55 protein-coding genes and 1 tRNA gene (1 of these 56 only partly in view) are annotated in these 57,225 nt (G+C 61.6%); 33 read left to right on the top strand and 23 right to left on the bottom strand.

The window, feature by feature from the left end:
• The 3 genes in view from corA to clpB are tightly spaced (at most 55 nt apart) and all read right to left on the bottom strand, a layout consistent with a single transcriptional unit that may run on beyond the window.
• Positions 1-623: the 5' portion of a magnesium/cobalt transporter CorA gene (gene corA, locus KY459_07785; GenBank protein MBW3564610.1), read on the bottom strand. Its footprint begins 481 nt before the window's first position; the window shows 623 of its 1,104 coding nt (coding positions 1-623); its start codon is at positions 621-623; its stop codon lies off the left edge, out of view.
• A 14-nt stretch (positions 624-637) separates the two neighbouring features.
• Positions 638-1,135: a cupredoxin domain-containing protein gene (locus tag KY459_07780; GenBank protein MBW3564609.1), complete on the bottom strand. Its 498-nt coding sequence runs from the start codon at positions 1,133-1,135 to the stop codon at positions 638-640.
• Between the two features lie 55 nt (positions 1,136-1,190).
• Positions 1,191-3,815, bottom strand: coding sequence for an ATP-dependent chaperone ClpB (clpB, locus tag KY459_07775; GenBank protein MBW3564608.1), 2,625 nt, complete (start codon positions 3,813-3,815; stop codon positions 1,191-1,193).
• Between the two features lie 181 nt (positions 3,816-3,996).
• Here clpB and KY459_07770 point away from each other — a divergent pair, with 181 nt between their 5' ends.
• Together KY459_07770 and KY459_07765 are read left to right on the top strand one after the other, a co-directional pair.
• Positions 3,997-4,287 (top strand): type II toxin-antitoxin system prevent-host-death family antitoxin, encoded by a 291-nt coding sequence (locus KY459_07770; GenBank protein ID MBW3564607.1) that lies wholly within the window; start codon positions 3,997-3,999, stop codon positions 4,285-4,287.
• Positions 4,288-4,322: 35 nt separating this feature from the next.
• Positions 4,323-4,748 (top strand): type II toxin-antitoxin system VapC family toxin, encoded by a 426-nt coding sequence (locus KY459_07765; GenBank protein ID MBW3564606.1) that lies wholly within the window; start codon positions 4,323-4,325, stop codon positions 4,746-4,748.
• Here KY459_07765 and KY459_07760 read toward each other — a convergent pair.
• Positions 4,711-6,768, bottom strand: a complete 2,058-nt coding sequence (locus tag KY459_07760; GenBank protein ID MBW3564605.1) for an elongation factor G — start codon at positions 6,766-6,768, stop codon at positions 4,711-4,713. The two genes, KY459_07765 and KY459_07760, sit on opposite strands and share 38 nt — an antisense overlap.
• Positions 6,769-6,923: 155 nt before the next feature.
• Here KY459_07760 and KY459_07755 point away from each other — a divergent pair, with 155 nt between their 5' ends.
• Complete coding sequence (locus tag KY459_07755; GenBank protein MBW3564604.1) at positions 6,924-8,807, top strand: protein kinase; 1,884 nt, start codon at positions 6,924-6,926, stop codon at positions 8,805-8,807.
• Here KY459_07755 and KY459_07750 read toward each other — a convergent pair.
• From KY459_07750 to KY459_07730, 5 genes are all read right to left on the bottom strand, one after another.
• Positions 8,763-9,740 (bottom strand): hypothetical protein, encoded by a 978-nt coding sequence (locus KY459_07750; GenBank protein ID MBW3564603.1) that lies wholly within the window; start codon positions 9,738-9,740, stop codon positions 8,763-8,765. The genes KY459_07755 and KY459_07750 overlap by 45 nt on opposite strands.
• Positions 9,737-10,771 (bottom strand): hypothetical protein, encoded by a 1,035-nt coding sequence (locus KY459_07745; GenBank protein ID MBW3564602.1) that lies wholly within the window; start codon positions 10,769-10,771, stop codon positions 9,737-9,739. The genes KY459_07750 and KY459_07745 overlap by 4 nt, the downstream gene beginning before the upstream one ends.
• On the bottom strand, positions 10,768-11,868 hold the full coding sequence (locus KY459_07740; protein ID MBW3564601.1) for a transglycosylase SLT domain-containing protein: 1,101 nt from the start codon (positions 11,866-11,868) through the stop codon (positions 10,768-10,770). Before KY459_07740 ends, KY459_07745 begins: the two co-directional genes overlap by 4 nt.
• Before the next feature lie 312 nt (positions 11,869-12,180).
• Positions 12,181-13,368 (bottom strand): GTPase domain-containing protein, encoded by a 1,188-nt coding sequence (locus KY459_07735; GenBank protein ID MBW3564600.1) that lies wholly within the window; start codon positions 13,366-13,368, stop codon positions 12,181-12,183.
• A gap of 16 nt (positions 13,369-13,384) precedes the next feature.
• Complete coding sequence (locus KY459_07730) at positions 13,385-14,236, bottom strand: DUF2520 domain-containing protein (GenBank protein ID MBW3564599.1); 852 nt, start codon at positions 14,234-14,236, stop codon at positions 13,385-13,387.
• Between the two features lie 32 nt (positions 14,237-14,268).
• Here KY459_07730 and KY459_07725 point away from each other — a divergent pair, with 32 nt between their 5' ends.
• The 7 genes from KY459_07725 (at position 14,269) to KY459_07695 (ending at position 20,510) form a co-directional block, all read left to right on the top strand.
• A complete protein-coding gene (locus KY459_07725; protein MBW3564598.1) occupies positions 14,269-14,610 on the top strand; it encodes a CDC27 family protein in 342 nt (113 codons plus the stop codon).
• Positions 14,607-16,097: a sigma-54-dependent Fis family transcriptional regulator gene (locus KY459_07720; protein ID MBW3564597.1), complete on the top strand. Its 1,491-nt coding sequence runs from the start codon at positions 14,607-14,609 to the stop codon at positions 16,095-16,097. Before KY459_07725 ends, KY459_07720 begins: the two co-directional genes overlap by 4 nt.
• Before the next feature lie 233 nt (positions 16,098-16,330).
• A complete protein-coding gene (locus KY459_07715; GenBank protein ID MBW3564596.1) occupies positions 16,331-16,498 on the top strand; it encodes a hypothetical protein in 168 nt (55 codons plus the stop codon).
• Between the two features lie 32 nt (positions 16,499-16,530).
• A complete protein-coding gene (locus tag KY459_07710; protein ID MBW3564595.1) occupies positions 16,531-16,965 on the top strand; it encodes an ATP-binding protein in 435 nt (144 codons plus the stop codon).
• Complete coding sequence (locus KY459_07705; protein MBW3564594.1) at positions 16,962-17,312, top strand: STAS domain-containing protein; 351 nt, start codon at positions 16,962-16,964, stop codon at positions 17,310-17,312. The genes KY459_07710 and KY459_07705 overlap by 4 nt, the downstream gene beginning before the upstream one ends.
• 13 nt (positions 17,313-17,325) lie before the next feature.
• Positions 17,326-18,948: a SpoIIE family protein phosphatase gene (locus KY459_07700; protein MBW3564593.1), complete on the top strand. Its 1,623-nt coding sequence runs from the start codon at positions 17,326-17,328 to the stop codon at positions 18,946-18,948.
• 131 nt (positions 18,949-19,079) lie between these two features.
• Positions 19,080-20,510, top strand: a complete 1,431-nt coding sequence (locus tag KY459_07695; GenBank protein ID MBW3564592.1) for a choice-of-anchor L domain-containing protein — start codon at positions 19,080-19,082, stop codon at positions 20,508-20,510.
• Between the two features lie 24 nt (positions 20,511-20,534).
• On the opposite strand, the gene KY459_07690 is transcribed toward KY459_07695, so the two are convergent.
• The 3 genes from KY459_07690 to hemW are packed head-to-tail and all read right to left on the bottom strand — an operon-like array spanning position 20,535 to position 24,014.
• Entirely contained in the window at positions 20,535-22,127 is a 1,593-nt protein-coding gene (locus KY459_07690; GenBank protein MBW3564591.1) for an NAD(P)/FAD-dependent oxidoreductase, read from the bottom strand.
• A 40-nt stretch (positions 22,128-22,167) separates the two neighbouring features.
• Entirely contained in the window at positions 22,168-22,998 is an 831-nt protein-coding gene (locus KY459_07685) for a hypothetical protein (GenBank protein ID MBW3564590.1), read from the bottom strand.
• Positions 22,893-24,014, bottom strand: a complete 1,122-nt coding sequence (gene hemW, locus KY459_07680) for a radical SAM family heme chaperone HemW (protein ID MBW3564589.1) — start codon at positions 24,012-24,014, stop codon at positions 22,893-22,895. Before hemW ends, KY459_07685 begins: the two co-directional genes overlap by 106 nt.
• 98 nt (positions 24,015-24,112) lie before the next feature.
• Between hemW and KY459_07675 the strand changes: the two genes are divergently transcribed.
• Both KY459_07675 and KY459_07670 read left to right on the top strand, forming a co-directional pair.
• Positions 24,113-25,021, top strand: coding sequence for a tetratricopeptide repeat protein (locus KY459_07675; protein MBW3564588.1), 909 nt, complete (start codon positions 24,113-24,115; stop codon positions 25,019-25,021).
• Positions 25,021-25,470, top strand: coding sequence for a hypothetical protein (locus KY459_07670; GenBank protein MBW3564587.1), 450 nt, complete (start codon positions 25,021-25,023; stop codon positions 25,468-25,470). Before KY459_07675 ends, KY459_07670 begins: the two co-directional genes overlap by 1 nt.
• A gap of 8 nt (positions 25,471-25,478) precedes the next feature.
• On the opposite strand, the gene KY459_07665 is transcribed toward KY459_07670, so the two are convergent.
• Both KY459_07665 and KY459_07660 read right to left on the bottom strand, forming a co-directional pair.
• Complete coding sequence (locus KY459_07665) at positions 25,479-26,420, bottom strand: D-glycerate dehydrogenase (protein ID MBW3564586.1); 942 nt, start codon at positions 26,418-26,420, stop codon at positions 25,479-25,481.
• Positions 26,417-28,927 carry a HEAT repeat domain-containing protein gene (locus KY459_07660; GenBank protein ID MBW3564585.1) on the bottom strand — a complete coding sequence of 837 codons (2,511 nt, stop codon included), beginning with the start codon at positions 28,925-28,927 and terminating at the stop codon, positions 26,417-26,419. Before KY459_07660 ends, KY459_07665 begins: the two co-directional genes overlap by 4 nt.
• Before the next feature lie 172 nt (positions 28,928-29,099).
• Here KY459_07660 and purB point away from each other — a divergent pair, with 172 nt between their 5' ends.
• On the top strand, positions 29,100-30,539 hold the full coding sequence (purB, locus tag KY459_07655; GenBank protein ID MBW3564584.1) for an adenylosuccinate lyase: 1,440 nt from the start codon (positions 29,100-29,102) through the stop codon (positions 30,537-30,539).
• Positions 30,536-31,414 (top strand): septal ring lytic transglycosylase RlpA family protein, encoded by an 879-nt coding sequence (locus KY459_07650; GenBank protein ID MBW3564583.1) that lies wholly within the window; start codon positions 30,536-30,538, stop codon positions 31,412-31,414. Before purB ends, KY459_07650 begins: the two co-directional genes overlap by 4 nt.
• A 135-nt stretch (positions 31,415-31,549) precedes the next feature.
• Here KY459_07650 and ndk read toward each other — a convergent pair whose 3' ends face one another.
• Complete coding sequence (gene ndk, locus KY459_07645) at positions 31,550-31,966, bottom strand: nucleoside-diphosphate kinase (GenBank protein MBW3564582.1); 417 nt, start codon at positions 31,964-31,966, stop codon at positions 31,550-31,552.
• A 204-nt stretch (positions 31,967-32,170) separates the two neighbouring features.
• Here ndk and KY459_07640 point away from each other — a divergent pair.
• The 5 genes from KY459_07640 (at position 32,171) to rseP (ending at position 36,639) form a co-directional block, all read left to right on the top strand.
• Positions 32,171-32,246, top strand: a tRNA-Asn gene (locus KY459_07640).
• A gap of 152 nt (positions 32,247-32,398) precedes the next feature.
• The gene (locus KY459_07635) at positions 32,399-33,004 is read left to right on the top strand and encodes a TetR/AcrR family transcriptional regulator (protein MBW3564581.1); all 606 of its coding nucleotides are present in this window, start codon (positions 32,399-32,401) and stop codon (positions 33,002-33,004) included.
• 273 nt (positions 33,005-33,277) lie between these two features.
• The gene (locus KY459_07630; GenBank protein ID MBW3564580.1) at positions 33,278-34,156 is read left to right on the top strand and encodes a phosphatidate cytidylyltransferase; all 879 of its coding nucleotides are present in this window, start codon (positions 33,278-33,280) and stop codon (positions 34,154-34,156) included.
• The gene (locus KY459_07625; GenBank protein ID MBW3564579.1) at positions 34,153-35,322 is read left to right on the top strand and encodes a 1-deoxy-D-xylulose-5-phosphate reductoisomerase; all 1,170 of its coding nucleotides are present in this window, start codon (positions 34,153-34,155) and stop codon (positions 35,320-35,322) included. The genes KY459_07630 and KY459_07625 overlap by 4 nt, the downstream gene beginning before the upstream one ends.
• A 6-nt stretch (positions 35,323-35,328) precedes the next feature.
• Positions 35,329-36,639, top strand: coding sequence for an RIP metalloprotease RseP (gene rseP, locus KY459_07620; protein MBW3564578.1), 1,311 nt, complete (start codon positions 35,329-35,331; stop codon positions 36,637-36,639).
• Between the two features lie 51 nt (positions 36,640-36,690).
• Here the strand turns inward: rseP and dtd are convergent, their stop codons facing one another.
• Positions 36,691-37,134 (bottom strand): D-tyrosyl-tRNA(Tyr) deacylase, encoded by a 444-nt coding sequence (gene dtd, locus KY459_07615; GenBank protein ID MBW3564577.1) that lies wholly within the window; start codon positions 37,132-37,134, stop codon positions 36,691-36,693.
• A gap of 287 nt (positions 37,135-37,421) precedes the next feature.
• Between dtd and KY459_07610 the strand changes: the two genes are divergently transcribed.
• Complete coding sequence (locus tag KY459_07610; protein ID MBW3564576.1) at positions 37,422-37,847, top strand: single-stranded DNA-binding protein; 426 nt, start codon at positions 37,422-37,424, stop codon at positions 37,845-37,847.
• Between the two features lie 39 nt (positions 37,848-37,886).
• On the opposite strand, the gene KY459_07605 is transcribed toward KY459_07610, so the two are convergent.
• Complete coding sequence (locus KY459_07605) at positions 37,887-38,354, bottom strand: hypothetical protein (protein MBW3564575.1); 468 nt, start codon at positions 38,352-38,354, stop codon at positions 37,887-37,889.
• A gap of 177 nt (positions 38,355-38,531) precedes the next feature.
• Between KY459_07605 and KY459_07600 the strand changes: the two genes are divergently transcribed.
• Positions 38,532-40,427, top strand: coding sequence for an EAL domain-containing protein (locus tag KY459_07600; protein ID MBW3564574.1), 1,896 nt, complete (start codon positions 38,532-38,534; stop codon positions 40,425-40,427).
• Positions 40,428-40,446: 19 nt separating this feature from the next.
• Here KY459_07600 and pdxA read toward each other — a convergent pair whose 3' ends face one another.
• Positions 40,447-41,442, bottom strand: a complete 996-nt coding sequence (gene pdxA, locus KY459_07595) for a 4-hydroxythreonine-4-phosphate dehydrogenase PdxA (protein MBW3564573.1) — start codon at positions 41,440-41,442, stop codon at positions 40,447-40,449.
• Positions 41,443-41,519: 77 nt separating this feature from the next.
• On the opposite strand from pdxA, the gene KY459_07590 reads away from it, so the two are divergent.
• The 4 genes from KY459_07590 (at position 41,520) to KY459_07575 (ending at position 44,247) form a co-directional block, all read left to right on the top strand.
• On the top strand, positions 41,520-42,299 hold the full coding sequence (locus KY459_07590; GenBank protein ID MBW3564572.1) for an electron transfer flavoprotein subunit beta/FixA family protein: 780 nt from the start codon (positions 41,520-41,522) through the stop codon (positions 42,297-42,299).
• An 8-nt stretch (positions 42,300-42,307) separates the two neighbouring features.
• Positions 42,308-43,279: an electron transfer flavoprotein subunit alpha/FixB family protein gene (locus KY459_07585; GenBank protein MBW3564571.1), complete on the top strand. Its 972-nt coding sequence runs from the start codon at positions 42,308-42,310 to the stop codon at positions 43,277-43,279.
• Positions 43,280-43,344: 65 nt separating this feature from the next.
• Positions 43,345-43,740, top strand: coding sequence for a DUF488 family protein (locus KY459_07580; protein MBW3564570.1), 396 nt, complete (start codon positions 43,345-43,347; stop codon positions 43,738-43,740).
• 3 nt (positions 43,741-43,743) lie between these two features.
• The gene (locus KY459_07575) at positions 43,744-44,247 is read left to right on the top strand and encodes an SET domain-containing protein-lysine N-methyltransferase (protein MBW3564569.1); all 504 of its coding nucleotides are present in this window, start codon (positions 43,744-43,746) and stop codon (positions 44,245-44,247) included.
• Here KY459_07575 and purL read toward each other — a convergent pair.
• On the bottom strand, positions 44,244-46,529 hold the full coding sequence (gene purL / locus KY459_07570) for a phosphoribosylformylglycinamidine synthase subunit PurL (GenBank protein MBW3564568.1): 2,286 nt from the start codon (positions 46,527-46,529) through the stop codon (positions 44,244-44,246). The two genes, KY459_07575 and purL, sit on opposite strands and share 4 nt — an antisense overlap.
• Before the next feature lie 14 nt (positions 46,530-46,543).
• Positions 46,544-46,900 carry a LytTR family transcriptional regulator gene (locus KY459_07565; GenBank protein MBW3564567.1) on the bottom strand — a complete coding sequence of 119 codons (357 nt, stop codon included), beginning with the start codon at positions 46,898-46,900 and terminating at the stop codon, positions 46,544-46,546.
• Positions 46,901-47,011: 111 nt separating this feature from the next.
• Here KY459_07565 and KY459_07560 point away from each other — a divergent pair, with 111 nt between their 5' ends.
• From KY459_07560 to KY459_07540, 5 genes are all read left to right on the top strand, one after another.
• Complete coding sequence (locus KY459_07560; protein MBW3564566.1) at positions 47,012-48,316, top strand: cation:proton antiporter; 1,305 nt, start codon at positions 47,012-47,014, stop codon at positions 48,314-48,316.
• Between the two features lie 75 nt (positions 48,317-48,391).
• The gene (locus KY459_07555) at positions 48,392-48,976 is read left to right on the top strand and encodes a bacterioferritin (protein MBW3564565.1); all 585 of its coding nucleotides are present in this window, start codon (positions 48,392-48,394) and stop codon (positions 48,974-48,976) included.
• A 77-nt stretch (positions 48,977-49,053) separates the two neighbouring features.
• On the top strand, positions 49,054-49,827 hold the full coding sequence (locus KY459_07550) for a class I SAM-dependent methyltransferase (protein MBW3564564.1): 774 nt from the start codon (positions 49,054-49,056) through the stop codon (positions 49,825-49,827).
• Positions 49,828-49,870: 43 nt separating this feature from the next.
• On the top strand, positions 49,871-50,689 hold the full coding sequence (locus KY459_07545; GenBank protein MBW3564563.1) for a 3-hydroxyacyl-CoA dehydrogenase family protein: 819 nt from the start codon (positions 49,871-49,873) through the stop codon (positions 50,687-50,689).
• 18 nt (positions 50,690-50,707) lie between these two features.
• Positions 50,708-51,451 (top strand): class I SAM-dependent methyltransferase, encoded by a 744-nt coding sequence (locus tag KY459_07540; GenBank protein MBW3564562.1) that lies wholly within the window; start codon positions 50,708-50,710, stop codon positions 51,449-51,451.
• A 42-nt stretch (positions 51,452-51,493) separates the two neighbouring features.
• Here the strand turns inward: KY459_07540 and KY459_07535 are convergent, their stop codons facing one another.
• Complete coding sequence (locus KY459_07535; protein MBW3564561.1) at positions 51,494-51,745, bottom strand: GlsB/YeaQ/YmgE family stress response membrane protein; 252 nt, start codon at positions 51,743-51,745, stop codon at positions 51,494-51,496.
• 103 nt (positions 51,746-51,848) lie between these two features.
• Between KY459_07535 and KY459_07530 the strand changes: the two genes are divergently transcribed.
• Together KY459_07530 and KY459_07525 are read left to right on the top strand one after the other, a co-directional pair.
• Positions 51,849-52,943, top strand: a complete 1,095-nt coding sequence (locus KY459_07530; protein ID MBW3564560.1) for a 6-phosphofructokinase — start codon at positions 51,849-51,851, stop codon at positions 52,941-52,943.
• Between the two features lie 16 nt (positions 52,944-52,959).
• The gene (locus tag KY459_07525; GenBank protein ID MBW3564559.1) at positions 52,960-53,757 is read left to right on the top strand and encodes an enoyl-CoA hydratase/isomerase family protein; all 798 of its coding nucleotides are present in this window, start codon (positions 52,960-52,962) and stop codon (positions 53,755-53,757) included.
• A gap of 53 nt (positions 53,758-53,810) precedes the next feature.
• Here the strand turns inward: KY459_07525 and KY459_07520 are convergent, their stop codons facing one another.
• Both KY459_07520 and KY459_07515 read right to left on the bottom strand, forming a co-directional pair.
• Entirely contained in the window at positions 53,811-55,235 is a 1,425-nt protein-coding gene (locus KY459_07520) for a hypothetical protein (GenBank protein ID MBW3564558.1), read from the bottom strand.
• Between the two features lie 6 nt (positions 55,236-55,241).
• The gene (locus KY459_07515) at positions 55,242-56,012 is read right to left on the bottom strand and encodes an ABC transporter permease (protein MBW3564557.1); all 771 of its coding nucleotides are present in this window, start codon (positions 56,010-56,012) and stop codon (positions 55,242-55,244) included.
• A gap of 119 nt (positions 56,013-56,131) precedes the next feature.
• Here KY459_07515 and KY459_07510 point away from each other — a divergent pair, with 119 nt between their 5' ends.
• The gene (locus KY459_07510; protein ID MBW3564556.1) at positions 56,132-56,863 is read left to right on the top strand and encodes a PilZ domain-containing protein; all 732 of its coding nucleotides are present in this window, start codon (positions 56,132-56,134) and stop codon (positions 56,861-56,863) included.
• Positions 56,864-57,225 lie beyond the last annotated feature (362 nt).

Below are 57,225 nucleotides of genomic sequence, written 5' to 3'. Positions count from 1 at the left end.
GTGCGTTCGATGGAGTCGCTCCGGAGGACCTCGATCTCGAGCGCTTCGAGCCGATCGCCGATCAGCTCGACCACGGGGTAGTAGCCATCGACGATTGTATCGACGATGGCGTATGCGAGGTATGCGGGTCCGGACGTCCGCATCGGGCCGGCACCCCCGCGCAGGCGGTTTCGGACCGGATCGAGAACATCGCCTTCGCGCTCCTGAAATGTCACCAGCCAGTCGTCGCCGACGACCAGGGAGATCTGCTCGGAATCGATCGAGCCGTCGTCGAGGACGCGGAACATTCTGAAAATGAGGAGGTGATTGTGTTCATAGCCGTCGGACTTGGGACGCTGGGGAACGTTGACGACGTCACCGAGGGCGAGAGGGTGGATGTTGAAAGTCTCACCGATGGTGCGCAGCGCAACTTCATCGCCGATGCCGGTGACGTCCAGCCAGCAGTTGAGACCATCATCTCGAGGGGCGACAAGGTCGCTGGCCTGATCGACTTCCGATTCGCGGATCAGATCCCCCCCGTATTCGAACAGGTGAAGACGGGGGGGAACCGAGTCTGCGGGAACGGTGAATGTCCCCGGTCTCGAGCCCGCGGGGGGATGCTTCTTCCGGAGAACGAACGTCATTCAGGCTGCGAAACTCAGTAGTCCGACGCGGTCGTTGTCATCGGATCCGCTGCCACCGGATCGGCTTCGGCGATCGGCGTGACGGTGAAGGTCGTCTCCATCGTCGGGTGGATCGTGCAATAGGCGCGATATTCGCCGGGCTGGAGCTCCACTGCGAGCGTCGCGACTTCCTCGGGCTGCAGCTCGCGGCCGACCGATGCTTCAACGCCCGGGCCCGAGACGGCGAAACCGTGATTCGAAGAGCCCTGATTTTCCACCGTGATCATCTGCGGACCCGCTGGAATCGTAGCGGGCATGGAAATGCCATCATCGGTGATCGTCGCCAGATACGGCTCCTCGCCCGAAAGCTCGATATCCGTCAGCGATGTGTCGGTCGTCTCGGTCATCGCCGTGTCGGAGGTTGCATCCTCCGTATCGACCTCAGTTTCCGGCGCACACGCGACGAATCCGGCGGTCAGGGCCAGAGCCAGCAGCGTAGGTAAAAAACTGTTGTGCTTCGAATTCGTGGTCATCATTTTCTCCTCCTGTAATTGGTACAACCTCAATCGAGGGAGGTCCGAGCACGTTTCAGGCCGTTTCAGCCGTCGGACTCCTTCGAGCTTCGAGAGTGATCCCGTCTTCCTCTGCATCCACCACGATTGTAGAGCCCGGCTCGAACCGTCCCTCCAGAATCTCGATTGCCAGCGCATCGACGACGAGCCTCTGAATCGCCCGTTTCAGCGGTCTCGCGCCGAACGCAGGGTCGAAGCCTTCGCGGGCCAGGAGCTTTCGTGCCGCAGGAGTGACTTCGATCGAGAGGTCTCTCTCGCTGAGCATGCCCGTCAGCCTCTTCAACTGGATCTCGACGATGCTCTCGATCTGTTCCTGGGAGAGCGAGTGAAAGATGATGATGTCGTCGATCCGATTGAGAAACTCGGGACGGAACTGCCGGTGGAGCTCCTCTTCGACCTTCTTTCGCATCTCCTCTTCCTGAGCGGGCGATTTCACCGACTGCTGATATTCGTGAATGTGATGCGATCCGATGTTCGAGGTCATGATGATGACGGTGTTGCGGAAGTCGACCGTGCGTCCCTTGGAGTCGGTGAGTCTGCCGTCGTCGAGGATCTGCAGCATCACGTTGAAGACCTCCGGATGCGCCTTCTCGATCTCGTCGAACAGGATCACCGAGTAAGGACGCCGTCGCACCGCTTCGGTGAGCTGTCCGCCCTCGTCGTAGCCGACATAGCCCGGAGGTGCACCGATGAGCCGGGCCACCGCGTGCCGCTCCATGTACTCCGACATGTCGATCCGCACCATCGCGGTCTCGTCATCGAAGAGGAACTCGGCGACGGCCCGCGCGAGCTCGGTCTTGCCGACTCCGGTCGGCCCCATGAAGATGAACGAGCCGATCGGGCGCTGGGGGTCCTGAAGCCCGGCTCGCGAGCGACGGATCGCGTTCGAGACGGCGCGAATCGCGTCCTCCTGCCCGATCACGCGGAGCTGGAGCCGGTCCTCCATCTTCACGAGTTTCTGGATCTCGGACTCCATCAGCCGGCTCACCGGTACACCGGTCCACTTCGCCACGACCTCGGCGATGTCGTCGCCGTCGACCTGTTCCTTGAGAAGGCTTCCCCGCTGGCGAAGCTCCAGCAGCTTGCCGGATGCCTCCTCGAGCTCGGCATTCAGCTTCGGCATCTCACCATAGCGCAGTTCGGCGGCGCGGGTGAGGTCGCCCTCGCGCTCGGCTCGCTGCGCCTCGTCGCGAGTCTGCTCGATCCGCTCTTTCAGGTCCCGCATCTGCTGAATTGCCGCTTTTTCGGTCTCCCACTGCGCTTTGAGACCGGATGACTTTTCCTGCAGCTCGGCTAGCTGTTCCTCGATGATGTCGAGGCGGCCTTTCGACGCCGGGTCATTTTCCTTCGCCAGAGCCTGCTTCTCGATCTGGAGCTGGACGATCCGGCGCTCGATCTCGTCGATCTCGGTCGGCATCGAGTCGATCTCGATCCGGAGACGTGAGGCGGATTCGTCGATCAGATCGATCGCCTTGTCCGGCAGGAACCGGTCGCTGATGTAGCGATCCGAAAGCGTCGCGGCCGCCACGATCGCCGAATCGAGAATCTTCACGCCGTGGTGAACCTCGTACCGCTCCTTGAGGCCGCGAAGAATGGCGATCGTGTCCTCGACGCTCGGCTCGCCGACGTAGACGGGCTGGAACCGGCGCTCCAGCGCCGCATCCTTCTCGATGTGTTTCTGGTACTCGGAAAGGGTCGTCGCCCCGACGGCCCGGAGCTCACCACGGGCCAATGCAGGCTTGAGAAGATTGGAGGCATCCATCGCTCCTTCCGACGCCCCTGCTCCGACCAGCGTGTGAAGCTCGTCGATGAAGAGGACGACCGTCCCTTCCGCCTCCTCGACTTCCTTGATCACCGCCTTGAGTCGATCCTCGAACTCGCCGCGATACTTGGCGCCCGCGATCAGAGCGCCCAGGTCGAGTGAGATCACACGCTTGTTTTTGAGCCCTTCCGGAACATCACCCTCGACGATCCGACGAGCGAGGCCCTCGACGATGGCAGTTTTCCCGACTCCCGGCTCCCCGATCAGCACCGGATTGTTCTTGGTCCGCCGGGAGAGAACCTGAATCACGCGGCGGATCTCCTCGTCGCGACCGATGACCGGATCGAGTTTTCCTCGGCGGGCCAGCGCGGTCAGATCGCGCGCGTATTTCTCGAGCGCCTGGTAGCGGCCTTCCGGGTTCTGATCGGTGACCCGCTGAGAGCCCCGCACCGACTGGACGGCTTTGATCAGATCGTCCGAGCTCGCCCCCGCCGCTGCGAGAATCTGCTGCGCGGTCGTTTCTTTCTCGCGAGCGATCGCCAGAAGGAGGTGCTCGGTGGAGACGTACTCGTCCTTGAAATTTTCCGCGATCTCGAAGGCGGCGTCGAACACTCTGCGCGCGTTGGCCGAAATGCGCGGATCGGCGCCGGACCCCGACATCTTCGCCCGCTTCGCGAGCTCGGTCGTGAGCTGGATCTCGATCTGGGAGGCATTGACTCCCAGCTTTCCGAGGATGGGCGCGACGATTCCCTCGTCCTGCTGGATTAGGGCGAGAAGCAGATGTTCGGGGGAGAGCTCGGAGTGACCGGAGTTGCGCGCCAGCGCTTGCGCGGCGACGACGGCTTCCTGCCCTTTGATCGTCAATCTGTTGATATCCAATGGCTTACCTTTTTCTCTGAAGAATGCCGAAGAACAAAATCTTATAATGAGACGCTCATATTAACGGTCTCGAAGGCGCACCCTATTTCACTTCTTCGGCGAGACTGCAATCCCCTCGCCTTGAGCGGGCGGATCGGCGGCCGGCTGGATGTGTCTTGACGAGTCTCGAGGTCAGGACTAAATTAGTCATATCGTGACCGTCTCGATTTCCGAGCTCAAAGCGCACCTCTCTCGTTACCTGAGAAGAGTCAAACGCGGCGGAGAAGTGCGGATTGTGGAGCGCGGGGTTCCGATCGCCCGGATCACCCCGATTCCGAGCGCCGATCGTGATGATTCGAAGAGGGAGCGGCTCGTGAGGCTCGGTCTGCTGCGACCGGGCTCGGGCTCGTGGAAACCGGACGATCATCCGCCGGCGGAAGTCGCAGGCGGGATTCTTTCGGCGTTGGTCGACGATCGCGAGGACCGGTTCTGAGGTACTGGGACGCGTCGGCACTCGTTCCTTTGATCGTGACCGAGCCGGAAACCGCGCGCATGCTCGAGTTGAGAGCAGAAGACGACCGCATTGCAACCTGGGCCTGGAGCAGAGTCGAGATTGTGAGCGCGGTCGAACGAAGAGTGCGCGAAGAAGTGATCAGCAGAGCTCAGCGCCTCGAGATCCTCGGCAACCTCGAGACCCTGGCATCGTCATGGGATGAAGTGATCGAAGTTTCCGCGGTTCGGTCGAGAGCGATGACGGTTCTGGCGCGTCAGGATCTGCGAGCGGCCGACTCAGCGCAGCTCGGTGCGGCGCTCATCGTTTCCGAGGACGAGCCGCGTTCTCTCGAGTTCGTCTGCCTCGATCGACGGCTCGCCGTTGCTGCGGAGCGCGAAGGTTTCCGCGTGCTCGGAGCTGACACTACTCGGAGTGAGCCGGTGCCTGGGCTTCCGCGATGATCTTCTGCTGAAGGTTTTTTGGGACCTCTTCGTAGTGGGAGAACTCGATGTGGAACGATCCCCGCCCCTGTGTAATGGATCGGAGGGTCGATCCGTAGGTGAGGACTTCGGCCATCGGGATGTGGGCGCGGATGATCTGGGTTTCGCCCTCGGTCTCCATTCCTTCCATGCGGCCTCGCCGGGAGGTGAGATCGCCCATGAGGTCGCCGATGTATTCAGAGGGAGAAGTGACCTCGATGTGCATGATCGGTTCGAGCAACGTCGGTTTGGCGCGGCTCATCGCGTCCTTGAACGCCATCGCTCCGGCGATCTTGAACGCCAGCTCGGAGGAGTCGACGGCGTGGAACTGTCCATCGGTGAGCCGTACCCGGAAATCGACGACGGGAAAACCGGCAAGATAACCCTGAGTTCTGACTTCCTGAATTCCCTTTTCCACGGCAGGGATGTACTGGCGAGGAATCGAGCCGCCGAAGATCTCGTCGACGAACTCGAAATCGCTCCCTCTCGGTAGTGGCTCGAGTGTGATTTTGCAGTCAGCGAACTGGCCGTGTCCTCCGGACTGCTTTTTGTGGCGGCCGTGGGCATTGACCTTTGCTCGGACAGTTTCGAGGTAGGGAACTTTTGGAGGGTGGAGTATGACGTCGACCCCGTAACGGTTCCGGAGCCGGTTGACCGCCGTTTCGACGTGGAGCTGCCCCTGTCCGGAAAGCAGAAACTCGTGCGTCTGCTCGTCTCTCCGGAAGCGAATTGACGGGTCCTCTTCGATGATCCGGCTGATTGCGGTCGAAAGTTTGTCTTCATCACCTTTCGATTTAGGCTCGATCGCGAAGGAGATGGTCGACTCGGGTATGTCGACGAAATCGAGGATCACTCCGGCGCCTTTGCCGGTGATCGTGTCGCCGGTGTGGGAATCCTTGAGTTTGGCGACTGCGCCGATGTCGCCGGCGTGCAGTGAGCCGACGGGTTCCTGCTGTTTTCCCTGAACGATCTGGAGCTTGCCGAATCGTTCATCGTGGTCCCGCGTGGAGTTGAAGTAGGGGGTGTCCGAGCTCAGTGTTCCGCTGTAAACGCGGAAAACCGAGATCCTGCCGCTGAACGGATCGGAGATGGTTTTGAAGATGAGTGCGACCGGTTTGTCGTCGAGCGAACCTTCCCTGACCATTCGAACTGGAAGCTGGTCGGGAGAGGGGAAGGTACGGACGAATGCTTCGAGGAGAGCATGACCGCCGATGTTGGCAGAAGGGGATACGAAGAAGAGGGGATTGATCGAACGGGCGATCATTTCCCGGCGGATGCCGTCCTCGATCTCCTGCTGTGTGAGGGTCCCCTCCTCGAAGAATCGTTCCATCAGAGAGTCATCGCTTTCGGCGATCTTCTCGACGAGCGTTTCTCTCCAGGCGTTCGCCTGATCCCTGAGATCGTCCGGGATCGGCACTTTTTCATAATTGCCGGAGCCGTCGGTTTCATAAACCCATGCCTGCATCTCCACGAGATCGACGACGCCCCTGAAGTCGCGCTCGGCTCCAATCGGCATTTGCGCGGCGACGACGCTCTTGCCGAACTTCTCCTGGAGCGCGGCGATCAGCGATTCGGCGTTTGCACGGTCGCGGTCCATCTTGGTCGCGACGAAGGCGACGGGAGTTTCCATCGAATTGGCGATCTTCCAGACGCGCTCGGTGTTGATCTCGGGTCCGTTGACTGCCGAGACCGTGATCGCGACCGTATCAGCGACTCGAATCGCGCATCTGGCCTCATTGAGGAAGACGCCGTAGCCGGGAGTATCGAGCAGGTTCAGCTTGGTGTCCTCGTGCTCGGCCCAGGCGGTCGCAGCCGAGACCGAATGTTTCATCTGGATCTCGTCTTCGTCGAAATCGGTGACCGTCGTTCCGTCGTCGATCGAGCCGGCCCGGGTGGTCGCTCCGGCGTTGAAAAGTAGCAGGGAAACGAGCGTGGTCTTTCCCGTATCGCTGTGACCGGCGAAGGCGATGTTGCGGATTTTCTCGGTGGGGTACTCTTTCATTCAGGTTCCTCCTTCCGCGGGTGTGGTGTGAATCATAGTGGAAAGCGGCCGTCTCCTTGCAGTCATTTGCCGGGCGACGGCGGAGCGAAGATAATTGAATTCCGGCGCCCGGGGCCCTGTCGGCTGGGAGTGTGCGTACTCGGAAAGGAAATGACTTGAAATACGGAAGGTACGAGATCATCCGCGACCTGGGCAAGGGCGCGATGGGGGTCGTCTACCTTGCAAAGGATCCGGTGATCGGGCGTCTGGTTGCGCTCAAGACGTTGCGGGCGGCCGCCCACGCCGATGAAGAAGACGTCAAGGAATTCCAGGAGCGCTTCGTTCGCGAAGCGCAGGCCGCCGGAATTCTCACGCATCCGAACATCGTGTCGGTGTACGACATCGGAACGGCGGAGGACGGGGGCTCCTTCATCGCGATGGAGTACATGGAGGGGAGGAATCTGAAGGAGATCCTCGCGCAGGGAAGGCCTCTTTCGCATACGGACGTCGCCAGGGTGATGATGCAGATCGCCGAGGCCCTCGATTTCGCCCACGAACGCGGAATCATTCATCGCGACGTCAAGCCCGCCAACATCATCATCCGAGACAACAACGTCGCCAAGATTACCGATTTCGGGATTGCGAAGATCGCGACGAGCGTGGCGAATCTCACGATGACCGGACAGTTTCTCGGTACGCCAAACTACATGGCTCCGGAGCAGGTCAAGGGCGGCAAGGTCGATGGCCGGTCGGACATCTTCTCCCTCGGAGTCTGTCTCTACGAGGCGCTTACACGGCAGAAGCCCTTCGGTGGAGACTCGCTGACGACGATCTCGTACAAGATCGTCCATGAGGAATACACGCCTCCGAGCAACGTGGATTCTCGAATTCCCGAGTCCTTCGACGGCGTCGTGGAGAGATGTCTGGCAAAGAGGCCCGAGGATCGCTACCAGCGCGCCTCGCTCATCGCCGAAGATCTGCGAGCGCTCGTGAGCGGGAAGGCTGCGCCGGCGCGCACGTCGGAAGACGAGAACGTCTTCGACGATGACACGATCATGAGCGACGCTTCGGCCGCGGCGACGGTCGAGATGGAAACACCCGAGGAAGCAGCCGAAGACGACGGACGGAAGACGACCGCGCCGCGCATGCGAAAAAAAGCGCGCGAGCTCATTCCTCCGGTATTTCGCGAAAAGATTCCGCCGGCCCTGTTCTGGTCGATCGTCGCCGGAATTCTCGCTGCCATTGCAATCACCGTTGGAGCCATCACCTTGCAACGCGTCGATGTACCGCCGGTCGATACGGCTCGCGAAAACTTGGTCCAGAAGCAGAGGAAGCTCCAAACCGAGGCGGAGGAGCTGCTTCGGGGTGGAAACGTCGACGGCGCCTGGGAGAAGTACTTCGAACTGCGCCAGCTCGCACCGAACAGCCGCGAAGTCGCCAAGAGGCTGCGGGATCTCGAGACCATTCGAGCGACGCGCCTTTCCTACGAGCAACGACTCAGCCAGGCGAGGATCGAATTCGAGAGCGGCAGGGAGTTCTACGAAAGCGGGGATTACGCCAAGGCGATCCCCCACTTCGAAGCGGCGTTCAGTCTCGATCCCGAGATGGCCGCAGCGGTGAACTATCTGCAGCTCACCCAGGACAGACTCAACCGCCAGGTCGAACAGGCGCGGAACCGGGAAGCGCCTCCGCCGTCCGGATCCGCCGTGGGTAGCGGTTCTGCGAACGGCACGGAAGGCCAGGCAACCCTCCTGACGCTGTTCAACAGTCCGGTATCGGACGGCTACCTCGTCGTTTCGGTCGACGGGGAGACGATCGTTCACGAGAATCTCTACACGGAGAGCTGGGGGTTTCTCAAACGACGCTCGCCGCGCGAGGTGGCAGCTTACGCTCAGGTCGACAGACGAATTCGGGAGATCGAGGTCTGGATCGTCGTCGAGTCGATGGGTATTCAGGAGAGGCGATCGATCGAGCCGCCCACCCTCGCCGCTGGCGAGGTCCATCGACTGATCATCTCATTCGACCCCGGAACGCGCCGGATGGACGTCGAGCTCAGCTGAATCGACGAGCAGGCCACCCGCCCAGACGCCGGTGCCCTCCGGAAACCAGCGAAGCGGGCCGACGTTTGCAGTGATCGATCGGAGCCAGTCGTCGGCCATGGCGGAAAGTGTGAACAGGGCCGAGCCTGATCTTCCGCTGGTCATCACCGTCAGAAAAATTCGATCGTCGCGCCGGGCATCTCCAGCGATCGCTTCCGCCACGTCCGCTTCGGCGAGATCTTCGCGGTCGACTGACCTTCCGGAATCGAAACCGACGTCGATCGGATATGGCATCGGCCGCGACCGGTAGCTCGGGCGAAAAATGTTGGGAAAGGATCCCGATCCGCCCGACAGCCGGAAGGGCTCGACCGGACGACCGATTCCATCCCGTCTTTCCGAGGGAACCTGCTGGAAGCCGTCGACGGTGATCTCGCCGTGGGCTTGTCCGAGCGCTGCTAGAAGCCCGGCCGCTGCCCGGGGATGAAGCAGAATTGGGCGGTCCGGGCGGCCCTCATGCGGTTCGAGTCTCGCGAGCTCCCGGGCGCAACTCAGCAGCTCGTCGCTCCACGCGCCCGGCTCCCCCTCCCCACCGACGTGAATCGTGAGCTGGAGCCCGAGCCGCTCATTGCCCATCTCTGCGATCGCGCGCCACGAAGTTTCCCGCCAGGATCTCGATTCGGTCCCATCGTCATATCGATGATCAGCCGTGCCGGATGAGAAGACGAGCCGTTGCAGGCTGACACCGTCCGGAAGGGTCTCGATCAGCTCCGAAGCCTGAGTGGCCAGTATCGAATAGTCGATAGGCGCCGCATCTCGAGGTCCGTGACTCGACGAGACGAACCGCTCGCCTTCAAAGTGGGAGGAACCCGACTCGGAGGTCTGCACGATCCATGTTCCGAATCGGCTGTGCTCGACACGGGTCGCAGTACCCGTTTTTTCGTACCGACCTTTCATCGGATGGGAGCTCCTTCGAGGAGCAGATCAACCGATCGAGTTCCCACCGGCACGCGCTGCCCTTCCTCGGAACAGATGACCCCGGGATATCTGACGGGGCGGCCTCGGGCTCCCGACAGCGCTCCAGCGAGTACGTTGCGGGACGCCTCGATGGTGAAGCGAGGCGCTGGTTTATGAACGGCTCGCGTGAAAACGTCGGCGCGCTGAACATTCAGAGTGATGACGTCGCGATCGGGATCCCAGGCTCCATGCTCGATCAGATGGATCTCGATGCGATCGTCAGGAATCTCGAAGGGCGCGTTCCCCTCGACGACGAGACTGCTCATCCTGGGGAGTGGAACATCGCGAAACGAGGAGCGGCGCAGCGCAGCGGGGATCTCCCCGCGGTGGATCTGGGCCGCTCGGGTCGGCCGGCCGCAGTCGTCGCGGGCACCGAGGAAGCCGAGTCCGGGGATCGACGGATCGTCGGTTATCGTCAGCCAGTCGGGAAGATTGGGGAGTTTGTGGCCCGCAATGAGGGGATGCCCGGCAATCTCGTGAATCAGAACTCCGCCGGAGCCGAAGAGAAAGAGAAGCGGAAGCCCCTCGAGCCTTTCCGCCGAAATGGTTTTCCCGGTGCGAGGTCCGGCGATCGACAGCGCGGCACCGATATCGTCGAGATCAGCGACCAACGTCGCGCCGTCCTCTGTACGCGCCAGCACAGTCGAGGAATGGGATTCGTGCTCTCCGGAAGATGACGAGACTCTTCTGGCGACAGTGTGAATCGAGAGCGCCTCGACTCCCGGCTGGTTCGACATCAGCCCGGCGATCTCGCCCGGTGGCGGGATGGCAGAATCGAGCGTGACGTGACGGGGATCGAGGGATTCCGCGCGGATACTCCGGCCTTCCGAAACGCAGCGCCCTGCGGTTACGCGGAGATCCTCAGGGTGCCTCGAAGCTCGCCGCCAGAGCTGCTCGACGGATATCTCGAGGACCTCGTGGGGCGGGTCGAGCTCCGGGTCGAGCGCGGAGCCGGCGGACGGCCTGGTCACCGACCCGAGATCGCTCCGATGAGAGCCACGATGAGAAGATCACCTGGCCGAATGACGTGGCTTTCCTCGAGCCCGTTGATCTCGAGAAGCTCTTCGACTGAAAGTTCGTTCGCGCGCGCAATCGAATAGAGCGTGTCTCCGGGCTCGACGACATGGGCTTGAGAGGGGACAGGCGCGGCGCTCGTCAGGGTCGCGCTCAGCGTCCGTTGATCGATCGGAAGGTAGACCGTTCTCCCGCTCACCGACTGATTCATTTCCTGAACTTCCTCTCTGTTCAGCCCCAGTTTTACCGCCAGCGACGAGATCGATTCACCACTTCTCAGGGAGTAGGTTGAGACTCCGAGATTCGGATCCGCAAGGTGCCAGCTTCCGGCGCGCGAAGCGACCGTGGCGGCTGCGAAACCCGGTACGCGAAGGGGATGGTCGCCGGGAGGCACGATGCCCCGCCGGAAAGCGAGATTGAGCTTCCTCAGTTGCGCGGGCTCGATTCCCGCTTCACGCCCGAGGAACTCGAGCGACACAGGGCCGGTAATGACGACCGAAGGGGTCGTTGGTGTTTCAGATGGTGAGGGTACGAAAAAGTTCCAGTCATCCGGGCTCGAAGCGAGAATCGCAGTGGCAAAGAACGTCGGGACGTATCCTCGAGTCTCTTTCGGAAGCTCCCCGGCATCCATCAGCTCCCAGAAAGAATCGGCTCCAACCCGCTCCATCGTGCGGCGGACCCGGCCAGGCCCACAGTTGTATGCAGCGAGCGCCAGAGGCCAGTCGCCGAACATTCGATGGAGATCGCGAAGATACGTTGCCGCAGCGCGCGTCGAGAGCACCGGATCGGTCCGCTCATCGGCCCACCAGTCGACCCGCAGCCCGTACTCCCTCGCGGTGGCCGGCATGAACTGCCACAGACCGTGCGCGCCGGCTCTCGAGGTCAGATCGGGCCGGAACCCGCTCTCGATCACGGGAAGAAAGGCGAGCTCCGGAGGAAGTCCCTGGCGGCGGAGCTCCGCGTCGATCATTGCACGGTACGCGGCAGAGCGCTCGAATGAGGCCTGGATCGTCGAACGGCGTTCCCCGGCGAAGTATCGAACGGCCGCTTCCACGCTCGGATGCGTCGGAAGCGGAATTGACCGGGGAATCGGGGATTGCATTGGAACCGTGTCAGCGACGGAATCGAGTTTCGCGTGCGCAGAGACGAGGTCTTCGCTCAGAGCCGCGAAAGTGTCGGGGTCATTGCTCGGAGAAGGCTCCGTCGGCCGACTCGACGAGCACGCGGATCCCAGAACCAGAGCAATGAAAAAACAGAAATCGAAATAACGGTAGCGACGATCCATCGACGGTGTTCCCCTCTCCCTCCTCTTCACTGCCGAGACCCTCTGGTCAGTTTAGCGCGAACCGTTGCCGACACGCGAGTATCAGTCGAGCTTGATGTCGAGGTTCACGATCACGCGGCTGGCTTCGTCCGGCGAGACTTCAAAGTTCTTCGTGGCGGATTCGATCGGGTTGCCGTCGGCATCCTTTGCGACCCAGGAGACCTCGACGCTCGCCAGGCGGCTTGTTGCGTCGGGCGGAACGGAGCCTTCGAAACTTTGCCTCGACTCCCTTCGCCGTGTTGCCGACGTTCCCGGCCTGCCGAGACCTTCGGTCGCCTTTCGGCGAAGGCTTTCCAGCTCGGCCATGATGTCGACCGAAGATCGGACTTTCATCCGCTTGACAGGCTCGGCGGCTTCCGGAGCGTGCTCCGGTTCCGGCGTGGGCTCGGTGTGTACAGGCTCCTGTTCGTGTCTGAGCTCCTCTGGCGGTGGTTCCGCTTCCATGACCTCGACCGCAGCCAGCGATTGCGAGCTCGAGACTGCGGCCTCGCTCGCCTCGGAAGGAGGGATGGGTGCTGACATCGTTTTTCGAGGATCGACCGTGGGAGCCGGTGGAGGCACCGGGGCGGGAACGTGACCGGATCTGCCCGAGTCCCGGATGTTGAGCCGGGATGCTTTTGCCAGCGGCTCCTCATGCCCGCTCATCTTCTCCTTCAAAGCTCGAAGGGTCAGCTTCGAGATCAGCTTGAGTGTCTCGAACACTCCCTCGCCTTTGATCGCGGAGGCCTCGGTGATCTCGAAACGGTGCTCGGGATCGAGCGCATCGACCATCGACTGCCGTTCCAGAACGTTCGGGAGATCCCGCTTGTTCAGCTGAATCACCATCGGCATGCGGTCGAGGTCGAGCCCCAACTCCTCGAGATTCGCCTTGAGGTTGCGGAGCGACTGCACGTTAGCTTCGAGCATCGGAGCCTGAGAGTCTGCGACGAAAACGATCCCGTCGGCGCCTTTCAGAACGAGCTTTCTCGTCGTGTTGTAGAAGACCTGTCCCGGAACCGTGTAGAGCTGAAGCCGGGTCTTGAAGCCACCGATCACGCCAACATCGATCGGAAGGAGGTCGAAGAACAGCGTTCGGTCCGTTTCAGTCTCGAGTGAGACCATCTCGCCGCGACTGTGAGGAGACGTCTTGTTGTAGATGTGCTGAAGATTGGTGGTCTTGCCGCAGAGACCAGGACCGTAAAAAACGATCTTGGCAGCCATCTGCATCGTTGCGTAGTTGAAGAAGACCATTTTCGTTCGCCCAATGTTAGCGAGGTTCTTCCCTCTCTGCCAGCGGTCTCGCACCCTCGCTACGGAAAAGTTCCCTGATGGACTGCAATCGCGAGTCCCGTGCATCCTGCTCGATGAAAGCGATCAGGCGAGCACCAAGGAGCCGATAGAGCTCGTTGGACTCGGGGTGTTGCTCGAGAGCAGCCAGATTCCCCTCGATCGTTCCCGAGTCGCCCCTGACGACAGGCCCGGTAAAGGGCGCTTCCGGCCTGGTCATCCAGTTCCGGATCGCCGAGATCGCGAGCTCCCCGACGGGTCCCCGCGCGTCGCCGATTCCGGCCTGGCCCATCAGCCGGTTCGCCTCTTCGACGAGGACGGCCACGTAGTTTGCTCCGAAGACCGCTGCGGAATGGTAGAGGGTCTTCAGGGTCGGCTCGATCGGGGCGAAGCGCCCCTCCGCCATCGAGACGATCTCGCGTGCGATCCCCTCCGTGACCGAGTGGCCTTCCCATACGAAGAGCGCGTCGGCGAGATCGGCTCGCTTCCCGGCCGGGGGAAGCGCGCGGAGCGGGTGAAGGGAGAAGCCGCGATGACGGTGAAAGACGCCACTCGTCAGTGAGCCGCTGAGGTGGAAGAGCACCGTCCGCGCGGGAATCGTGTCCTGGAAAGCCTCGTAGATTGGTTGGATCGAGTCGTCGGGAACGGCGAACAGAAGGAGCTCCGAGGCCTGACGCGTGGCCTCCTCCAGTGTGACCAGCGGGGCGCCGGGAAAGGGGGAGGTCGCGGTCTCCGGATGCCTCGAGCCGATCCGCTCGATCTCTCCGGAGGCGCTGAAAAGTCCGCCGATCGCTCCAGCGCCCCGCCCTGAGCCGAGAATGGTCAGTTTCATCGCCGTCGCGTCGAGGGTATCATGGGCACGTGATGCGAAATGTGGCGACTCTCCTCACCATTTTCCTCATGGTGCCCCTTTATGCCTCGGCGACTCCATGTAACGAGAAGGAGGGGTACGCGAAGGGGGTGTGTCTTTATTCAGAGGGGGAGCCGGAGGCGGCGATCGGCGTCCTCGACGAGGTGATTACGGCGGGGAACAGCGGCCCCCTCAGGCCGAAAGCGATGTACTTCAAGGGGCGGAGCCTGATGAAGTTGCAGCGGTGGGAGGAAGCACAAAAGGTGTGGATCGAGCTGTTTTCGGTGTCGCCTCCGTTTTACCGGCTGTGGAACTGTGATTACCTGCTCGGTGTGTGTCGAGCGAGGGGCGAATGAGCGAAACCCGTTTCGAAACGCGTCAGAAACTTCTGCAGCTCGAGGCGCTGCACGACATCGGCCGGGCGCTCAACACGCTTCAGCCGGAGGAGGAGCTGCTCGAGGAGTTGATGCTGCGCGCGATGTCGACGCTCGATGCGATGGCTGGATTCGTCTTTTCGATCGACGAGCAGATGCGGCTGCAGTATGCGAAGGGGTCTGGCGTTCGGATTCCCGAGAGCGATTGGATGGAGCTCGAGCCCGTTCGGAGATCGATGGTCCTCAAGGAGAGCGTGAGCTCGCCGGTTCACCCGTTCGAGATCGAGGGTGGACTTCTGGTCGCTCCGCTGGTCTCGGGAGAGATGATTCTGGGTGCGATCGGCCTGCTGGGGAAGGAGAGGCGAGGGAGCGAAGCGGGAGGATTCAACGATGACGACAGACGATTCATCGAGTCCGTCGCCGCGATCGGTGCCGCGGCGCTCGACAACTCACGTAACTTTCACAAGCTCGAGATGGTCCGGGAGTCACTCGAGGATGAGAACCGAGCGCTGAAGCGCCGGATGCAGCGGGAGTACCGCGACCGGCTGATGATCGGGGACTCTCCGTCGATGCAGCGTGTGATCGACCTGATCGCGCGCGTTGCCGAGAGCCCGGTCAGCGTCCTGATCAGGGGCGAGTCCGGAACGGGCAAGGAGATGGTCGCGCGGCTCATTCACGTCAACTCGCCTCGCAGTCACCGGCCTTTTATGGCGATCAACTGCGCCGCTCTCCCGGAGTCACTCCTCGAGGCGGAGTTGTTCGGAATTGAAAAGGGGGTGGCGACCGGAGTCGAGGGTCGCCCTGGGCGGTTCGAGGTCGCATCAGGAGGGACGGTCTTTCTCGACGAGATTGGCGACATCCCTTTGACTCTCCAGGCGAAGCTTCTGAGGGTGCTCCAGGAACGGGAGATCGAGAAGCTCGGCGCGCGCCGCCGCGTGGAGGTCGATGTCCGGATTCTCGCGGCGACTCATCGGAACCTCGAGGAGCTCGTCGAGAGCGGGCAGTTCCGTCAGGATCTGTATTACCGTCTCCGAGTCGTGGAGATCGAGCTTCCACCTCTGCGGGATCGCCGGGAGGACATTCCGGCGCTGGTCCGATACTTTCTCGACAAGTATGGCGAAAGAGAAGGCCTGCACGGGGTCCGAATCTCTCAGGAAGCGCTGCAGAAGCTGATGCATCACGATTTCAGGGGCAACGTCAGGGAGCTCGAGAATCTCATCGAAGGCGCTCTCGCTCTGACGCTCGATCCTCTGATCGACGAGAACGATCTCCCCTTCGCCAGCGACGGGGGGGCGCCCGATCCCTCGCCGAGCGGTCTCGAGGCGGGAGCCGAGATCCTTCCTCTCGAGGAGATGGAACGACGCTACGTGAAGAGAGTGCTCGATCGAGTCAATGGAAACGTTTCCGAAGCGGCGCGACAGCTCGGGGTGGATCGAAAGACGGTTTACCGGAAGATTAGTGGGGCTTGAAACCCCACATTGGGCCATTTCGGACCAAGCGGCGCTAACTCATTGTTTACAGGGCACTTGGCCGCTCATTGCCCCGTGTCGATGCCAACAATGGGGATTTTTGACACGGCGCTGATTTTGGGTCGTTACTAACTAAATCCTGTAGATTCAGATGTTTGAGCTCTCTGAGTTGCCATGCGGATGCGTGGCAGTGCCGTTGCTCCTGGACTGGCCTCGAACGGAGGAGGATCCAGATGAGCGCAATGGTCAGGTCGTTGGAAAGGGTTCAGGATGCAGTGAGCGACCGATGGGGACTGGCGGGTCTGCTGTCGGCGAACGTGTTGTTTCTGGGCGTGATGCAGTGGCATGATGCCGTGCCTGCGTGGCTCGAGGGGGCGGTCACGCTCCTGCTGATGTTCTGAATTGCCGGTGCAGGGCACCGAATACGACCATGGTGAGTGAACGTGAGATGGAGCTGGCGCTTCCGCTGGTTCCCGACTTCGAGCTGACCGCGGCTGACGCCGCGATGGAGTTGGCTCGTGAGCTCGGGATGAGCGAAGAAGAAGTGGACGAGATTGCCCACGCTCTGATCGAGGCCTGCATCAACGTTCGGGAACACTCCTGTTGCGAGGATGGGCGCATCTATTTAAGATTCAATGGCTCGTCGACTGCCACGGACGTTCGACTGGACATCTGGATTACTGATCATGGAAAGGGTTTCAATCCTGACGAGGTTCGGGCTCGGAGGGCGAAACTTCCCGCAGGTCCCCGGAAGAGGGGGTGGGGTCTCCAGATCATGGAAGCGCACATGGACGAGATCGAAATCCTTTCGGGCTCCGATGGAACGACGGTACACATGGTGAAGACGAGCACGGAGGCAGGACGATGAGTGAGGCGTGCAAGGTATTGGTCGATCGCTCCGGGGCCGGGGCGGTTCTCCACACGCAGGGCTACATCAACAACGTCGGTGGCGAGGAGATCGCCAGATGTGCATACCAGCTGATGGACGACGGTGTCCGGACGCTGCTGCTCGACCTGCGGCAGACTCGGATCGTGAACTCGATCGGAATCAGCATTCTGATCGAAATTGTGGAAAAAATGCTCGAGAAAGATGGCAGAGTGGCGTTCTGTTCGCTGACACCCGTCATCCACAAAACGTTTCAGATCATGGGTCTGGCTCAATACGCATCGATCTTCGAAGACGAGGACTCGGCGCGTGGAGAGCTGTCGATCTGAGAGCTCCTTTCGGATGAGCTTTTCCAGCGCTGCTGTCGAGCTCGTCGGCCACCTCAATCAGCTGGATCGGATCACCCTCGATGACGAGACCAGCCGTCGCGCCCTCGGGGAAGCCATCGTCGATCTGCTGACTCGTCTGCTCGGCGCATCGGATGCGGCCGTCTGGCTCGGCTCGGTCGACTCCGCACCGGTGCTCGTCGCGGCATCCCCCGAATGGAATCCTCCCGAACAGATGGCGGAAGCCGAAACCCTCGATGCCGGGGTCGCTCAGATCGCTCGCGAAGGATCGGTATTCGGAGCGATTGCTGCCCGGTCTGTTGATGCAGGCTTCGGAGCCACACTGCATGCTATCGCTGCGCCGATCGCAGTCATGATCGCGAACAAGCGGATGGCGTCCCAGATGCGAGAGGGCGATTTCCAGTCGAAAATGCAGCTGCTCGAGCTCGAATCGCTTCACGAGATCGGACTGTCGATCGCATCCACGCTGAACCTCGATGAGCTCAGTGAGGAAATCCTGATGCGAACCGTGACGCTACTCAATGCTCGACGCGCTGCTTTGTTTCTGCGGCGCGCCCGTTCATTCGAGCTTCATCGCTCATTCGGTGAAGTATCGCGCGAGGACCTCGAAGACCTCCTCGGCGAAGAATCGATGGCAGCGCTCGTCGACGAAAACGAAAATTTGAGCGACTGCAGCGTTGCAGTGAGAGTGTTTCCCGAATGCCAAAGCGCGGTCATGGTTCCCATTCGAAGCGAACGAGGAACGATCGGTGTTCTTGCGGCCGCCGACCGGGAGGTTCGAGGAGGCGTCGGGGAGTTCGAGAAGGGGGACATCAGGACCCTCTCCCTTTTTGCCTCCCAGGCCGCGATCGCCCTCGAAAACGCGCGTCTTCACCGTCAGGCGCTCGAGAAGCAGGCGATGGAAAGAGAGCTGCAACTCGCCGCCACGATCCAGCAGGACATTCTCCCGAATGTCCGGGTCGACCCCGACACGGGATTCGAAACCGAGGTGTGGATGCGCTCCGCGCGGCAGCTCGGAGGCGACTATCACACCGTTCTGGTCGGCGACGGATCACTCAGCCTTTGTGTCGCCGACGTCTCGGGCAAGTCGACGCCCGCGGCGATTCTGGTCAGCGCATTTCACGCGGGACTTCACGTTCTTTTCGGTGAGGAACGGGACCTTGGCGAGATCGCGACCGAGCTCAACCGTCACATTCACAAGTGGTCGTCCCAGAACAAGTTCATCACTCTCCTTCTGGCGACGGTCGATCGCGATGCCGCGCGCGTCCGCTACGTCAATGCGGGCCACAATCCCGGCTTTCTGGTTCGAGGTGGCGACATCAGTTTTCTCGCTTCCAACGGAATGCCGATCGGCATCATGCCGGGCTCGATCTACGAGACACAGGAAGAAGATTTTCTACCTGGCTCGCTGCTGGTTCTCTACAGCGACGGCCTGACCGAGGCCGAGAACAGCCGGGACGAGGAGTACGGCCACGACCGGCTCGTCGCGCTGGTTCGGGACAACCACAGTCTCGGGCTCGTCGCGCTTCGCAAGGCGATCATCGACGCGATCGACGGCTTCGTCGGAGGGGCACCCCAGAAGGACGATCAGACCATTTTGCTCCTCAAGACGCGCTGATCGCTCGATTATGGAGCTCAGGGTCGAAGGATATCGATCGATAGCTAATCGCCGGTCGGAACTTGTGTATTCTTTCATGGACAGGGACCGCTCGGGCGCGGTGGCGACGAAGGAACAGGCGGAGGCTCGGAATGAAGAGAACAGCGAAGCTGATTGCAGTGCTCCTGCTGGCCGTGCCGGCGGCAGGCCAGATCATCACTACGGATCTGAGCGGAACGACCCCGCAGGCCCTCGGGGCACTACTCGCCGGATCCGGCGCCACGATCACCAACGTGACGTTCACCGGTGCCGACGTAGCGGCGGGAACCTTCAGTGGAGGCACCAGCGCGAATCTCGGACTGGAAAGCGGCGTCATCCTCAGTACCGGGAACATCTCCGACATCGCCGGCCCGAACGACGACGAGGGAAAGACGACTTCGCATTCGACTGCAGGCGATCCGGATCTCGACGGACTGGTGAGTCCACTGACCACACGGGACGCGGCGATCCTCGAGTTCGACGTCGTTACATCGACGCCCGAGCTGGCAATCCTCTACGTCTTTGCCTCCGAAGAATACAAGGAGTTCGTCGGGAGCTCGTTCAACGATGTCTTTGGATTCTTCGTCGATGGCCAGAACATCGCCTTCGTGCTGGGAGACCCCGGGAAAACGGTTTCGATCAACTCGATCAATCACGAGAGCAACTCCGAGTTCTACGTCGACAACCCGGTCGGTTCAGGGAACGCGAACACGCAGTTCGACGGATTCACGAGGCAGCTTCTGGCAACGACCGCAATCACTCCGGGGGTGGTTCATCACGTGAAGCTGGCGATCGCGGATACCTCCGATACGGTGCTCGATTCCGCGGTCATTCTGGCTGCGGGTGGCATTACCGGAGGGGCGGCTCAGATCGTTCCGACTCCGGCACTGCGGCAGGTCACGGCTGCCGAGTCGGCCCATTTCGATCTCGAGATCTTCGGTGTTCCGGAAGACTTCGTGCTCAATCTCGAGCCCTTCGACCTTCCGGAGGGATGGACGGCGGTACTCGGTGATTCGTCCGTGGTCGGCAACGAGGATGAATCCGTACTGACGACGACTTTGACCGTCACACCCGATCCGAATTCGTTTCCAAGACCCTACACGGTCCAGGTTCGTGGGTTCGGAGAGAGGGGGTCGATCGAGAACGGCGACTTTCTCGAGCTCGAGACGTTTGGTCTCATGACGGTCGAGATCGTGTGTGATCCTCCACTGATTCTGAGCCTGGCAGATCATCAGCCGAAGAGCATGAACGTCGCCGACGGCGAAGTCGTGACGCTCAGCGTACAAGTCACGGGCGGAAGCGAGCCGTATCGATACCAGTGGTACTGGGGACCAGCCGGTTCGACGAAATTTCCGATTCTGGATGCGACCGGACCGACATACGTGACTCCCCCGATTCAGCGGGTCAGCCAGTTCTGGGTTCTCGTCAGCAACGCATGCGGTACCGCCGAGAGCTGGACCGCAACGCTCGTTCCGGAAGGCAAGACCGCGCCGAAGCAGCCGGAAGGACGACGGCGCGGAGTTTCCCGCGGAGACGGAGACTAGCCGCCTCGAACAAATCGGACGGGATCAGCGGCGTGCGGCCGAGCCGCCCTTCATCGCGGCGGGCTCCGGCGCGTCCTCCCGCGCCGTCTTCGTTTCAGACGAGCGGAAAAGCATCTTCAATCGAAGCCGGACGCCATCGAGCTCGGCGCGCATCCAGATCCCGACTCCTCGAAAAGCCATGCGCAGCGGGGCAAAATGAAGGTTGAAGTACGCACTGATCCGCCGGCCGTCGTTGCGAGCTCCGGCTTCTCCGGCTGCGCGCCGTAGGTCAGCGAGCCTCGCGAACCGACGGTTGTAGACCCTCATCATGTGATAGCTGATGAAGGCCGGCCTCGGCCCGAGGACGGGCATCCAGTGAAAACGCCTGTGGAATCGATAGGCCGGAATGACGACGAAGATGTAGTACTGCGCCGTATCGAGGAGCATGGCGGCCGACAGGAGGTCGTGCTCTCCCATGTAGGCGTATTTTTCGAGGTAGACTGCCTCGAAGAAGCGATCGTGAGAGCGAAGAAAAACCTCATTGTGCTCCGCGATATTTTTGGAAACATCCGAGCCGGCCAGATCCTCCAGAACGATCGCCACTGTGGCTTCCACGGAAAACGACGCGTGATCCAGGCCGGGAGAATAGTAGGGATCGAGGAAGATGGCCGCATCGCCCACGAGTGCCCAGCCCGCCCCCATGTACTGATTCGTCCGGTAGGCCAGATTCTGCAGCGATCGGAGATCATCGGTCCGGAGCTCCGCTCCGTCGAGCAGCTCGCGAAGCGGAGGGTGCTCGGCGAGAGCGGCCCGGTAGGCGGCCTCGGTGTTGGCTCCACGGGATCGGAAATCGTACTTTCTCTGGTCCCACACGATGCCGACGGATGTTTCGCCGTTTCCGAGCGGGATAACCCAGATCCAGAATCCGTATCCGGGGTAATGATTCGTCGAGAGTCTCCGTGATCCCACATTTCCCTCACCGAGCTTTCCATTGCGCGCGGCGATGTCGTCGATGTGACGAACTTCCTTCCAGCGACCCCAGACCGCGGAGATGGGGTGCCGCTCGTTCGGCTCGATCAGCCTGAGCGCGCGTCCCAGATGCGATGACCGGCCCGTCGCGTCAATGACCCAGCGTGTTCGAATCGTGGAAGTTTCGCGCCCGATGAGAACGTCGACCTCATGCTCGAAATCGCCGATGCGGACCTCGGTCGCGCGCGCCGGACGAAGGATCTCCGCCCCTTCCTTCATGGCGAGAGTCGCTACGTGCTCATCGAGCACGTCACGGCGAAGCTGGAAGGAGGGCACGGTGCTCCTCACGACTCCGCCTGTCTCGCTCGAGCTCGAATGACCGGTGACGCGTCCGTTGCCGAACCAGTAACGCAGCCCTTCCTTCGGAAGGTGCTCGCGCTCCAGATGCTCCCACAAGGCGAGGCGCCGGGTGAGGAACATCGCTGACATTTCGGTGGTCGCTTCGCCTACCTTTGCGTCGAAGGCCTCGGTCTTCTCGACGATGACGACGCGGAGGCCCGGACGTTCCCGGAGCAGCAGCGTCGCGGTTGCGGAACCGCTGAACGCACCCCCGAGTATGACGACATCGGCGTCGGATCGTTCACTCGACATCTTGATCGTTTCACCCATATCGCTCTCCAACGCCGCCGTCGGCGGGTTCATTGCTGAATCAGAGGCTCAGACTCGCCCGTGCCCCGTAGGTGGTGTCGTTGTCATGGCGAACGGCCTCCGCTGCGATCTCGAACAGAAAAAAGCTGAACCTTGCCCCGACGGTCAGACGGTTGCCCTCCAATTCGGCTTCGAGAATCAACTCGTCTTCGGGAATCGGAAGGAGAATCCGGCCGCTCGACTCGATCATCTCCCGGCCCCAGGCTCCATAAGGGGTCAAGGGCCCCACTTTTTTGCTGATGATGGCCTCGAGTCCCATGACGGTCATCTCGAGATCGTCCACACCCCGGAGCTCGGACCATGCTCCCCGAATTCCGACGGCCGGCCGTACGAGGCCATCCCTGCTCAGGGTGAGATCGAGTGTCGCTCCGATCACGTCGATCTCGGTTTCCGGAATCGTCATGTAACTGCCGCTGATGTTGAACCTTCCGAAGGATTTCGACACGACCAGGCGCGGGACGAAGAGATAGCCGTCCTGAAGGATGTCTTCGCTGATCGACAACTGCCAGTACGGTGCGGACTCGTCGATCTCGAGGGCGGAAACGGCGACGCCGATATCGAGCGCCAGAAGACCGGCCCCATCCGCGGGTGCTACCGGAGACGGGTAGATTGCCTGACCGAGAGCGAGGCTGAACTCCTCGAATTGCTCCTGCGTGATCGAGGGATCGAACGCGAAATCCTGGGCGAGCGTCGACGGTGCCGCACCCGCTGCCAGGAGGAGGATCGCTAAAAGAGCTCTCCAATGAGCTCGTTGCTCAGAAGGAAACCCTCCACGGTCAATGCGATGCGATCGATTCGAACCCAGCCATTTTCCCGTCCGCGATCCAGCCATTCGCTCCCCTTTTCACCCGTCAATGCTTCGAACTCCTCGTCGTCGAGCCCCTCGATGCGTCGAAGCGAGAGGAGCAGTCGCTCTCTTCGCCGCGCGGTCTCATCGATCTCTTCCCGGAACTCGACCGCCGATCCGGAGGCCGAAGCGAGCTCGATGTATCTTCGCATGTTTCTGGAATTCGCATAGCGGGCACGACCATCGAAGGAATGGGCCGAAAGACCGACGCCGAGGTAAGGGAAACCTTCCCAGTACGACGTGTTGTGAACGGCCCTGTTTCCCTCGCTGGCGAAGTTGCTGATCTCGTACTGACGAAGGCCGGCCTCATCGAGCCGGGAAACGGCAAGACGATAGCAGTCGGCGACTTCGGAATCGGGGGGAATGTCGATTCGTCGACTCGACACCATCGTCTCGAGCGGGGAACCCGGCTCGAGGTCCAGCATGTAGATCGAAGCGTGATCCGGCTCGGCCTGGAGGAGGAGATCGATGCTTTCCGAGAACGAATCGGGTGTCTGGTCTGGAAGGCCGGCGATGAGGTCGATGCTGAGCCGAACGTCAGCCGATGAGATGATCCGAACAGCGTTCAGCGCGCCTGCTCGACCGTGCAGCCGGCCGATCGGCTGGAGCTCCCGATCGTGAAACGACTGCACTCCGAGACTGACTCGGTCGATTCCGAGCGAAGTCCAAAGGCTGAGGGCTTCCTCGGAAATGTCTTCCGGGTTCGCTTCGATCGTGACTTCGCGGAGCGAACCGGTGTCGAACTGGTTACGGATCGCGGTGAAAATCAGCTCGAGACTCCGGCGGGACGATCGCGACGGGGTACCGCCTCCGAGATAGAGAGTTCGCAGCGTGCGGCTCCAGTCCCCGCTGCGCAGATCGATCTCGTTGTTCAGGGCTCGCGTGTAGGCGTCCTCCAGAGCGGGGTCTGTAGATATCGCGAAGGCGCAGTAGGTGCAGCGGCGGGCACAAAAGGGGAGATGAACGTAGAGGCCGGTTCCAGGTTCAGCCGAGGTTCCCACGGGGGCATCATAGAACCGGCCGGGGCGAGCCGGGAGGAATGCGTCCTCTGACGTTCGCATTTTCAGAGATGGAAACTTCCCGAGGAGGGAAAAGGACAATGAAGAAACTCATTCTGATTCTGACGGTGTTCGCGCTTGCAGCTCCGATGGCGCTCGGAATCGGCGAGGCGAGATTGACCGGCGTCGTGACCGACACCGACGGTAATCCCCTGGCCGGCGTCACGGTTCATCTCGTTGCAACCGAGAAGCGAAGCATCGAGCGTACGGTCGAGACCGACGAGGAGGGGAAGTTCACCGTGTTTCTCGTCGACGGGACCATTCCTTACGAGTTCACATTTTCGAAAGATGGATACCTGCCGTTGCAGGCGGTCTGGAAGCTGAACCTCCTTCCACAGAAGAACGAAAAGGAAGTGAAGCTCGCCAAGGTCGGCTCGCAGATGGGGGATGCCCCCGTCGAGAACCCGGCCTTTGCTATTTTCAACGAAGGGGTGCAGCTGGCCAACGAGGGGAAGGACGCGGAAGCGGTCGCAAAGATTCAGGAGGCGGTCACAGTCGACCCGACTCTGATCGCCGGGTGGAGCGCTCTGGCGCGGCTACATGCACGGACCGACAACTGGGCGAAGGCTGCTGAGGCCGGAGAGAAGGCTCGGGAACTGGGCGAGGACGATGAGGTCCTGAACTCCATTCTCGCCGACGCCTATACCAAACTCGGGAACAACGAAAAGGCTGCCGAATACAAGCGCCTGGCTCCCGCGAATCCCGCCGCGCTGTTCAATCAGGCCGTCCCTTTCCTCAACGACAACAACGACGTCGAGGCTGAGAAGCTCTTGAAGCGCGCGGTCGAAATGGACGATACCTTCGCCAAAGCCCATTACGAGCTCGGGAGTCTGTACGCGCGACAGGGAAAGAACAGCGAGGCGAGGAAGCACCTCACGAGGTATCTCGAGCTCGAGCCGGAGGGGGAGAACGCCGCCTTTGCTCGCGACCTGCTGAAGTATCTCAGCTGATGGATGTTCGCGGTCTCGCGCTGCTGGTGGTGCTCTTGTGCGGCTGTGCTTCTTCGGCCGTGGACCGGCCGAGCGGAATCGCAGCTCCCGATCTCAGAATCGGACGTGGAAGCGGCCCCTCGGCTTCGAGCGGCAACAGAATGATCGATGGAGGGCTGTCGCTCCTTCTGAGGGGTGAGGTTCTCAACAGGAGTGACGTCGATCTCGTTCTCGATCGGATCGAGGTCCGATCGGTCGGCTACGGCGGCGTTTTCGTTCCGAACACGATCATCCCGCTCGATCTGCAGGTTCCATCACGCGACACCGTCCCCTTCGAGCGCTGGATTGCCACCCAGGTGCAGCAGCAGACGATCACGGGTGCAGGCGGGCCTGTCACCCTGCGGATCGCCGCCTGGTTCAGCACGGATGATGGCGTCGAGTTTCGGGAGTTCTACAACCTGGAGTTCTAGGCTCAGCTTTAGACGGGATGAAGGGGTGGCTTGCCGTTGAGCACCCTGGCAACGTCGGTGGCCACGATCGCCGCCATCGCCGATCTTGTCTCGAGCGTTGCCGACCCGAGGTGGGGTAGCAGGACTGCATTGCGCAGCCTCCTCAGTTGCGGGTGGATCGCCGGCTCGTTCTCGAATACATCCAGCCCTGCGCCCGCCAGATGCCCCTCGATCAGCGCGTCCGCGAGCTCTGCCTCGTTTACGATCGGGCCTCTCGCGGTGTTTATCAGATAGGCGCCTCGTTTCATGGCCCGCAGTCGTGCTCGCCCGAACAGCCCCCGGGTCTGCTCGGTGAGGGGACAGTGGATCGTGATGATGTCGGAGGTACGCGTCAACTCGTCGATCGTCACGAGCTCACCTGGAGCTCCGGTCTTTGCACCCGAGCGGCTGCTGTAGACGACATCCATCCCGAACACTTCGGCACGCCGTGCCACCTCGTTCCCGATCCTTCCCATTCCGACGATACCGAGTCGCTTGCCGCTGATCGACGCACCGAGAAGCAGCGACGGCGCCCACCCCGTGAAACCTCCTGTCACGACGAGCTGATGTCCTTCGAGGACGCGCCGGGTCACCGCAAGGATGAGCGCCATGGTCAGATCGGCGGTGGCATTCGTGAGAGCTCCCGGCGTATTGGTCACGATGATGCCGCGGCGTCGCGCAGCTTCGACATCGATGTTGTCGAATCCCACCGCGTAGTTTGCGACGATTCTGAGGTTGGGACATTCGGCGAGCACTGAATCCGTCACGGGATCCGACAGGAGCGTGATGGCGCCGTCGGCGCCTCGGAGAAGATTGAGAAGATCTTCTTCTCCGGCCGGAGGAGACGGCGGGATCCGCACGTTGAAGTCCTGGAGAATGTCGAGCGCCGGACCGGGGAGGTGGGAGGTGATGACGACTGTGGGCGCCGTCATGGTGTCGCGACGATCGCGAAGAGGTCGTCTTCCACGAGCGCGCGAGGGGTCTCGACGATTCTTCCGATCTCCTCCCCGTCGCGGATGTAGATGAATGTCGCGACTTTCGTGATGTCGAGACCTGAGATCAGCGATTCGGGTTGCCGTTTGGGCCGGTCGACGGCGATCGTGATCGTTTCGATCTCGGTGCCGAACTCCTGCCTCAGTGTTTCGAGCACCGAGAGCATCTTCGGAACCTGCTGCTGGGAGTCCGTGCACCAGGTCCCGAGGACGATCGTCATCGAATCCCCAGGTCGCACGAGGGAAGCGATGGCCGAAAGGACGTCCCTGTCCGGAGAGTAGGCGGCCTTCCGCGCTTCATACTCGGGCACGCCGCCAAGAAGGCGGTCCTCGCTGATCCTTCCGATTTCCAGAGGAAGCGCGAGGCGTTGCGCAGACTGAATCTCTTCATCGCTCGCGTCGACGCTTCCCGGGTCGATACGGATCGTTCGTACGAGATCGTCACGATGCATCTGATCAACCCCTTGTGTCATGCCGTCGACGACGCGGGCGAAAACGGTGTAGCCGCCATCCAGGTGGGGCTGGGGAGAATGGGTGATGAAGAACTGGGAGCCACCGGTGTCCGGACCCGAGAGCGCCATGCCGACGGCACCGCGGGTATATCGCTGCATGTTGATTTCATCGCGGATCGAATAGCCAGGGCCGCCGGTCTGATCGCGACGGGGGTCGCCTCCCTGAATGACGAAATTCGGCACGACGCGCATGAAGGAGGTCCCGTCGAAATAGCCCTGGTTCGCAAGCTGTGCAAAGTTCCATGTAGTAATTGGAGCGTCGGCGGTGAGCAGCGCCAGTGCGATCTCACCGCGGGCCGACTCGATCACGGCCGTGCGCGGCTCTGCCGCCCAGCGGGCGACCTTTTCATACCAGCCCGGCTCCCGCCGGAGCGGGAGGGGAGTGTACTGGACCCTGAGCGTCGGATCGTCCCCGGCGATGAGATCCGCCGCGGTGCGTCTGACGATGGGATCGGAGTCCTCGATCAGCGACCGCAGCCATTCGTCGCGGCCGGGAAAATCCCTCGCCGAGAGAAATGAGATCGCCGAGAGACGAGCGTCGTTCGCTTCTACCTGACGCTCCGTCAGCTCCATCGCACGTACCCGGTCGATGAGCTCGCCGGCGTTGCTCAGATGTCCGGCTCTGTCGATCGCGACCGAGCGAACGGCCACGTCGGGATCATTCAGCCCCTCGAGGATCAGCGCAGCTCCGGCATCAGCCTGGTCGTCGGGGATCGCGCCGAGGGCACTGAACCTGACGGCGGCATCTGGATCGTTTGCCAGCTCGGTCCGAAGGAGTGGCATCGTGCCACCGCCTCCGCGAAGGATGGCCAGCTTCTCGCCCCGGGTGGTCGCTACGTTGAGAAGGTTGACTCCGATTCGGGAAAGCGCGGCCATCGCCTGCTCTCGAAACCATGGCTCGGGATCGTCGAGCGTCTCTTCGAGTCGCGTGCGGGCATTCGAGAATGTGTCCGCATAGTGACCGAGAGTCTCGATCGCCTCCGCTCGCGTACCGGGATCGGGATCCCTGCTCGCCGTGCTGAGCGCGATGAGATCACGACTGGCCTGCTCGTCCTCAGTGATGGCGGGATTGTTCGTCGCGAGCGTTGACAGCGCGCGAACGGCGTTGACTCTCATCCATGGATGAATGTCGGCAAGCGCCTCGACGATGACCTCACGGGAAGTGGTGCTTCCGATCCGTTCGAGTCCTCGGATTGCATAAGAGCGAACCAGAAAATCGGAGTCCGCGGCGGCTGCCTCGAGTGCCGTTCGCGCAGGCTCGTACGGACGGCGGGAAAAAGCATATGAGGCCGCGCGCCTGATCTCGAGATCGGCGTCGTCGAGCGCATCGAGGGCATTCGAGAGCGCTTCTTCGTTCTCGGAGCGGAAAAGAAACCGGAGGGCCGTCGAGCGGACTGCCGCGGGTTGATCTGCTGAAGCGAGCTCGCTCCAGACCTCGGGGGGGACCGCCGCAGCCATCTTCGAGAAAGCCTCGACCGCTTCGGACCGAACCCTGGCGTCCGAGTCTGTTCTCGCGGTCCGGATCAGCGCTTCGGAACCGGCCTCGTCTCCGATCTCGCCGAGAGCGAAGGCCGCCGCGGTCCGGACTTCTGCCCTCGAGTCGCTGAGAGCTTCGATCAGAAGATCCACTCCGGCCATCCGCTCGCCGGGACTTCTTAGTCCATCACCATTGGAATCAGCGAAGGTCGCGGTTCCGATCCGGCCGAGCGCGAGGGCCATCCGTACTCGATGACGGAAGGATGGATGGCGCATCCACTGCGCCGCGGTGGGCTCGTTCCACTCGCGCCTGTCCTCGAGCTCGAGGACGATCGCCTCCTCGCGTAGCGAAATGCCGACATCGGCTGCCGGTTCAGGAGCCTGATTGGAAGGAGGAGGCGTGGAGATACAACCGTAGATCGAGACCGCGGCTACGACGGCGATGAATGTATGTTTCATGATCCAAGTCTACTGAAGAGTGAAGGGCGAAGGGTGAAGTGAAGCTCACCCAGGCGGAGCGGGAGGGGAAGCGCCCGGTGGCGAAGGTGGCCGGCACGCCCGGTTGCGGGCCGCAAGGTTTTCGACCCCGTCGACGGCCGGTATTTTCGCAACGTGAGAAAATGATCTCGAGATGACGGACCGAACGAAAGCCGTTCAGCCACTGACCGAGCGTTATGCCTCCGAGCGGATGTCCTACATTTTTTCTCAGGAGTATCGTTTTCGCTCATGGAGGAGACTCTGGATCGTTCTCGCCGAGGCCGAGCGCGAGCTGGGCCTTCCGATCAGCGAAGCGCAGATCGCCGCGATGCGTGGAGTGCAGAACGACATCGACTACGAGCTGGCCGAAAAGCGCGAGCGGGAAGTCCTACACGATGTCATGGCCCACGTCCATGCGTTCGGGGAACAGGCACCTGAAGCGCGAGGGATCATTCATCTCGGCGCTACATCGGCCTACGTGACGGACAACACCGACGTGCTGCAGATGGCGGATGCGCTCGATCTTCTCGAGCAGGGATTGATCACGATCATCGCCAGGCTCAGGGACTTCGCCTGGAAACATCGAGCGCTTCCGACACTCGCATTCACGCATTTCCAGCCCGCTCAGCTCACGACCGTGGGCAAGCGCGCGACGCTCTGGCTTCAGGATCTCGTCATCGACTGGGAGGAGCTGACGCGCCGGCGCCGGACTCTCGCACTGCTGGGAGTGAAAGGGGCGACGGGGACGCAGGCCTCATTTCTCCGATTGTTTGATGGCGACCGAGAGAAAGTCGACGCGCTCGAGAAGAAGTTCGCCGAAAAACTGGGATTCGAGAACGTCGTCGCGGTCTCCGGACAGACGTACACTCGCAAGCAGGACTCACTGGTCGTCGATGCGCTCGCGCAGTTCGCCCAGTCGGCCTCCAAGTTCGCGTACGACATCCGGCTCCTGCAGCATCTCCACGAGATCGAGGAACCTTTCGAGGAGCAGCAGATCGGCTCGTCCGCCATGGCGTACAAACGCAATCCGATGCGAACCGAGAGAATGGACGCGCTCGCGAGACATCTCATCGTGAACCGCCAGAATCCTGCGTTCACGGCGGCAACGCAATGGTTCGAGCGCACGCTCGACGATTCCGCGAATCGCCGGATCGCGATTCCCGAGGCATTTCTGGCGGCTGATGCGATCGCCATCCTTTACGACAACGTCACGAGCGGACTGGTCGTGCACGAAGACGTGATCCGCTCGAACGTGGAGCGGGAGCTTCCTTTCATGATGACCGAGAATCTGATGATGGAGGGAGTCCGGCGCGGTGGAGACAGGCAGGAGCTTCACGAGCGCGTACGGATGCATGCGAGAGCGGCGGCGGATGCGATTCATTCGGGGGGGATGAACAACGATCTGCTTCGGAGGATCGCGGACGACCCTGCCTTCGGTCAGAATCTCGAAGAGCTGGAGAGCGGGGCGGAGCCGGAGAGGTTCACCGGTCTTTCCGAGCATCAGACCGAGAAATACGTTCGCGAAGTCATCGATCCGATTCTCGATTCTCGAAGGAAGCTGGTTCGCGAAGAGAGCTCGGAGGTGAGAGTATGAGAAGGGGCGGAGCGCTGCTTCTGCTGGCAGTGCTCGGCTGTGCCAGCGGAACCCCGGCGGACGATCCGGTGAGAGGGCTGGCGAGCTGGTACGGCGAGGAGCTGGCAGGGAGGTCGACCGCGAACGGGGAGATATTCGACCCGAGGGGCCTCACGGCAGCTCACCGGACGCTCCCCTTCGGCACTCTCGTCGAAGTCCTCAATCCCGCCAACGGGAGAAAGGTCGTGGTTCGGATCAACGACCGCGGTCCGTTCGTCGAGGGCCGCATCATCGACCTCTCGTGGGCGGCGGCTGAAGAGATCGGGATGGTCCAAGCCGGCGTTGCTCCAGTGGTTCTCGAGGTCGTGGGGCAGGGGGGAGCGTCCGACGCTCCACGACCCGTGGTCGTCCGGATCGAGGAGCCCGCGGTCAAATTCGAGGTTCCCAGAATTCCTGTGCGCCCACCGTCGGTCGCCTTTCCGCTGCCGGACACGATTGGCGAGTCCGATCTTCCGATGCGACCGTCGGCGAGCGAATCGTCGGAGGCTGTCGTGGATCGGGTGGATGTCACGGTGGTTCGAGGGGGACGGGAGGTCGTTCGCCAGGTCGACCCATCGGGAAGCCGGATCGAGGAGATCGAAACGGTACCCGTCGGGACGGAGGAAGCGGGTGCGAGATGGATCGTTCAGCTCGGTGCGTTTCGGGATCCTGCCAACGCGGAAACGCTGCGGGAGAGGGCTTCGAGATTCGTCAGCGACGTGACCACGGTATCCAGTGACACGGGGCTTATTGTCGTACGGGTTGGTCCGTGGCCGTCCCGTGTCCGGGCAATCGAGGTTCGAGAGCGACTCGAAGCCGCCGGACTGGAGACGATCGTTCTCCGCCACGACGACTGATGACCCTTATCGGTTGCCGGGGCCGGTTGCCGTTGCCAGTTTCCGGTTGACGAAATCGCATTGCGAGTGCGTGGAGCGGTGAATCCCATTTTTTCCGAACGCGCAGTGTCACCACATTCCGCTCGGGGGTGGAAATCAGCTCAGATCGGTTTCCTCGAAAAAAAACGCAATCTCGTTTTTCGCATTTTCGTCCGAGTCCGAGCCATGGATCGCATTACGCTCGATCGACTCACCGAGCTCGCTCCGGATCGTACCGGGCTCCGCCTTCGCCGGATCAGTCGCACCCATGAGCTTCCGGAGCGACGCGACGGCGTCCTCCTTTTCGAGTGCTGCGACATAGACGGGTCCGGATGTCATGTAGGCAACCAGATCCTCGAAGAAGGGCCGTTCCCGATGGATTGCGTAGAACTCGCGGGCGTTCGTCTCGCTGAGTCGCAGCTTTCGAAGCCCCAGAATCTCAAAGCCCTCGCTCTCGAGGCGGCTGATGATCTTTCCGACGTTCTTCTTTTCGACGGAGTCCGGCTTGATGATGGTAAAGGTTCTGTTCGACATGATGTCCTTTCAGGGAGCGACCAGTCTGGTCGGATCGAGTGGCCGTGGACGGCCGGTTTTCGACCGCCAACAATCCCTTGCGCCTCGCGCTCATTCCCGCGCAACCGCCAACTCGCAACTGGCTACCGGTAACCCGCAACCGCCTCCCCGGGCAGACGGCATCTGGAATCAACGGTGCGGTGCGAGCCGTTTGGCTCCGATAGTTGGGGTGTGGCGTAGCTGGTATCGCGCCCGGCTGTTAACCGGGAGATCGCAGGTTCGAGTCCTGCCGCCCCAGCCAATGAACCTTCGGTCGGAGACGAGCTCGGTTTCTCCGTGTCGTCTCGTTCGTAATCGAGGTTCCCCTCTCGCTGCCGGTTTACGGGCCGATCCCGCAGCGCTCGAGGGCGCGATATACTGGAAGTGATACGCCTACCACCTCAGAATCGACTCATGAATCCCGGTCCCGACTCGACCCTCAGCTCCCGCCTGCGGCTCCTCAATGCCGCGAAGACTCTGTTCGCACAGAACGGCTATGAAGCAACCTCCACGGCGTCAATCGCCCGCGCGGCTCAGACCTCGGAATCGCAACTCGTGCGCTATTTCGGAGGAAAGGCGGGAGTGCTCGAGGCGATCTTTAATGAGAGCTGGGAGGCGATCAACCCGGCGATCCAGGACCGGGTCATCGGGGCGGCCACGGGACGGCAGGCCATACTGACTGTTCTCGAGATCCTGATGGACTCGTTCCGCGAGGATCACGATCTTGCGACGATCTTCCTGTTCGAAGGACGACGGATCAGGGGCGCAACGCACGAAATTTTCATCTCCGAAGGCTTCATCAGGTTCCGAAAGCTGCTGACTACACTGATTCAACGTGCCAAGACCGAAGCTTCGATCCGCCCTGCGCTGGAGAACAACGCCCTCACCACCGCGCTGATCGGGGCCGCGGAAGGAATGATCCGGGAGCGGCTGATCGCGGACCGGCTCGGTCAGGCTCTCCCGTTTTCCCGTGATCAGGTCGCAGCCGTGATGGAGGCGCTTCTTGACGGGCTGGGGTGAGCTCTCAGAGCAATTGGTCTCTTCGCTGCGCCCGCCTGAGTAAACTCGTTTTGGTAACTTTGCCGGAATCGAGGATGCCGATCAGTCCTGGCCAGGGAGGCGCCGCGATCTCCGCGAGGTGCTCCTCATTTTTCGCGACCGCGGGCTGTTCACGACACGACTGCGCTGGCCACCGGGTGAACAATAGCAACCCGAGATCCTGATCGGGGTGTGTTTCTGACTGACTTACGCTCATCGGATGTGGCCCTGCTGCATCGGATAAGATCGACCGTGATGCGCGAACAGGCCGAGGGTAACGTGGCGGAGATGTCCGTACCGGAAACGGGTGAGAAAAGAGGTTGGGCGCGTGAGCTGACGGCTCTGATCGGGTTGCCCATTCTGATCTGGATCGTCGGGTGGGGGCACCCTCTCGTATTCGTGGTCTTCATGGCTCTTGTGGGTGCATTCGCCCTGTGGGAGTTTCTCTCCTTTGGAGCAGCCAAGGGATACGTCGTTCATAAGGTTGCATCCGAACTTTTGCTCTTGATGATCCTGGCAACTTTCGTCGACGACCGAATCTCCGTCGAGACGGGTATTTATGCAGTTCTTCTCGTGCTTCCCGCGATCTGGCTCATCTCCCGGGCAGATCTCGAGACCGCGCTGCCCGGGACCGCCGTGACGACGCTCGCGACGCTCTACATCGGAATGACGGTCGGCGCGTTGATCCGGACGAGGCTCGATTTCCCTGTTGGTCCCGAGCTCATTTTCTTTCTCCTCGCCTCGGTCTGGGCGGGTGACACCGCTGCCTATTACACGGGAAGAGCCTTCGGAAAAACCAAGCTCCTCCCGAAGGTCAGTCCGAAGAAGACGGTCGAAGGGCTGGTCGGGGGTCTGGCTGGTGCGGTCGTCGGCGCAGCGGTCGCACAGACGACTTTCTTTCCGGAGATCCCGATGTTTCATGCCCTCCTCTGCGGAGCGCTGCTCTCGCTCGTCGGCGTCGTAGGGGACCTGGTCGAATCCGCCTGGAAGCGTTCAGCGGCGGTGAAGGATTCGGGAGGTCTTCTGCCGGGACATGGGGGGATTCTGGATCGGATCGATTCGCTTCTTTTCGCTGCTCCCGTTCTCTACACCTACTGGGCGTTGCTCAGCGGTGCCGGAGGGATTCCGGGATGACGAAAGGCGTGGCCATCCTGGGGAGCACGGGATCGATCGGGCGCAGCACGCTGGAAGTGATCGACGAGTTTGCCGACCGGTTCGAAGTGACCGGTCTCGCGGCCGGCGGTAATCTCGAGTTGCTCGCCGACCAGATACGCCGCGTCCGACCGTCACTCGTCTCGGTTCGGAAACCGGAGAGCGTCGAGAAGTTGCGCGAATTGCTGGGAGACGATCGCGGATCGCTCGAGATCGTTCACGGAGCAGACGGGGCCTCGCAGGTGGCGACGATGAGCGAGGCGGACATCGTCGTGGCCGGAATCGTCGGGGCCGCGGGGATCCCACCAGTCCATGCGGCGCTGAAAAAGGGCAAACGGGTCGGGATCGCCAACAAGGAGGTGCTCGTTGCGGCCGGCGAGGTGATGATGCGAGCGGCGAGGGAGGGGGGCGGGATGATCCTCCCGATCGACTCCGAGCATTGCGCGGTCCATCAGGCGCTCGTCTGCGGTCACCAGCGCGAGGTGCGTCGCATCGTGCTCACCGCGTCGGGAGGACCTTTGTTGTCGCGAAAGCTGTCCGAGCTCGATTCGGTCACGGTCGATGAAGCACTCGCGCACCCGACCTGGCAGATGGGGAACAAGATCTCGATCGATTCCGCAACGATGATGAACAAGGGACTCGAGGTGATCGAAGCGCATCACCTGTTCGGTTTCGACGCGAACCAGATCGGCATCATCATCCATCCACAGTCGATCGTGCATTCCATGGTCGAGTACATCGACGGGTCGATCATCGCCCAGCTCTCGACGACCGACATGAAGTTCCCGATCCAGTATTGTCTGACGTGGCCCGACAGGATCGAGGCTCCTTATGCGCGGCTCGATCTCGCGCAGGTCGCCCGGCTGGAGTTCCTCGAGGTTGAAGCCGAGAGGTTTCCGGCGGTCGCTCTCGCATACAGGGCGTGCCGAACGGGGGGCTCGATGCCGGCTGTGCTGAATGCCGCGAACGAAGTCGCCGTCGAGAGATTTCTCGCCGGCGGGCTCCCCTTTCGGGGAATCGTCGAGGTCGTCCGGCGGACCATGGACGCGCACGAGTCCCGTGTCGTCGCTCGGGTGAGCTCGGTGGAGGAAGCCCTCGAGTGGGATCGCTGGGCACGCAATGAAGCGGGTGCTTCATTGGTTGATTAGCGAACGATGCTTCAGAACATACCGACCAACATCTTCGGGTTCGTCATCGTTCTGGGAATTCTCGTCTTCGCTCACGAGACCGCGCATTTTCTGGCCGCTCGTGCCTTTGGTGTCAGGGTTCTGACCTATTCGTTCGGGTTCGGGAAGCGGATCGCGGGTTTCGTCAGGAACGGGACCGACTACCGCATTTCGCTGCTGCCCCTGGGAGGCTACGTCCGTCTGGCGGGTGATATGACCGATGAGGAACCGGCAGGTGCTCCGGACGAGGTTACATCGAAGCCGCGATGGCAGCGGTTTCTGATTCTCGCTGCAGGACCGGTTGCGAATGTCATTCTCGCCATTGTGTTCATGATGTGGTTTCTGATGATGGGAACCCAGCAGCTTCGCGACGACGAGCCGCGCATCGGTCAAGTCGTCGAGGGCAGGCCGGCCGCTGAGGCCGGTTTGCGGCCGGGTGACCTGGTCACGGCAGTCGACGGACGCCCGATCGAGACATGGGAAGATCTGCGAATCGCGATCGGGATCAATTCCGAGACCCCCATCGAGGTCGAGTATCTTCGCGAAGGTGGGACTCTGCGGACGACCGTCATTCCGGAGCGCGTGCTGACCGAGCTCGGATCGGCCGGGCAGATCGGAATCCGGCCGTGGTTCCCTGCTGAGATCGGGGAGGTTCTGCCGGGCTCCGCGGCGGATCGCGCCGGTCTGCGCGAGGGTGATGTGATCGTCCGCGCCGGGAACCGGGAGGTCGAACAGCTTCTCGACTTCGAGGCCGCGATGGAGGAGGGGGCCGCGACGGGCATCCGAATGAGCGTTCGCCGCGGCACCGACACGCTCGAGCTGACGCTCCCTCCGCGATCGGGTGAGGAGGAAATCTGGCCGGGTTTTGCCCAGCCCTACGTCACTCACACTCCCGGCTTTGGTGAAGCTTTTGACGAGAGTCTCGACAGGAACTGGCGGATGACAATGGTCATCTTCGTGACGCTCAAGCGGCTCGTCGTCCGACCGAGCGTCCAGGATTTCAGCGGACCGATCGAGATTGCCCGGATATCGGGACAGATGTTCCGTGCGGGCGTGCAGCCGATGATCTATCTGCTCGCAGTAATCTCGCTCAATCTCGCGATCCTGAACCTCGTTCCCGTCCCGGTGCTCGACGGAGGGCAGATGGCGATTCTCCTGGTCGAAGGGGTCATGCGGAGGGATATTTCGCTCAGGGCGCGAACCTTCATTCAATACGCCGGTTTCTTTCTGATCGTGGCATTGATGGCGGCAATCATTCTCAACGACGTCATCCGAAGTTTCCGGCTCATGGCTGGATGACGCAGGGATCAGGGAGCAGGGATCAGGGATCAGTGATCCCTGTTTTTCCTGCTACTCCGGCAACCGCAGGACGAATGTGACCGGACCGTCATTTTCGAGGCTCACGATCATCATAGCGCCGAACTCGCCGGTCTCGACGTGGATCCCTTCGCTTCGGAGCGTTCGGACGAAGAGATCGAACAGAGTACGGGCGCGCTCCGGCTCTTCGGCGTTCTCGAAGCTCGGCCGCCGACCCTTTCGAATCGACCCCGCGAGGGTGAACTGCGACACCGCGAGGATCGATCCGCCGCTCTCCTCGATCGAGCGATTCATCCGCCCTTCCTCGTCCGGGAAGATCCTCAACGACACCAGTTTGCGGGCACAGCGCTCGATGAGGCTCTCGTCGTCACCCTTCTCGACGGCTGCGAGAATCATCATTCCTCCGTCGATGCTGCCGACCACATGGCCATCGACCGACACCGACGCTTTTCGAACGCGTTGAATCACACTGATCATTCGACTCCGGCTACCTGATCCCTGATCCCTGACCCCTGACCCCTGATCCCTGATCCCTGATCCTGATCCCCGATCCCTGATCCCTGATCCCTGATCCCTGATCCCTGATCCCTGATCGTATATAATCCCCGCGATCCACTCGCGATGCCAGCTCGCGCACATTCCCTACACCCTGCCGGCGCCCGGCTACACGCACCGGATCTGACTCGATCGGTGGACGTCCGGCAGAAATCCCGAAACTTTTTTGAAGAGATCGCCGTCACTGACGGCGGCAAGGAGATTTCAATATGTCAGGTTCAGTGAACAAAGCCATTCTGGTTGGCCGTCTCGGTCGTGATCCGGAGATTCGGTCGACCCCGTCCGGAACCACAGTCGCCAAATTCTCGATTGCGACGGACGACAGGTACACCGATCGTGAGGGTCAGAAGCAGGAACGGACCGACTGGCACAACATCGTTGCGTTCGGACGCCTCGCGGAGATCTGCGGGCAGTATCTGAGGAAAGGAAAGCTCGTCTACATCGAAGGGCAGATCCGACATGATTCCTGGGACGACAAGGAGACCGGGCAGAAGAAGTACCGAACCGAGATCCACGCCAGGGAGATGCAGATGCTCGGTAGCAAGAGCGACGGAGGAGGCTCGGGATCTCAGGATTCCTACGAGCCGGTCGGCGTCGGCAACGACGGTCCCGACGACGACAACGTACCGTTCTGACACTCTGGGCGGCCGTCCCGAAAGGGCGGCCGCTCGTGCTCAGTCGTCGTCCCCGGCGAATTCCTCGTCGTCGTCGTCGAAGTCCTCTTCCTCGGAACCGAGAGGAGTTTCACTCCGCCCGAAAATTGCCAGATCGCTGAAGCGCTTGATCCGCTTTCGGATGACGCCCTTCCGCTTGAACGGCTGGGCAGCGGTGATCACGATCTCACCACCCACTTCCCCCGCCTCGACCAGCATTGCGCTGCGACGTTTGCCGTTGATCGAAACGAAACCGGTGGTCACGATCGCGTAGCGCGAAATGCCTCCCGCGTGACGACGAACGTGGTTCCGGGCGAGATGAATGGCCTCGTCCAGCGTGTCGCTCGCGAACGTGTGACTTCCGATGCTTCCGTCGTCATCTTCGGTCATTGCGAATGGTACGAGGTCGTGTTTGCCGTTGCCGTACTCTTCGAATCCGCGTTCGAGCGCGGCAGCGACGAGCTCCTGAAGGCCTTTGTCGATGTTCATGGCCCCGGTGAATGCGAGCTTACTGCCATCCCGAGCGGGGAGGGGTCGCTTCCGGCAATCGAGATTTCACCTCTTACCCTGCGGGGCAGGCCGTACGCATGAGATTCCGAAGGGAGGGGCGTCGAGGATCCTTGATCGCGGCTCGCCCGATTGCTGTATCGTACAGGGACTTAGCTGATGAGTGAGAGGCACACAGCCCACAATTGGAACTCGGACGTGCCGGAGCTGCCGGTATCGATCAGGGAAGTCCTGAATGTCTCTGAACCGACGCATTGGGACGCCGGAAAGACCGTGGCGATCGAGCTGTCGCAGCTTCGGACCGACGAGCTCGGCCGCGATGCGCTGGTGCAGATGGCGATCGAGCACGCGGCGGATGGAATTGCGATCATCACCCCACCAGACCTTGCGCGCAGTCCGCGCGCGAAGTATGTGAATCAGGCATTCACTCGAATCACCGGGATGGCCTCGGACGACGCTTTGGGTCGCCCGCTCACCATTTTTGGAGTGGGCCAGAGCGACGAGGCGCTGATCGATGCGATGATGCATCCACTCTGTCAGCGCCGGTCGTTCGAGGCGGAAGCCGAGGCCGTGAGGGCGAATGGAACTTCCTATCTGCTGCGGCTCCTTCTCGTTCCGATTCACCACGACGACGATGAAAGTTCCGTCCGCCTGTGGGTCGCATATCTCCGGGATGTTTCCGAGGAGAGGGCGCAGGTTCAGACGCTGGAGCACCAGGCAACGCACGATGACCTGACGGGTCTTCCGAATCGAGCTCTTCTGTTCAACCGGCTCGGCGGAGCGATCGAAAGGGCGCGAGAGCTCGGAGAGAAGACCGGGCTCCTGATCATGGACCTCGACCGTTTCAAGGAGGTCAATGACACCTTCGGGCATCACTATGGAGACGCGCTGCTGAACGAGGTCGCGCGGCGACTTCGCGACGAGGCCGATGAGACCCAGACGATCGCCCGCATGGGTGGAGACGAGTTCGCCCTCGTTGTGCCGACGATGTCGGATCCCGGCGAAGCCATCCGGATCGCGCGGAAGGTGACTAACGCGCTCGAATATCCGTTCGAGGTCGAAGAGTACCGCTTCGAAGTCGGAGCGAGCGTCGGGATCGCCGTCTATCCGGATCACGGCGACGATGCTTCGACTCTTCTCAGGCGGGCTGATGCTGCGATGTACAAGGCGAAGCGTGAAGGCATCGGCTTCAGTCTCTTCACCGCGGACCTCGAGAAGGAAGATCCCGCCTCGATGTCGCTCGCCGTCGAGCTCCGGGAGGCGATTCGGAACAGATCGCTCGAAATGTTCTATCAGCCGAAGGTCCACCTCCGGACCGGAGTGGTCGTGGGCGTCGAAGCGCTCGCGCGCTGGCGGCGACGCGATGGCTACATCCTGCCGGACGTCTTCATACGCCTCGCCGAGAAAACCGGAATGATCGGCAGTCTCACCGAGTGGGCGATCGATTCCGTGCTCGATCAATGCGCGACGTGGAAGAAGCTCGGCAAGCCGCTCTCGGTCGCGGTCAATGTTTCAGGACGCAGTTTTCACGAGCACATTCTGCCGCAGAAGATCTTCGACAAGCTGCAGCGACTCGGGCTGGAACCCCAGCTCTTCAAGCTCGAGATTACCGAGAGCAACATTCTCGCAGACCCTCCCCAGGCGCTGGCGATACTCTCTCTGCTCCGTTCGCTCGGACTGCGGATTTCGCTCGATGATTTCGGGACGGGGTATTCGTCGCTGACTCATCTGAGACAGCTTCCCGTCGACGAGATCAAGATCGACAAGAGCTTCGTGATGGGGATGGCGTCGAGCGAGGCCGACGCCGCGATCGTGAGGGCGATGGTGGATCTGGCGCACAGCCTCGGACGGCAGGTGGTGGCCGAGGGAGTCGCCGACGCGAATCTCTGCCGCAGGGTGGCCGAGATCGGTGTCGACGTCGCCCAGGGATACTGCTTCACTCCGCCCTTACCTCCCGCCCGGCTCGAGGAATGGCTCGAGGAGACCAACTGGGGGAAGGACTCGTGGGAGAGGAACATGCGTCCCGGCTCATCGCACGACCGCGTGTTCGATTGAGCTTTCGGAGCCGCGGTTTTCACCGTTCAGCCTCGAGCTCCCGGCTGCGAGCCAGCGCCCACTCGATGGCGTAGCGCATCGGGCCGGCGTCGGCGATTCCCTTCCCTGCGATGTCGGGCGCCGTACCGTGATCGGGAGAGGCGCGGAGGTAGGGAAGCCCGAGCGTGACATTGACGGCGTCGTCGAAGTGAAGCGTCTTGACGGGAATCAACCCCTGGTCGTGGAACATCGCCATGACCACGTCGTACCGCCGCAGTCGCACGAGATGAAACACAGTGTCCGCCGGAAACGGGCCGCTCACATCCATGCCGGCGTCCCGCGCCATCTCCACCCCTTCGCGGATGATCGTCTCCTCCCGCCCGAATGCTCCACCCTCTCCGGCGTGCGGGTTCAGAGCTGCGACCGCGATACGAGGGTTTTTTCCGAAGAGCCTCGAGATCTCGCGGGTCGTAAGGCGGGCGAGATCGACGATTGACGCGGCCGATATCGACCGGATCGCATCGGCGAGCGGCTCGTGCACCGTCAGAAGGACGACTCGAAGGGTCGGGGAATCGAAGAACATCGCGAAATCGCGACCGTATCGCGCGAGCCCGGCTCGTTTCGCGAGCAGCTCGGTGTGGCCGGTAAAGTCAGGCGCAACCTCGCGAATCGCGGCTTTGGAGATCGGTCCCGTAACGAGCGCCCGGGAGTCGGCGGCCAGCGTCGCGGCGAGCTCGATGGAGCGGAGCGCCGCGAGACCGGTCGTACCGTCGTGAACGCCCGGCTCGAGCCGGTGCTTGCCGGACGTTGCAACGTCGATGACCGCAAACGCTTCGTCCGAGCGCGGGAGCTCATCGATGCGCCGCGGCTGCACCGCCCACGGCTCGATCCCGCAGGCCTCGAGGCTCTGCCGGGTCAGGTTCCAGTCGCAGACGATCCGGATCGGGCATTCAGCCTCGATGCTCTCCAGAGCGAGGGATATGATCTCCGGGCCGATTCCGGCCGGATCGCCGGCGGAAATGATGAGAGGCTTCATCCGGTTGGAGCCGCGTTGAACGCTCTGAGAGCGAACCCTTTCATGCGTGGGCGGTCTGCTCGCGAGGAGGAACCCCCTTGAATTCTGTCGTTTGCATCACACACGTTCCGGATACGGAATCGAAGATCTCGATCTCCGCCGATGGTACACGAATCGAGGAGAGCGGCCTCAAGTTCATCGTCTCTCCGTACGACGAGTTCGCGCTCGAGGAAGCCGTCAAACGGATGGAATCGGGCGAGGGGGAGGTGACCGTCGTCACCTTCGGACCCGACCGGGCACAGCAGGCACTTCGCGAGTGTCTGGCTCGTGGCGCGACGAAAGCGATTCACATAAAAGGCGAAGTTTCGCGAGCCGACTCGCTCGGAATCGCGAAAGTTCTCGCCGCCGCAATCCGCGACGTTCCGCATGATCTCGTCTTCCTCGGGAAGCAGGGCGTCGGCACGGACAACTCGCTCGTGGGACCGATGCTGGCGGAGCTTCTCGACCTTCCCCAGCTCAACGTCGTGACCAAACTCGAGGCGGGCGATGGAAAAATCATCGGCCATCGCGAAGTGGAGGGAGCGGAGGAGATCATCGAGTCCTCGCTGCCGGCGCTCGTGACCGCGCAGAAAGGTCTGAACGAGCCGCGATATGCCTCGCTCAAGGGGATCATGGCCGCCAAGAAGAAACCGATCGAAACGAAGTCCCTGGGTGATCTCGGTCTCGACGAGAGCGACGTTTACGACACCCGGGTGAGGTTTACACGCTTCGAATTGCCTCCGGAGAAGTCTGCCGGTCGCCGGATCGAGCCAGAGGATCCGGCAGCGGCTGCAAAGGAAATTCTCGATTTCATCCGAAACCAGGCGAAGGCGATCTGAGGTTCGATATGGGTAACGTACTGGTCATCTGCGAAACCAAAGACGGAGAGTTGCAGAAGTCCTCCGCCCAATGTCTCACCGCGGGGCGCGAGCTCGCCCAGGCGATGGGGGGTGAGCTGCACGCCACTGCATTCGGTTCGGCGGCCGAGAGCCTGGCCTCCGCAGCCGGAAGCTACGGCGCCACGAAACTCTTCGTGGTGGGCGACGGCGCGCTCGATCAATACCAGACCGAGACGTGGACCGCGGCTACGGCGGCGGTGATCGAACAGGCGTCTCCCGACGTCGTTCTGGTGGCTGCAGCCTCTTCCGGACGGGATCTGGCTCCGCGGCTCGCGGCGCGGCTCGACTGCGGCGTTGCATCCGACGTCACGGCGCTCGAGTGGAACGAAGGCAAGCTCGTCGTCCGTCGTCCGGTGTACTCCGGGAAGGCGATCGCCACAGTGGAGGTCGAATGCAAACCGGCCATCGCGACGGTTCGGATGAACGCGGTTCCGGCAAACGAATCAGGTTCGGGGCCGGCCGAGGTCGTCACAGTCGACCACGACGTCGTGACTCCAAAGGCCCGAGTCACCTCGGTCGAGCAACCAGAAGCTGGCGAGCTTTCGATCGCCGAAGCGGACATCATCGTGTCGGGAGGGCGAGGACTGAAGGAAGCCGACAACTTCAAGCTGATCCGCGATCTCGCGCATGCGCTGGGGGGGGCGGTGGGAGCCTCGCGCGCGACCGTCGACGCCGGGTGGATCGACCATCAGCATCAGGTCGGCCAGACGGGAAGGGTCGTCGGGCCGAATCTCTACATCGCATGCGGCATTTCGGGCGCGATCCAGCATCTCGCAGGGATGCGCTCGTCGAAGCACATCGTCGCGATCAACAAGGACGCGGAAGCTCCGATCTTCAAGATCGCGGACCTCGGGGTGGTCGGGGACCTCTTCGAGATTGTCCCGGTGCTGACCGAGGAAGTTAAAAAGGCGCGGCGCTAGTGTCGAAGATGGAGGATCCGGCCGCGGGACAGGAATGATCAAGTCTCCGTCTGGGAGGTGAGCTCGTGAGTATCCGCGTGTTGCAGCTCGGCTCGGACCGGCAACCGGGAGAAGGGCTTCGGATCGGGGCGGTCCGCCGCCCTCCGCGAGGGGTCCCGAAGGAGCGCTTTTCCCTCGACAACTGGTACGACGTCTGGCTTCCTCAGCTTGCTCCCGCTCCCGAGCTCGTGAAGCAGGCGCAGGCGGCAACGTCGTCCTCCGAGTGGCGCACGTTCGAGAAAAAGTACGAAACGGAGATGAAGAGCGCGGACAACGCGCGGCTGATCAGGCTGCTGGCAGCGCTGTCGCGGCAGACGGATTTTTCGATCGGCTGCTATTGCGACTCCGAGACACGGTGTCATCGCTCGGTGCTGCGGAGACTCCTCGAAGAGCAAGGTGCGGCTGTAGAGAAAGAAGGATAGGCGTTGACGAGCTGGTTCAGTCCGAAGACCGAAAAGCGGCTGAGCGGGATTCAGGGAAGGGGACTTTTCGCGAAAGCCGACATCCCGGCGGGCGAGATCGTCGCGGTGAAAGGGGGTGCGATCATGAGCGCGGACGAGCTCGCACTCATCAGATCAGAGGTGACGCCCGCCGAAATCCAGATCGAGGACGACCTCTACATCGCTCCGAGAGGAGCCGCCGGGGTGGAGTCGAACATTCTCTGTCTGAACCACTCCTGCGATCCGAATGTCGGCGTTCGCGGACAGATCACGTTCGTCGCGATGAGTGATGTCCCGGGCGGTGCGGAACTGACGATCGATTACGCGATGATCGATGGCGATCCATCGGAGCGGATGGACTGCACGTGCGGCTCCGCGAATTGCCGCAAAGTGATCACCGGTAACGACTGGAAACATCCGGACCTTCAGCGGAAGTATGCGGGCTATTTTTCGCGCTACATCCAGGATCGGTTCGATCTCGGCTCTTAATCCGAGTGCGCGACCAGCTCGACGCCGTCCGCCCGGCCGGTGAGGATGTCATCCGGGGTTGCGCCCGCGAGATGATCGGACAGCGCTTCCGACCAGATCCGCTTCATCGAAGGGACGGTTGTCCGGATGAGCCTCGATCCACTCCTGTCGATCTCGAACAGACCATGCAGCGTGGTCCCAACCGTCCTCGCCGCGATTCGATGACTGGCTGAGATCGCTAGGACCCGGTCGAGATTTGCGGCCGGAAGGGAGAGAACGACCCGGCCCTGAGTCTCGCTGAAGAGAAGCGCAAGATCGTCGAGATCGTCGCCATACCCGGTCAGGTCGATCCTGCAGCCGATTCCTTCCATCGATGATTCCGCGAGCGCGATCGCGAGTCCGCCATTCGAGATGTCATGCGCGGAGGAGAGGAGCCGCTCCGCGGCCAGCTCGTTCAGAAGTCTGACGAGACGCCGTTCGTGATCGAGATCGACAGCCGGAGGCCGGGCACTGAAATCGGGATCGAGCAGCTGCAGAAGCTCCGACCCTCCGAGCTCGTCTCTCGATTCGCCGAGAAGGACGATCACCTCTTCGTCCTCGCGGAATGCTGACGGGACGGCGAGCTCCGGACTCTCGAGGAGGCCGACCATCCCGATCGATGGGGTCGGAAGAACGGCGATCCCCTCAGTTTCGTTGTAGAACGAGACGTTACCCGAAACCACCGGCGCCTCGAGCGCGATACAGGCTTCCGAGATTCCGCGGATGGCCTCGGCGAACTGCCACATGATCTCCGGTCGCTCCGGAGAGCCGAAGTTCAGGCAATCCGTGATCGCAAGCGGAGTCGCGCCGGAGCACGCGACGTTTCGGGCGGCCTCGGCGACTGCCTGCTTTCCTCCTTCATAGGGATCGAGCGCGCAGTAGACCGGATTGACGTCGGCGGTGAGAGCGAGTGCCCGCCCGTTCTCCTTGATCCGGATGATGGCGGCATCGGAGCGTTCCGGACCGTAAATCGTGTTGGTCCGGACGCTCGTGTCGTATTGCTCGTAGATCCAGCGCCGGGAGCAGAGATTCGGGGAAGCGAGCAGGCGTAGGAGAAGCCTGGTCGCATCTTCTTCGATCTGGTCGGTACTCCACGTCGGGGGAAGATCGTCGGCGCCGGCGGGCCGCTGGATCGGACGCTCGTACACGGGGGCCTGCGACGAGATCGGCTGAACCGGAATCTCGCCGGCGAGCTCCCCGAACCAGTAGAGCCGGACCATCTCGTCATCGGTCACCTCGCCGATCACGGCTGCGTCGAGCTCCCATCGTGCGAACACCTCGAGCACCTCGGCCTCGCGGCCCTTGCCGGCGACGATCAGCATCCGCTCCTGGGACTCGGAGAGCATCAGCTCGTACGGAGTCATCCCTTCCTCGCGCATCGGGACCCTGTCGAGATCGAGACGGATTCCGGTGCCCGCTCTTCCGGCCATCTCGAACGAGGAAGAGGTGAGACCGGCGGCTCCCATGTCCTGAATCCCGACGATGGCGTCGGTCTGCATGAGCTCGAGACACGCCTCGAGCAGCAGCTTCTCGGTGAACGGATCCCCGACCTGAACCGTCGGTCGCTTCTGCTCGGACTCGCTGTCGAACTCGGCGCTCGCCATCGTGGCGCCGTGAATTCCGTCACGTCCGGTCTTCGAGCCGACATAGATGACGGGGTTTCCGACACCCGAGGCGAAACCGAGGAAGATTCGGTCGCGGGGAGCGGTGCCGAGGGCTAAGACATTGACGAGAATATTGCCGTTGTAGGCGGGGTGGAACGACGTCTCGCCTCCGACTGTCGGGACGCCGATGCAGTTGCCGTAACCGGAAATGCCGCGGACCACGCCGTCGACGAGGTAGCGCATTCGGGGAGCGTCGATCTCACCGAAGCGAAGCGAGTCGAGGCATGCGATCGGACGTGCACCCATCGTGAAGATGTCGCGCAGGATTCCGCCGACACCCGTGGCGGCGCCCTGATATGGCTCGATGAACGACGGATGGTTATGTGATTCCATCTTGAAGGCTGCGACCATTCCGTCGCCGATGTCGACGACTCCGGCATTCTCGCCGGGACCGTGGATGACGGCGGGACCGGTGGTTGGAAAGTTCCGGAGGTGGACGCGGGATGATTTGTACGAGCAGTGTTCCGACCACATGACGGAGAAGATGCCGAGCTCCAGCAGATTCGGTTCGCGGCCGAGGATGGAAAGGATACGGTCGTACTCGGCGGAGCTGAGGCCGTGGGCGGAGACAGTGTCCGCTGTGATCGAAGTCGATTGCATCGTGCGTTGCGGGTTCAGCCTCGGAAGCGCTCGAGCAGTGAGGTATAGCGATCGCGGCTGACGGGAACGACGGCGCCTCCGTCGGTCGACATCACGCACTCCCAGTCGCGGCCCTGATTCCGGCGCCGCACCTGGTGGAGGTGATCGAGATTGACGAGATAGCTCCGGTGAACGCGGAGAAAGTTGGCTTCGGAGGCGAGAATCGCCTCGGTCTCCGCGATCGAGCGGACGTCTCGGATGGCGGGACCGGAGGCGAGAATGATGCGGGTCTCATCCGCCTCCGCTTCGACCAGGACGACGTCATTCGCGTCGATTGCCTGGCGCAAGCCATCACTCACGTGCGCAAGAAACTTCAGTCGTCCTCTGTCCATCCTCAGGTTCGTGCTCGCGGAAAAGTATATTCGATTCGAAAACGAGAGAACCTGCGGAGATAGGCCGGGCTCTCTCATTTCGGCAAGATCCCTGCTGTACAATCCGGCCCGATGACACTGCCAGAGTCATTCCTTTTCGTGCCGGGCCTTGCAGCCGTGACCGAGGGCGAAGCAACCAATGGAACGATGGGAGTGGGCCAGTTTCTCCTGGTTCTGATTGCGATTTATGCGTCGGCAAAACTCTTTGGTGAGCTGGCCGAGCGAATCGGCCAGCCTGCGGTGCTGGGAGAGCTGGTGGCCGGGCTGGTAGTGGGTATTTCCGGCCTGGGGCTGGTCAACCCTGCCGATCATACGATCCATCTCCTCTCAGAGCTCGGAGTCATTCTTCTTCTTTTCATGATCGGCCTCGAGACGGATCTCGGGAAGCTCCTGGAAGTAGGGGTTTCGTCGGCGCTCGTCGCGCTCGTGGGGGTCGCAGCGCCCTTCGCTGCCGGATACTTTACCGCTCACGCGCTCGGTCTCCCGACGCTGGTTGCAGTTTTCATGGGTGCTGCGCTGACGGCGACGTCGGTGGGGATCACGGCCCGGGTGCTGTCCGATCTGGGGCACCTCCATGCCCGGGAGAGCCAGGTCATTCTCGGGGCGGCGGTCATCGACGACATTCTCGGCCTGATCATCCTGACTGTGGTCAGCGCACTGGCTCGCGGCGAGGATCTCGGCCCAGTCGCGGTCACCAGGATCACGCTGATCGCGTTCGGATTCGTCATCGTCGCGATCGTGCTGGGTAACTTCCTTGCGCCGTTTCTGATTCGGTTGATTGCAAGGCTTCGGGTTGCAAAGGCTCTGTTCTTCGCGTCGATCATGTTCGCGTTCGCACTTGCCTACCTCGCCGAGCTGGCGGGTTCGGCGCTGATCATCGGGGCATTTGCAGCCGGGCTGGTTCTGGCAAAAACCGACAGGGCGCCACAGATCGAAAGGGAAGTACACGACCTCGCGCAGTTTTTCATTCCGATCTTCTTCGTGTCGGTCGGTGCGGCGATCGACCTGAGGACGATGAATCCCTTCAATCCTGAGATGAGGCAGTTCGTCGTCGTGGGCGTCGTTCTCACGCTCGTCGCGATCCTCGGAAAGGTCATTTCCGGCTGGGCTGCGGTCGGTAAGGGGCTGCGTAAGCTGGTGATCGGAGTCGGGATGGTACCGCGAGGAGAAGTCGGACTGATCTTCGCGCAGATCGGCCTGACGGTCGGCATTCTCAACGCCGGCCTGTACAGCTCGGTTGCCATGATGGTGATCGTGACGACATTCATCGTGCCACCGATGCTTCGGAAGTTGCTCAGAGCCCAACCGCCCAGTGGGCCGCCAACCGGAAATCTGAGCCGCATTACCTCTGACGCCCCACAGGACTACCCGCGGTGATCCACGGCATGGCTGGTGCAGGTAAGGGCTTCCACATTACTTTTTGGAGGTCAGTTGGCGAAGAAGAAAGATAAGGTGACGCCGTCGAGCGACTCGAAGCGCTCAAAGCCCTTTCTCGCAGATATCGAGGCGATTCGGAAGAGGGCGCGACAGCACATCGGCCAGGGTTCCGTGACGGACGCCTACAAGGCCGATCGAGAGACGGTGCTGCGACTGCTGAACGAAGCGCTGGCGACCGAGCTCGTGTGCATTCTTCGTTACAAGCGTCATTATTACCTCGCCAAGGGGATTCATGCCGAATCCGTCGCGGCGGAGTTTCTCGAGCATGCGAATGAAGAGCAGATGCATGCGGACTCGATCGCCTCGAGAATCGTTCAGCTCGGAGGCAAGCCGAATTTCGATCCGGATGGCCTGGCGAGCCGGTCGCATTCCGACTATCACGCCGGAGATGATCTGGTGGAGATGATGAAGGAGGACCTCGTCGCCGAGCGGATCGCGATCGAGACCTACTCCGAGATGATCCGTTACATCGGCGACGATGATCCCGTGACCAGGCACATGCTCGTCGAGATCCTGGCGAACGAGGAGGAGCATGCAGACGATCTGGCGAGCCTGCTCGAGGGAATCGACGATAAGTGGAGACGGCCCGGGAGGGCTTGAAATTTGAACCTCTACCGGTCGAGTTTGGCTGAGAAGGCCCGCTGACGGCCAGCTCACGGCCGCCTGAGAAAAACCCCATGTCCCGCCCCGACAAGACAATCTTTCGAGCTCTCGACGACATCCTTGCCGGATTCGACGTAAGCCACGATTTCGGCCGGAGGGAGGCGTACGAGGCGTCGATCGACTACGCTCGCAAGAACCTGATCGATCATCCGCAACGAGACGAGTTCGTCGCGCAGGCCGCGCAGCGGCTCGGGTTCGTCGCCACGTCATTCGACGCGATCCTCGCCAGAAGACGCCTCACCCGTGGGACCTGGCTCGACGTCTGGATCTCCGACATCGACGAAGAGGTCGCAGTCACGGGGACACGCGAAGGGATTCAGTATCTGATCGATCTCTTGGTACGTCTCAGAGACTCCGATTCGTCCGGTGAGCACTTCCACCTCGATCGCGGGGCGATACCGATGACCGATGTTTCCGCGAACCTGATTCTGTTCAAGGAAGACGAAAGCTGGTTCACCGACGAGGATGCGACGGGATCATTCGAGCCGTATCCCCAACGGGAGATCGATCCGGCGAACGTCCATGCCCTTCAGATCATCCACTTTCCGCCGGAGGATTATCCACTTTCGGCGAATCGCCTCTATCGCGTGATCGACGTGGCGCCGGGAGACCCCGACGACGACCGTTGCAAGGAGCTCCCCGGCGGTGATCCGTCGCGGTATTTCAAGTTCCGGTTTACCGGCGACGAGGGAGAGCCGACCGAGTTCACTTTTCATCTCGACGACCCGGGGCTGAACTTCTTCACGCACCGCGAGATCATGGGGCTCGCGTTGAAGTCCATCGATTGAGGAGAAGGTCGTGACGCAGGTGAGCGTGGTCGGCAGTGGCACGATGGGGCGTGGAATCGCCTGGCTTTCCGCTCTGTCGGGCTACGACACGATCGTTTACGACGTCGAGAGTGCCCGGCTCGATGAAGCGAGGTCCTGGGCGGAACGCGCGCTCCGAACCGGGGTCGAAAAAGGGAAGATCGAAGAGAAGGACGGCAGGTCGTCCCTGCAGAGGATGAGGTGGTTCGACAGCCTCGAAGAGGGAGTCAGTGGCGCAGACGTCGTCATCGAGGCAGTGCCGGAAGACCTCGAGCTCAAGCGGGAGCTTTTCGCGCAGATCGACCTTTTCTCTCCCTCGGAATCGATCCTCGCCAGCAACACCTCGTCAATCTCGATCACGCTTCTCGCGAAGAACGTCGAGCGGCGGGACCGGTTCATCGGATTGCACTTTTTCAACCCCCCTCATCTGATGAAGCTTCTCGAGATCGTGGTCGGCGAACGGACCTCGGACGCGACGGCTCGCCAGGCGGTCGAGTTCGCCCGGAGTCTCGGACGTGAGCCGATCGTCGTCAGGGACAGCCCCGGATTCGCCACCTCGCGGCTCGGGGTGGCGATCGGTCTCGAGGCGATTCGAATGCTCGAAGAAGGAGTTGCATCCGCTGAGGACATCGACAAGGCGATGGAGCTCGGTTACCGACACCCGATGGGCCCGCTGAAGTTGACGGATCTGGTTGGACTCGACGTGCGGCTCGGCATTGCCGAATACCTGAGGAAGCAGCTCGGCGAGAGGTTCGAGCCGCCGCCGTTGCTCCGCAAACTCGTCTCCGAGGGCCGGCTGGGACAGAAGACCGGCGCCGGCTTTTACGACTGGCCTGACGAATAGCCGGTTCGGCGGCTGAGAGTGGAAGCGTACGGTAATTTTGCCCTGGCGTACGACGAATCGCTCGGAATCCGGTTCCACCGCTCGCTCGAGCAGTTTGTCCCGAAGTTCCTTTCCCGCTACGGGATCAGGCTCGAGGCTCCTCATCTCGATCTCGGGTGCGGGACGGCCCTCGCCGGCGGGCTTTTCGGGCGGCTCGGGCTCGCAAGCTCCTCCGGGCTGGATCTCTCCTGGCGAATGCTCGATCTCGCCCGTTCCCGTACCGGCCGGCTGGTTCGCGCGGATATGCGGCGTATCCCGATTCAAAGCGGGAAAATGCTCACCGTCACGTGCTTCTACGATTCTCTCAACCATCTCGACGCAGCCGGATTCGCCAGGACCGTCCGGGATTCCGCACGTATTCTCGGCCCGAACGGAACGCTCGTGTTCGATCTCACGACTCGTGAGGCCTACGAGGAGGTCTGGAGTGCGCCGGAACCGTGGTGTGACCGGGGAGCGCATCATCGGATCGAGATCATCACCAGCTGGAACCCGGAGGGAGGGACTGCGATCGCCGCGATTGCCGGCCGGGTGGACCGTGAAGGGAAAACCGTCGAGATCCGCGAAACGCGGAGGCAATGGTGCCATGATCCAGAGCGCGTGCGGCGGGTACTGCGGGAAGCAGGGTTCGAGCTGATCGCCGAGGAGAGCTTCGATCCTTATGCAACCGATTCCGTGCTCGGCGCGTCAAAGATGGTTTACGCAGCAAGAAAAAGAGCGAGGTGATATGCCTCGCTCCTTCCTTTCGAGCTGCATCAGTGATGGTCGTCAGACCGTTTTGCGCCCGACCGCCATCCGGTAGATCAGAAGCAGAATGATCGCGCCGATCACCGCACCGATCAGACCTGCCGGGCCCCCTTCGGTTCCGAGAAGCATATTTCCCAGAAAGCCGCCGAGGAACGAACCTGCGATACCGAGGACAATTGTCATGATCCATCCCATCGGATCCTTGCCAGGCATCAGGAACCGGGCGATCACGCCTGCGATCAGACCGAGTATCAACATCCATATGATATTCATGGTGAGTCTCCTTCCGTTGGTCACGAGTCCGGCATTCGTGCCGAACGTGGTGTGTCTTGGCAACGACGGTGCCAGAGGCGGCTGAATTGCAAGGAATCGCGCCGTGCAAAAAAGAATCGGAGTATTGACCGGTGGAGGGGACTGTCCGGGGCTGAATGCGGTAATTCGGGCGGTCGTGAAGGCGGGAATCAACGATCACGGGCTGCAATTCGTGGGGTTTCGGAGGGGATTCGAGGGTCTGATGCAGATGGATACGGTCGTTCTCGACGCCGAAACGATCAAGGGAATCCTGGCTCGCGGTGGAACGATTCTCAAGACTTCGAACCGCGGCGACCCTTTTTCGTGGAACCCGAAAGGGGAGGAGCCGGCGGACCGCTCAGGCCAGGCGGTACGAAATCTCGAGAAACTGGATCTCGACGGCCTGATCGTCATCGGTGGAGACGGAAGCCTCACGATTGCGAACAGGCTCAGCGAGAAAGGCGCCCGGATCATCGGCGTCCCGAAGACGATCGACAATGACATCGCCGCGACCGATTACACCTTCGGTTTTGCGACGGCGGTGAGCATCGCGACGGAAGCGATCGACCGCCTGCACTCCACGGCCGAAAGTCACAACCGGGTCATGATCCTCGAGGTGATGGGTCGGAACGCGGGGTGGATTGCCCTTCACTCCGGAATCTCGGGAGGTGCGGACATCATCCTGATCCCGGAGATCGACTACGACCCCGACTGCGTCATCGCGGGGATCGAGGAGAGGGCTCGAAGGGGCGCGCAGTTCGACATCATCGTCGTGGCTGAGGGAGCGCGCCGGGTCGGCGGGGACGAGACCTATCGGGACGTCGCGACCCGACGGCTCGGCGGTGTGGCGTACACGGTGGCGGAGGAGATCCGGGGAAAGGTGCACCCGGAGGTTCGGGTCACGGTGCTCGGGCACGTTCAGCGGGGCGGCTCGCCCATCCCCTGGGACCGCCTTCTGGCAACGCGGTTCGGTGTTGCTGCAGCCCGCCTGGCAGCGAATGAGGAATTTGGTAAGATGGTGGCTCTTCGAGGCGACACGATCCAGCCTGTCGAGCTGCGTGACGCCGTCGCTTCTCCGAAGCACGTCGACCCCGAGGGGACGCTCGTACGAATCGCTCGCAGCCTCGGGATCAGTTTCGGAGATGAAGAAAGGCTCACTTCCCGAGCAATCCAAACATGAGGAGAATTCTTAGCAAATGAGTGGAAACCTCGTCGATTACCGGTTCGAAGATGGAGTCGCCGTCATCGAGCTCAATGACCCCCCTGCCAATACCTATACGTACGAAATGAACAAGGAGCTGGATGCGGCCATCCTGGAGGCCAGGATGGAGGATTCGGCCCACGTGATCGTTCTTCGCGGCGCGGGAGAAAAATTCTTCTCGGCCGGAGCGAACATCAAGATGCTGGGTGAAGTCACTCCCGGCTTCAAGTATTTCTTCTGCCTTCACGCCAACGAGACCCTCCTGCGACTCGAACACACACCGAAGCTCGTCATTGCCGCGCTCAATGGTCATACGGTCGGTGGGGGGCTGGAGATCGCGATGGCCGCAGACATCCGAATCGCGAAGAAGGGTGCCGGCAAGATCGGTCTGCCCGAGGTCAGCCTCGGGGTTCTTCCCGGTACGGGCGGGACTCAGCGACTCTCCCGAATGATCGGAAAGTCTCAGGCGATCCAGATGATGACCGAAGGTGGACTGATGGAGTTCGAGGATGCCGAGAAGTTCGGTCTGGTCAACTATGTCTGGGAGGACTCGGACGAGAAGAGCTGGTGGGATCGCGTCATGGAGTACGCCCGCGACTTCTGCCCTCCGAACAAAGCCTCGAAGGCGGTCGGAAGGATCAAGAGGGCGGTACAGTCAGGGTGGGAGCTTCCGATGGAGTCCGGGCTTGCCCTCGAGCGGGAGCTACAACAGCAGCTGTTTCAGAGCGAGGATGCAAAGGAAGGTCTCGGCGCCTACAATCAGAAACGAAAAGCCGCTTTTTCGGGCAAATAGTCTCAGTCCCGGGCCATTTCAGGAGGCGTTCCGTCATACGGGCCGCCTCTTTTTCATCGGGCTCCGAGGGTGATCAGCGCCGTCTCGATGCCGATCTGAACCGGCACGCCACCCGATTTGCGCTCCATCTCGATCTCGCTCAGCCTTCGCAGACACTCGAGCAGTGTCCGCTCGCCATATCGGCCGGAAGTGACGGTCTCGAACTTCTTGTAAAGGGGAAAAGGGTGCATCCGTTTTCTCAGCAATCCACGAGACTCGAGATCGTCGAGCAGGGCGTCTGCCATCGTGTCCCTGAATCGGTTGTAGCCTCCGGTGCTCCGGATTCCTTTCAGCCGGCACCAGGACGCGATGGCAACGAGGACGCGAATCTCGTCGGCGAGAGTCGGAACGAAGGACCCGAAAGCGAATTCTTCCGAGGTAGAGGTTTTCTCCCGTTTTGCCTGGATCACGAGATCTCTCAGCTTCTCGATCGCTTCGAGTGGTTTGCCTTCCGACACGAGCGAAGTCATCTCGAATCGCGCGCCCCCTTCGCGGCGATGAAGCTCACTCGTGACGATTGACGACGTGACCCGGCCGCCGACGCCCGCGAAGGCCGCAAGTCGTCTGATCTCCGATGCGACGAGCGCCAGATCCGGAATTTCACTCGAGTACTTGTCCTGGAGAACGCTGTCGACCCGGAGGAGGTCGCGGATTGCTGAAAGCGCCTGGGGCTCGAAAGTGACTTCCCACTCTGCCGTCACTTCGTCGATCGCGCTTTGGAGAGCCAGATCGAAGGTCTGTCTGGAGAGGTCGCATCGGATCACGACCCCTGCTTTTTCGATTGCATCGACGGTTGCCGAAGAAGCGGGTATTTCGCCGGTTCTGATGGCGAGGTGTGCGCCGGGAGCTCCTCCTTCGGTGATCATCGCGCCGAGGATCGCGGCGTCTGCTTCGCCTCGCGAGGCCGTTCCCCCGCTCTGTCTGGCGAACTCGAGCATCTCTACGATCGTTTTTCTGCTGATGCCGGAGCCGAGGCCATCGATGATGTCGGAGTTGGATTGCTGCAGAGTCAACCCGGCGAGTCCAAGTGCGTGCATGAGCCGGGCGGAGGAGGTCTTGCGCTTGCGATCCGTTCGAGCGGTGTCCCACCCTTTCGCCGCCTTGTCGACGAGCTGATCGAGCTCCCGGGCGGTGACGAAGGCATTCACCTCGGGAACGAGCAGGACACGCTTCGCGGAGAAGAGGCTCGACGTCCGGTAGGACTCGGCGACCCTTGCGAGATCGGCACCTTCGGGCCAGGGCTCGATTTGGACGGCAGGATGACTCTGCTCGATCGCCGCGGTCAGAAGAGCCCACGCCTTCGTGACTAGAAAGTCGTTGTTTCCTCCGACGAGAATCACAGGGGGCAACGTGCTGCGGATCTTTTCGAGCGAGGTTTCGAGGTTGAAGGCGGAAGCTGCGGGCCTGGTCTTACGGGAGGTCTTCTTTTTCGGGGCCATTGAAGTTCAAAAGAGGAGTTTCGTGAGGAAAAAGTCCGTGAGCAGGATGATCAGAGATGCGCTGACCACGGCCGCGGTGGTCGACCGGCCGACTCCCTCCGCCCCGCCTCGGGTGAAATAGCCTCGAACGCAGCCGGTGAGGGTCAGGATCAGACCGAAAAAGGCGGCCTTGATCAGGCCACTCCAGAGGTCGTTCAGCTCGAGGAACTGAAAGCTGTTGTGAATGTAGACGACCGAGTTCGCTCCGAGAAGCTTGACCGCGACGATGTACCCGCCGAGCATGCCGAGACCATCTCCGAGAATGGTGAGGAACGGAAGCATGACGATGCCGGCGACGACACGTGGGACGAACAGGTAGTGGACCGGTTCGGTTGCGAGCGCTTCCAGAGCGTCGAGCTGCTCGGTGACCCGCATCGTACCGATCTCTGCGGCCATCGATGACCCGACCCGTCCGGTGACCATCAACCCGACCAGGACGGGCGAGAGCTCCCGGAGCATCGACAGTGCGACGACGCTTCCGACGAAATCGGTCGCGTGCACACGCTGGAAGCCGGTGAAAGTCTGGAGCGCCATGACCATCCCGGTGAACATCGTCGTGAGCACGACGACCGGGATCGAGTCGACACCGACTCGCACCATCTGGCGGAACCATTCGCCGATCGCGAACGGAGGTCTGAAGGTCCAGACGGCGGTCCGACCGAGCATCTGGAACCAGAGCCCGGTCTCTTCGAAGAACCTGATGAAGTAGGCTCCGATTCTCTCGATCATCGACATCACGGGGCCGGATCATAACCCGATGTGGATACACTATGGTCCTGATCTAACGTCCTCCGGTATGGGTTTCGAAAGCGAAACTGGTAGCTGGTCCCGGCATTCGGGATGAGTCAGGCGTGCAAATGTCCTATTCGAAACAGCGAGCCGTAGAGCGAATTCAGCTGAGCATACCGATCCTGGCGAAGATCAACTCCGCCGAGGTGGCGCTGATGGATCTGAGTCTGCTCGGTTGCCGGGTGGAGAGTCATTTCGCCCTGAAGACGGGTGCGCGCGTGGAGATCGATTTCAGCTGGGGTGACGAGGAGTTGACGCTTCGGGGCGATGTCGTCCGCTGCAAGTTCGCGAGCGGCGACGAAGGGGTGATCTACAACACCGGGATCCGGTTCGACCCGAAGGACGGTAGCCTTCATCATCCGCAGTTGAGGGAGATCATCGCCCGTCAACTCGAGCGTGCTATCGAGGAACAGAAGCTGAACGCGAGGGGAGACCTGGCGGTGATTCTCGAGGAGATGCCGATATTCAACGTCGGCGGTACTCTTACGCAGAGCAAGAAGCAGCTGTCGTCGATCTATGAAAAGTCGCTGAGCCTGTTGCCCTGGCTCAGGATCGCCAGGAAGCGAGGCTATCTTCGAGTCTCGCTCGAAGATGGTCGGTGGAGAAAAGTCCGAACACAGGCCGCCTATCAGCCTCAGCACGGGTTCACGGTCTGGGCTTACGAAGATCAGGACCAGATCGACCGGCTTTGCAAGGTCTATCAGCAGGCCGACGACGAGACGCGCAAATTGATCCGGCTCTGTGCCGAGCTCAGCCTCGACATCGACGACTCGATTCAGCCGCAGCGTTTCAATCCGTAGAAGTACAAGCGGGGTCGGGGGGGTAAATTGTAAAAAAAAAAAGTGGGCCCGCAACCCTTAGAAAAAAGCGACTGTAAATAAAATATAAATACCCACCCCCCCCCCGCGGTCAACCAAACGCCCGCGATTGGCCCGCCCCCACGCGCGCCCCTTCGTGGTGGACCACGCTCGCGCCCTGCAGCGCGCCGTGGGGGAGGTGGAGTGCTGGGCGGTCGTCCCCGGCGTGCGTGCGCGCCGGTCTCGACCACGACCGTCGGGCACGACCGGGCTGGAAGTCGTGAAGCGCGCACCACGGGTTCCGTGGCGGCTGTCGCGCCGGCGTCCGGGGTCCGCCCTGCTCTTCCTCGCCGGTTGGCTGCACG

The organism is Acidobacteriota bacterium, from assembly GCA_019347945.1.
GTDB lineage: Bacteria > Acidobacteriota > Thermoanaerobaculia > Gp7-AA8 > JAHWKK01 > JAHWKK01.
Note: the sequence above shows the minus strand (reverse complement) of the source record. Positions and strands in the feature narration are given on the sequence as shown.

Coding starts and splice junctions, on each gene's coding strand:
- KY459_07605 (MBW3564575.1), bottom strand. CDS start 38,354: ATGAACATCGACAAAGGCCTTCAGGAGCTCGTCGCTGCCGCGCTCGAA.
- rseP (MBW3564578.1), top strand. CDS start 35,329: ATGCTTCAGAACATACCGACCAACATCTTCGGGTTCGTCATCGTTCTG.
- KY459_07635 (MBW3564581.1), top strand. CDS start 32,399: ATGAATCCCGGTCCCGACTCGACCCTCAGCTCCCGCCTGCGGCTCCTC.
- KY459_07550 (MBW3564564.1), top strand. CDS start 49,054: ATGTCCCGCCCCGACAAGACAATCTTTCGAGCTCTCGACGACATCCTT.
- KY459_07650 (MBW3564583.1), top strand. CDS start 30,536: ATGAGAAGGGGCGGAGCGCTGCTTCTGCTGGCAGTGCTCGGCTGTGCC.
- KY459_07735 (MBW3564600.1), bottom strand. CDS start 13,368: ATGGTCTTCTTCAACTACGCAACGATGCAGATGGCTGCCAAGATCGTT.
- KY459_07630 (MBW3564580.1), top strand. CDS start 33,278: ATGCGCGAACAGGCCGAGGGTAACGTGGCGGAGATGTCCGTACCGGAA.
- KY459_07525 (MBW3564559.1), top strand. CDS start 52,960: ATGAGTGGAAACCTCGTCGATTACCGGTTCGAAGATGGAGTCGCCGTC.
- KY459_07535 (MBW3564561.1), bottom strand. CDS start 51,745: ATGAATATCATATGGATGTTGATACTCGGTCTGATCGCAGGCGTGATC.
- KY459_07780 (MBW3564609.1), bottom strand. CDS start 1,135: ATGACCACGAATTCGAAGCACAACAGTTTTTTACCTACGCTGCTGGCT.
- KY459_07545 (MBW3564563.1), top strand. CDS start 49,871: ATGGGGCGTGGAATCGCCTGGCTTTCCGCTCTGTCGGGCTACGACACG.
- KY459_07700 (MBW3564593.1), top strand. CDS start 17,326: ATGAGCTTTTCCAGCGCTGCTGTCGAGCTCGTCGGCCACCTCAATCAG.
- KY459_07520 (MBW3564558.1), bottom strand. CDS start 55,235: ATGGCCCCGAAAAAGAAGACCTCCCGTAAGACCAGGCCCGCAGCTTCC.
- pdxA (MBW3564573.1), bottom strand. CDS start 41,442: ATGAAGCCTCTCATCATTTCCGCCGGCGATCCGGCCGGAATCGGCCCG.
- KY459_07725 (MBW3564598.1), top strand. CDS start 14,269: ATGCGAAATGTGGCGACTCTCCTCACCATTTTCCTCATGGTGCCCCTT.
- KY459_07670 (MBW3564587.1), top strand. CDS start 25,021: ATGGATGTTCGCGGTCTCGCGCTGCTGGTGGTGCTCTTGTGCGGCTGT.
- KY459_07600 (MBW3564574.1), top strand. CDS start 38,532: ATGAGTGAGAGGCACACAGCCCACAATTGGAACTCGGACGTGCCGGAG.
- ndk (MBW3564582.1), bottom strand. CDS start 31,966: ATGTCGAACAGAACCTTTACCATCATCAAGCCGGACTCCGTCGAAAAG.
- KY459_07720 (MBW3564597.1), top strand. CDS start 14,607: ATGAGCGAAACCCGTTTCGAAACGCGTCAGAAACTTCTGCAGCTCGAG.
- KY459_07565 (MBW3564567.1), bottom strand. CDS start 46,900: ATGGACAGAGGACGACTGAAGTTTCTTGCGCACGTGAGTGATGGCTTG.
- KY459_07750 (MBW3564603.1), bottom strand. CDS start 9,740: ATGAAAGGTCGGTACGAAAAAACGGGTACTGCGACCCGTGTCGAGCAC.
- dtd (MBW3564577.1), bottom strand. CDS start 37,134: ATGATCAGTGTGATTCAACGCGTTCGAAAAGCGTCGGTGTCGGTCGAT.
- KY459_07610 (MBW3564576.1), top strand. CDS start 37,422: ATGTCAGGTTCAGTGAACAAAGCCATTCTGGTTGGCCGTCTCGGTCGT.
- KY459_07560 (MBW3564566.1), top strand. CDS start 47,012: ATGACACTGCCAGAGTCATTCCTTTTCGTGCCGGGCCTTGCAGCCGTG.
- KY459_07625 (MBW3564579.1), top strand. CDS start 34,153: ATGACGAAAGGCGTGGCCATCCTGGGGAGCACGGGATCGATCGGGCGC.
- KY459_07730 (MBW3564599.1), bottom strand. CDS start 14,236: ATGAAACTGACCATTCTCGGCTCAGGGCGGGGCGCTGGAGCGATCGGC.
- KY459_07510 (MBW3564556.1), top strand. CDS start 56,132: ATGTCCTATTCGAAACAGCGAGCCGTAGAGCGAATTCAGCTGAGCATA.
- KY459_07675 (MBW3564588.1), top strand. CDS start 24,113: ATGAAGAAACTCATTCTGATTCTGACGGTGTTCGCGCTTGCAGCTCCG.
- KY459_07690 (MBW3564591.1), bottom strand. CDS start 22,127: ATGGGTGAAACGATCAAGATGTCGAGTGAACGATCCGACGCCGATGTC.
- purL (MBW3564568.1), bottom strand. CDS start 46,529: ATGCAATCGACTTCGATCACAGCGGACACTGTCTCCGCCCACGGCCTC.
- KY459_07685 (MBW3564590.1), bottom strand. CDS start 22,998: ATGGCTGGATCGCGGACGGGAAAATGGCTGGGTTCGAATCGATCGCAT.
- KY459_07660 (MBW3564585.1), bottom strand. CDS start 28,927: ATGAAACATACATTCATCGCCGTCGTAGCCGCGGTCTCGATCTACGGT.
- KY459_07705 (MBW3564594.1), top strand. CDS start 16,962: ATGAGTGAGGCGTGCAAGGTATTGGTCGATCGCTCCGGGGCCGGGGCG.
- KY459_07760 (MBW3564605.1), bottom strand. CDS start 6,768: ATGAAAGAGTACCCCACCGAGAAAATCCGCAACATCGCCTTCGCCGGT.
- KY459_07695 (MBW3564592.1), top strand. CDS start 19,080: ATGAAGAGAACAGCGAAGCTGATTGCAGTGCTCCTGCTGGCCGTGCCG.
- KY459_07585 (MBW3564571.1), top strand. CDS start 42,308: ATGGGTAACGTACTGGTCATCTGCGAAACCAAAGACGGAGAGTTGCAG.
- purB (MBW3564584.1), top strand. CDS start 29,100: ATGACGGACCGAACGAAAGCCGTTCAGCCACTGACCGAGCGTTATGCC.
- KY459_07715 (MBW3564596.1), top strand. CDS start 16,331: ATGAGCGCAATGGTCAGGTCGTTGGAAAGGGTTCAGGATGCAGTGAGC.
- KY459_07665 (MBW3564586.1), bottom strand. CDS start 26,420: ATGACGGCGCCCACAGTCGTCATCACCTCCCACCTCCCCGGTCCGGCG.